Raw genomic sequence first — 53,655 nt, forward strand, 5'->3', positions numbered from 1 at the left:
GTCGGTCCCATCTCCTTCAGGGCGGCCTCGATGCTGCGGGTGAGCCGCACCGTGTCGACGTCCGGCTGCTTCTCGACCGAGACGATGACCGCGGGCCTCGCCATGTAGCCGGCGTCGCCGCGCTTCACCTTCGCGGCGAAGGAGACCTCGGCGACCTGCCTCAGGTGGACGGGCGCGTCGTTGATCGTCGCGACCACCAGGCTGCGCAGGTCGTCGAGGCTCATGGTCCGGCCGATGTTCCGGATCAGGTACTCGCGCGCGTTCTGGTCGGTGAATCCGCCGCCGGCGTTGGTGCCGAACCGGGCGAGCGCCGCCTCGAGCTGCGCGTTCGTGACGGCGAGCGCGCGCATGGCGGCCGGGTTCGGGCTGACCCGGAACTGGCGCACCTCGCCGCCGATGGGGATGACCTGCGCGACGCCCGGGATGGTCAGCAGCCGCGGCCGGATCGTGAAGTCGGCGACCTCGCGCACCTGCATGGGGGTCGCGGTGTCGCCCGTGACCGCCACCAGCAGGATCTGGCCCATGATCGAGGAGATCGGGCCCATGACCGGGGTCACGCTCCGGGGCAGTTGGTCCTGCACCAGGGCGAGGCGCTCCGCGACCTGCTGCCGGTTCCGGTAGATGTCCGTGCCCCAGTCGAACTCGACGTAGGTGATGGACAGCCCCACGCCCGAGACCGAGCGCACCCGGGTGACGCCCGGCAGACCGTTCATCCGGGTCTCGATGGGGTAGGTGACGAGCTGCTCGACCTCCTGGGGCGCGTAGCCCTCGGCCTCCGTCATGATGGTGACGGTGGGCTTGTTGAGGTCGGGGAAGACGTCGACGGGCAGCTTGGTGGCGGTGAAGGCGCCGTAGAGCACGAGCACCGCGGCGAGCGCGAGGACGAGCAGGCGGTTGCGGACCGATTGTCCGACGAGGACGGTGAACATCGGCGGATCCCTCAGCGGACCTGGTCGAGGAGTTCGGCGCCCTGCGTCACGACCCGCTTGCCGGGCCCGACCCCCTCCGCCACCAGCACCCGGCCGCCGTCGAGGGGCTCGACGCGGACCGGCCGCGCCTCGAAGCGCTCGGCGGTGGTGTGCTCGTAGACGACGTCCTGCCCGTTCCCCGCGCGCACGACCGCCGCGCGCGGCAGCGCCAGCCCGGCCTGCTCGGTGTCGGTCCCGGCGAGCACGGTGACGAACTGCCCGACCCGCAGGCCCGAGGCGTCGCCCTGGACGGCGAACTGCACCGGGATGGCCTGGTTGCGGTCGGCGAGGCCCGAACCCTGGTAGGCGAGCTTGAGGGTCCGGCCGTCGGCGAGCCGTGCGGTGGCGTCCTGCGCCGCCGCGAGGGCGTCGAAGCTCAGAGCCTCGACCCAGAGGCGGCCCGGGTCGACGACCTGGAAGACCATCTGCCCGGGGGTGGCCATCTGACCGGCCACCGCCGCGGCCTGCGCGACGACGCCGTCGACCGGCGCGACGAGCGGCTCCGGCTCACGCCTGATCCTGTCGAGGGCCGACCGTCGATCCTGCAGGCCCTTGAGCTCCGCCAGGGCGTCGTCGAGCTGGGTCTGGGCCACGGCGCCGGTCAGGGCGAGCCGCCTGTAGCGGTCGACCCGGCGCTCGACGATAGAGATCTGCTGGTCGAGATCCCCTTGCGTCTGGCGCATGTCGGAGACGTCGACGGCCTGGATCGGCGGTGTGACCGTGGCCAGGACCTCGCCCTTGCGCACCCGCGTGCCGAGGCGCGGGAACAGTCCCGAGGGCGGAGGCGACAGGCGACCGCCGACCGAGGACTGCACGACGCCGCTGGCGTTCGGGTCCGGGATGATGCGGCCGGGCAGCTCGACCGAGCGGTGGAAGCTGCCCCGCTCGGTCATCGTCGTGCGCAGGGCGAGCAGGCGCTGGGTGGGCTTCGGCACGAAGACGGATCCGTCGGGCAGGCGCTGCGCGAGGTCCGACGCGGACGGCGCGGCCGGGCGCGTCCCGGTCAGCGCGGCCCCCCGCACGGGGGCTTCGCGGTCGTCGTCGCCGTGCGCGAAGGCGGCGGTGCCCAGAACGAGGGTGATGCCGACGGCGATCATCGCCGCCGTCGGGACGCCGCGGCGGCCTCGCGCGAGGGCGGTGACGAGGACGCCGAGCAGGAAGGCGACGGCGACCGCGCCGACCAGGATCGGGTCCCCGGCGCCGAGGCGCTGGCGGACGCCGCGGGCGACCTCCGAGACGCGCGCGAGCGCCGCCCGTGCCGCGGCCGGCTCGGCGGGAATTGCGGCGCCGGCATCGGCCGGCACGGTCACCGTGACCGGCAGCACGTCGACCGCGTCGCCGGCGGTGACCGTCGCGACGAGGTCGTGCCGGCCGGGCCTCGACAGCCACGGGGCCGTCAGCGTGTAGCCGCCCCCGGGCGTGGCGCTGGCGGTCCTCGGGCCCTCGGGGGTCTCGACCTCGATCGTCGCGCCGGTCACCGGCTCGTTCGTCCGGAAGCGGTCGAGGAACAGGGTCAGGGCGCCGTCGCGCGGGATGGCGACCAGCTCGAAGGCGTCGGAGAATGTCTCGCCGCGCGGGGCGATGGTCTTCGAGACGGGGGGCTGGGCGGCGCCGTGGTCGTGGCCCTCGTGGGCGCGGGCGGGCCCCGCCGGGACGGCGGCGAGCAGCGCCACCGCGCCGAGGGCGGCGGCAAGACGGGTCGACATGGAAACGGTATCCTCGCGATGGGGATGCCGGGCGCGGCCACGGGCGGGCGCACCTCGGGCGTCGCGCGCCTCGGGCGCGCCTCATCTCACGCGCGGGTTCGTGGGGGCTCGGGCAGGGCCTCGGGGCCGAGGCCGGTGCGGCCGGCGACGTCGCCCGGGACCAGCGTGACGGCGCCGAACAGGTCCGGCGACAGGCCAGGGGGCCCCCCGAGGACGCCGGTGGCGCAGCAGGCCATCGTCCCGCAGCAGCGGGTCTCGCGGCCCGGACGACAGCACCCGTCCTCGGTCGGCTCGACGCGCGCCGCCGCGACGGTGGCGCGGGCGACCTTGGACCATGCCGGCGCCGCCGACCGGGCGGCGGGCGTCACCGGTACGGATGCGGCGACCGGGGCGACCGCCCTCGGCTGCGCCGCGGCCGCGCGGTGGCCGTGGTGGGCATGGCCCTCGTGGGCCTGGGCGGCGGACGGCGCGACGTAGGCGACGATCGCGAGGATCATCGCCGCCATCAGGCGCAGGATCTGCCGGTCCGGGCTCATGGGTACGGGATTACACCGGTTCTGGCGGCGGGACCATGTCCGCGGCCGGGACGTGGACGCCGACGTGCGATTCCGGTCGCTGCGGCGTCCCCTGGGGCCGCCGCGAGCACGGGCTCGGCCGGGAAGCCGGCCGCGGTGACGCGCTTCGTCGCCAAGTCGACCTCTATGTCGACCTCGATCCGGGCGCTGGGCGCGACGGCCTGCACGGCGCGGATCACGGACCCGGCGCAGCCGCCGCGCCCCGTCTTCCCGACCTCGAAGCGGACCATGTGGCTCTCCTCCCGACGGCGTCCGGACGAGATGGGGCTTCCCACCGTTGGAAGGTCAAGGCCCGAGATCTGCCCAGCTTCGCGCCCATCGAAGGCCGAGACTCGTCCGGTGCCATCCCGCCCGGCCGGGATGGTATCCTGCGCCGGTCGTCCCACGCCCGGCCTCGCCGGCCTCGAGCGGAGCGGATCAGTCCCGCGAGCGCCCGTGGCCCGCTCCGCCTGTTCGCGAGGACGTGACGGATGCGTTCCTGGCACGACCTCCCGCGAACCGCGGAAACCGGTTGGGTCATCCTGGTGTGCCTGCTGGTAAGCTTGGTAATACGCCCGGCGGTGTTCTTCCCGGACGGCATCCGGACGCGGCTCGACCCCGAGGTGCCCGGTGCCGGTCGTTGGACGCCAGCCACGCCCGCCCCTTCGCGACACGCCCGGACCCAGGCCGCCCATGACCGACGCCTCATCGTCCGCTGAGCCCGGGCGGCCCGAGTCCGCGTCCGCACGCGCGCCCGGTTCCGTGGGAGAGGTCTTCCGCGCCTTCCTCAAGCTCGGATTGACCGCGTTCGGCGGCCCCATCGCGCACCTGGGCTACTTCCGCGACGAGCTGGTCACCCGGCGCCGATGGCTGGACGAGCGCGGCTATGCCGATCTGGTGGCGCTGTGTCAGTTCCTTCCCGGGCCCGCCTCCAGCCAAGTCGGGTTCTCGCTCGGCGTGCTCCGCGGCGGCGGCCTCCTGGGGGGGCTCGCCGCCTGGGCGGGGTTCACGCTGCCCTCGGCCCTGCTGCTCCTGGCCTTCGCCTACGGCGCCGCGGCCCTGTCGGGTCCGGTCGCCGACGGCGTGATCCACGGTCTCAAGCTCGTCGCCGTGGCGGTCGTCGCGCAGGCGGTCTGGGGGATGGCCCGCTCCCTGGCACCGGACCGGCCGCGCGCCGGCATCGCGGTGGCGGCCCTGTTCCTCACGGTGTTCGTCGCGGGCTCGGTCGGGCAGCTCGGCGCCATCGCCCTCGGTGCCCTCGCCGGGCTCGTCCTCTGCCGGGCGCCACCGCAGGCGCAGGCGGGGCACCTCGCGGTCCCGGTGTCCCGGCGGGCCGGCGCCGCGGCGCTGGTCGCCTTCGCCCTGCTCCTCGTCGTGCCCCATCTGCTCGTCGCCGGCCTGCCATCCCAGGGCCTGGCGCTGTTCGACGCCTTCTACCGCTCCGGCGCCCTGGTGTTCGGCGGCGGCCACGTGGTGCTGCCGCTGCTGCAGGCCGAGGTGGTCGCGCCGGGCTGGGTCGGCCCCGGCACCTTCCTCTCCGGGTACGGCGCCGCCCAGGCCGTGCCCGGCCCGCTGTTCACGTTCGCGGCCTACCTCGGCGCGGTCGCGGGGCCGTCGCCCCACGGCGTGGTCGGCGCGGCCATCGCGTTGGTCGCGATCTTCCTGCCGGGCGTGCTCCTGGTCTACGGCACGCTGCCCTACTGGGACGCGTTCCGGACGCGTCCGCTGGCCCAGGCTGCGATGCGCGGGACCAACGCGGCGGTGGTCGGAATCCTCGGTTCCGCGCTCTACGATCCCGTCTGGAGCAGCGCGGTCGGCAACCCGCGCGATTTCGCCGTGGCCGTGCTGGCGTTCGTGCTGCTGACGGTCGGTCGGGTGGCGCCGTGGATCGTCGTCGCGCTCACGGCCCTGGGCGGTGTCGCCCTCGCCTCGCTCTGACCGGAGCCGCCCTGACCCGATCGGCCCGCTCGACCCGGCCGACCTGAACCCGACCGACCTGGACCCGACCGACCTGGACCCGACCGACCTGGACCCGTCCTGGCCGGTGCGAGCGGGAGGATCAGCTTCGACCGAGGGAGCCGGACATGCGGCGCGGTCGGAAGACGAGCGCGGAGCAGGCGGTGCTGACGCTGCGCCGGATCGCGGAGCGGAACGGAACTGCCCCGTCCCCGTCGCGGAGCTTCGCTTCGGCTGCGCGCCCAGACCGGCGGCATCGCCGGCGGCAGCGGCGTCGGCCCCGGCCGCGACGGGCGGGCCCTGTGGGCCTGGAATGCGTCACAGGGCCCGCCACCTTCGAGGCGCCTCGGCTACGGCTTGTTGGCGGGAGCCGGATTCGTCGTGGTGGCCGGAGGCGCAGGGTTCGCCGGCGCCGTGCCGGCGGGAGGCGGAGGCGGCGGGGGGGTCTCGGCCTTCTTCTCGTCCTTGCAGGCCGTGAGCGCGAGCAAGCCGACGAGCGGCAGCAGATAGCGAATTCGCATGAGCGTTCCTCCTGTCTGGGCGATGTAGGCGATGAGGAACGTCACCCGGCCGCTGTTCGATCCAGCGCGCAGCGAGACCGGCCACGCAGCCGATGCCGATTCATCGCGGGTCTCGTCGCGGCGAGGCACGGCCATGGGCCCGATCCCGCGGGCCGGCAGGTCGGAACGACGCGGAGCGGACATCGCGAGAGCCGGCCTCGGGTCGGGAACGGGCGCGGCGGCAACGTCCGCGACCTTGGATCACCGCGCGGAGGCGGACCGTCGCGAGACCACCCGCATGCGTCACGCGCGCCGCCTCCGGTCGCAGCGGCATCCGGCAGCACGCCGCCTCACCGCTTTCGGCTATACTGCGCCGTGAAGCGCGTGCGGCGGCCTCCCATGGCGAGGACCCGGACGGCCTCGCGTCGATGTCGCTCCTGCCCGCCGCCCCATCCTGGAAGCGCTGCCGATGCCGAATCGAGTCCAGTCGGCCTTCCGCGCGGCCGCCGAGTTCGGCGTCGGCCTGGTGGCGGCCTGCAACCGGCTGCGGCTGCCCAGGGCGGCGAATCCCTTCGTCGTCGGTGTCCACGCGCCGATGCGCGCGGAGCTGACGCTGGAGAACCTGCCGGTCACCGGGACGATCCCGCCCGGCCTCGACGGCCTCTATCTCAAGATGGGGGCGAACCCCGTCCGCGCGGCGACGCGGGGCCACGACTGGTTCCTCGGCGACGGCATGGTGCACGGTCTCGCGCTCGAGGGCGGCAAGGCACTGTGGTATCGCAACCGCTGGATCGGCTCGCGCACGGCCGCCGCGGCGCTCGAGCGGCCCGCGGCGCCCGGGCCGCGGCGGGGCGGCAACGACACCGTCAACACCAACGTCGTCGCGATCGGCGACCGGATCTTCGCGGTGGTGGAGGCCGGCAGCTTCCCGGTCGAACTCTCGCCCACCCTGGAGGCGCAGCGCTACAACCCGTTCGACGGGACGCTGGCCGGCTCCTTCAGCGGGCACCCGCACCGCGACCCGCTGACCGGCGAGACGCACGCCGTCGCGTACGACGGCCGCGTCTGGGACAGCGTGCGCCACGTCGTCCTCGCCCCGAGCGGGCGGGTCGTGCGCGATGTGCCGGTCGCGGTCGCGCACGGCCCGTGCATCCACGATTGCGCGATCACGGCGCGCTTCGTGATCGTGCTGGACCTGCCGGTCACGTTCTCGTTCCGGGCCCTGCTCGCCGGGTACCGCTTCCCGTTCCGCTGGAACCCCGGCCATGGGGCCCGTGTCGGCCTCCTCCCGCGTCAGGGCGACGGCGCCGACATCGTCTGGTGCGCCGTCGAGCCCTGCTTCGTGTTCCACACCGCCAACGCCTACGACGACGCGGACGGGCGGGTGATCCTCGATGTCGTCGCCTACGGGACGGTGTTCGCCTCGGCCGCCGGCGGGCTCGACGCGCCGGGCCGGCTCGAGCGCTGGATCATCGACCCGTCGACGGGTCGGGTCGAGCGGCGCGTGATCGACGCGGCGGCGCAGGAATTCCCCCGCATCGATGAGCGGCGCCTCGGGCAGCGCCACCGCTACGTCTACACGGTCAGCGTGCCGGCCGACGGCAACACGCAGCTCGCCGGTGCGACGCAGCTCTACAAGCACGACCTCGAGACGGGCGCGCGCCACGTGCACGACTTCGGTCCCGGTCACGTCCCGGGGGAGTTCGTCTTCGTGCCGGCGCGGACCGGGGCCGATGAGGACGAGGGCTGGCTCGTCGGGCTCGTGATCGACACCGCCGGCGACGTGACCGACTTCACCGTCCTCGACGCGCGGGCGTTCGACGCCCCTCCCCTCGCCCGGATCCGCCTCGGGCACCGGATCCCCCCGGGCTTCCACGGCAACTGGTTCCCGGCGCGCGCGCCGGCCTGAGAGACCGGGCGCGGTCCCGGTGACGGCCGCATCCGGACCGATCAGGCCGCGGCCGTCCAGCCGACCACCGCCGTCACGGGGTCGCCGGGACCTCCCGCGGGCTTGAGGACGCGCCGCTCGACGCGGGCGAAGCCGGCGCGCTGGAGGTACAGGCCGACGAGCTGGGCATGTCCCCCACCGTCGAGGGCACTCCAGATGGCCACCGCCTTGGTCGGGAAGCAGCGGTTCGAGAAGCTGATCACCGCCGGGGCGCCGGGACGCAGCACGCGCGCGACCTCGGACAGGACGGAGACGGGGCGCTGGAGATACTGGACCGAGACGCAGATCAGCGCGGCGTCGACGCAGGCCGTGTCGAGCGGCAGGCGCGGCTCAACGTTGAGGTCCTGCACGAAATGCCGGGTCAGGCGCGGGTTGGCGGCGAGTTCGGCGGCGTTCAGGCCGTGACCGGTGACGCTGGCATACGCGACCTCGTCCGGCAGGTGGCTGACCCAGCTCGACATCAGGTCGAGGACGTCGCCGCCCGCCAGCACGATCGCCCTGTAGAGGTCGGTGACCGCCGCCACCGCGGCGGCATCGATATGGGTCACGAAGCGCGGTTGCGCGTAGAAGGCGGGATCGGGATCGCGGTCGTGCTTGGCGAACGCCTCCGGGGGAAAGTCCGGCAGATCCTGGGTCATCGTAGCGCGCTTCCGGATCTGACGGCGCGCCGGCTCCCAGAACCGGCGCGCGAACCGTGGATTGCGTGCGCGTGTAGAGAGAGCCCGGACGCCCCGCGGCCAGGTGTCCACGTCGCCGCATCCGCGCCGTGGCGCGGACGGCATCACGGGTCGGAGCCGACGTTGCCGCCGCTTGTCCGCCCCGCTGGCGCGGCCCTCCTCATCACGCGCGACCGGCCGTCGACACTGCCGGAGATCGGGCGGCCGAACGCGGGACCGCACGGGAACCGGCAAGCCGCTTCGTCCGAGCCGTTCACGGGAAACGCCACGCGAAGTTTCAGGATAAATAATCGCCGCACAAATCGGCGTGAAACGCGCAATTTCTCAATGTACTTGTCATCGACACGTCGATGGCGTACAGATATGAAATCGATTTTTGGCCAGGTATCCGGCCGTATCGCCTCAACAGGGCGAGCGTTCTGCATCTCTCCCATTTTCGACATCCGGCGACCGGGCGCGTGTGACCCATGCGCCCGCCCTATCTATTTGCCTTCACTGACATGGAATACCTATGACCATCGGCACCGTTAAATGGTTCAACGACACCAAGGGCTTCGGCTTCATCCAGCCGGATGACGGCGGCAAGGACGTGTTCGTCCACATCTCGGCCGTCGAGCGCGCCGGCATGCAAGGCCTGAACGAGGGCCAGAAGGTCTCCTACGAGATGGAGACCGACCGGAGGACCGGCAAGCAGTCGGCCGGCAGCCTTCAGGCGGCCTGAGTCTCACGCGTCCACTCGTGACGCGCTTCGAAGCCGTTCCTACCGCGGAGCGGCTTCATCCATGTCTCGCCACCGGGGCTGACGTCCGGTGCGCCCACGGAGAGTTCGTGAAGCCTTTGAAAACCGATCACCTCGTCGATCGTCTCGCGGAGACGGCCAGAGCGCGGCAGGCCACACTGGCCCGGTTCCGGGCACGCCCGGCGGCCGATGATCCGGTCGTCCTCGCTCGGCAAGCCGCGCGGCGCGCGGTCGTCCAGGCCCGGGACCTGCGGGCGACCGAACGGGAAGCCGTTCGTCTGGCCGCCGAGATCGAGCGTGAGGCTGAGGTCCAGGCCGCGCAGGCCCGCGCCGAGGCCGAGTCAGACCGTCTGGCCGCCGAGAAGGCGGAGCAGCAGGTTGCCCGCGCCGCCGAACAGAAGGCGGCACGCGACGCGCGATTCGCGGCCCGCAAGGCGCGTGCACGCCGCTAGCACGCCGCTAGGCCGAACCCAGCCCGCGCGCGCCATCACTCCGGAGGACGACCCATGTCTCACAAGTTCAAGATCGGCCAGCATGTCCGGCAGCTGGGGATCAGCTACGCTGGCAGTAAGAGCACCGTCGACGGCCTCTTCGAGGTGGTCCGCCTGACGCCGGACGACCGTTCCGGCGAGCCGACTTACCGCATCAAGTCCGCGAGCGGCGAGCGCGCCGTGCGGGAAGGCGAACTCACGCCCGCCTGAACCGTCTCGGGCGGTCGGGCGCGCGGGGGACGACGCGACGTCCCGTGACGCGCATCCGCCATGGTGCACCGGCCCGGCGGAAGGCGTCCGGATGGACCGAGATCGAGGCCCTTGCGATCCATGACGACGACGAAGGACATCCACCCGGCCGATGCGGCGATGATCGAACCCAATCAGACGGCCTTCATCCTCAAGGTGACGCGGCCCGACGACGCGGAGCTGTCGGGCCGATTGGTCATGTTCTACGCCGCGATTACCACCTCGGAGGACGAGGCGCTGGCCATCGTGCGCCGCGCGGTGAAAGCCGATGCGGAGGTCGAGCCGACGGGCGTCCGCCTCTCTCAGCAGACCGCCAGCGCACTCGATCTGGAAGCGGGCCTCGCGCGGGCGCTCTGACACGACGGCCCCCTGGCCCGGCCACACCGCGGGATCGCGCGGAGAAGCCGAAGTGCGACCCTCGTAACCCACGAGGTCTTCCAGCCGCGCCGATCCCCCGAGCCGATCTGCGGCCGCGACCGGGGTCACGGCCGCGTTGGACCTCCGGGCAGGACAGCGCGTTGTGGCAGGCGGCGGTGAGCGGAGGACGTCTGCCATGAACATCGAACGCTTCGCGGAAACCGAGACGACGCTCGCCGTCGCGGACCGCCTCTGGCGCGCCGAGATGCGTCGCGTCTTCGGACCCGATGCGGTCCTGCTCCACGGCTTCGGCGCGGAGCGTCAGGGCGCACCGGGCACGCGGTTGCGCACGGCCTTCGAGGCGAGACGGAGCGCGATCGCGGCGTGGCGGCACGCGCGGCGCCCGGCCGCCTGAGCCACCCGCCTGCGGGATCGGGCGCCGCTTGGCACGGCCCGTCGTCGAAGCGCCCGGCACGCGCCGGGAAGACGCCGTTCCTGGCGCGCAGCACCCGCCGCCCTCTCGGTCCAGCCCGATCGCGGAGCGGCATCCCGGACGGGGGACGTGAACAGCGGCCGCCGGCACGGTATGAGGGCGATGCGGCTCCGCGGGCTGTGCAGCGACCGACGGTTGCGCAGCCCCCTCGCCTCTCCGAGATCAGCACCATCGCCGCCGCACGACGGCAATCGAGGACAGACCGATCGCAAGCGAAGCACGAGCCCGCGGCGTCCCGAGCCGGGATGCCCCGCGCGTTCCCGAGCGCACCGTCCCCGGCCGGTCATGCGGTTCCTGCACGGTGTGCTGCCGTGCTCTGGCGATCCCTGCCCTCGACAAGCCGGCAGGGATCGTGTGCCGGCACAACACCGGAACGGGCTGCGGGATCTACAGCGAACGCCCGGAGGCCTGTGCCCGGTGGTACTGCCTCTGGCGCAAGATCGACGTCCTGCCCGACGCGCTCAGGCCCGATCGATCGGGCGTGATGTTCTCACTGGATATCCGCTCGCCCGCGGCCGATGTGGCGGATGCGGTCTGCATCGTCGGGCGTGCAGTCGAGGGCGTGCACGCCTTCGACCGGCCGGACGTGATCGAGGCGTTCGCCATGTTCGTGCGCGAGGGCTCCTGGCCCGTGTGGCAGGCGACCGAACACGACACGACCCTGGTGCATCCGGGTCCGCAGATTTCTCCGCCGTGACCGTCGGCTCTGCGGGCACGGCCGGGTGCCGGGACGCGCGACGACTCGGTGGGCGCGCGGCGTCCGGCCCCCGTCCCGGCATACCGCGGCGGTAGGCCGGGGCTCCTAATTGTCTCCGAAATCGTATTTTTAAGATCAGGGCGCGACGCGATGTGCTATGTATCCGCACGGGCACGCATTCGCCGCCCGCTCAGGAGATTCCGATGACCATCGTCCGGTGGCTGATCTCCAGAACGATCCAGTTTTTTCTTGGCAGCGCGCAGGAGCTCAGGTCCGATGCGATCGCCAAGCGAAAGGAAGCCGGGACCTTCGAGGGGGCATCGGCGAGCAAGGGCCGGGATTTCGAAGCCAACTACGCCGCGGCAGCTCAGCTCCTCAGAACGCGGATCGATCGGGAATTCCCCGACGCCTACTACGCGCGGCTGAGTTCCGGGAGAAACAGCTCCTACGATTACGGGCAGGATCGCGCGCTCGCCATCGACACCATGTCGATCGCCATAGCGATGGCGTTGCGGAACGGCGCCACCGTTCCGCAGGCGGCCGCGGCCGGGGCGGCGAGCATCGGCATCTGACGGGAGGCGCGGGACATTCGTGCCTCGGAGGACCGGGTCGCGCTTCCGCGGTCGCTCGGCCAGCGGCGGCGCGTCACGCCGTCGTGGCACCGGCCATGTCGCGGGTCCGCTCGATCATCGCGAGGAGGACTGTGTGAAAGGCTTCCTGCTCGCGCGAGCGGGAGCCCGCCCGCGTCGCGCACGCGAGTTCGGCACGGAGCCCGTCGAGGGCCGCCGCGCGTCGCTCCGCACCGTCTTCACGCAGGACGAGTCGCAGCAGGATATCTTGGGCGGCCGCGAGATCGGCCGCGTCCGCCCGGACGATGAGCGCTCCCAGAGCCTCCAAGCACGTCTCACGATCAGTCATGCGCACATCCATCAGGGAGCGAGCGGCAGAGACGACGTCGGCATCAGGCCCTCGACGCGCAGCTTCAATCGAGTGGCCCTGATCGTCTCGATGGAGCGCCACGAAATATTCCGGGCCAGGCCCTCGGTTTCCAGATCCGTGAGCTGATCGATCAGCCGCCCGCTCTCGAGGAGGCCGGGTCGCTGCGCCATACGGACGACCAACCTGGTCAGCTTCCGCATCACCGGGCACGGCCGGGGTTGGCCGGGCTCTACCACGCGGCTTGGCCGTGACGCGCGAACATCGCGTCAGGCCTTCCGGGGCGGCTTCGTGGCGGCCGCGACGGAGCCCTTGACGGAGGGCGCCGACGCGTTGGTCTTGGGCACAGACTTCTTCGGCTTCTTGGCTTCGCGATTTCCGCGCTTCTGTTCCGCTGCCATGATCTCGCTCCTGGATACGATGACAGCCCCGACGACGTCGTCCTCACCGTTCGGGCGTCGGCTGGTCTGGAAGCAACCGGATCGCGGTCGCGACCGGGGTCTCGAACAGGCCGAAGACGGCAACGAGGCGGTCGCTTGCCCAGAGCTCGGCATGATGCCCCGCGATCAGACCCGCTGCCTGCCGCTTGGCGTCGCCGTCGTTGCGCGCTGTGATGACGCAAGTCGTGAGCACGCCACCGGTCGGGGCGAGCCGATGGACCTGATAGGCGCGGCGCGCGTGTCGTGAGCGCGGCTTGGCGGGAAACGTGATGAGGTCTGCCACGCGCGCCTGTCCGTTGCAGGCGGGGGCATGGACCCTCAGCCACCGGAGCCTGGATCAACCGATCCGGTGATGGCAACACTCTGCGCTCTCACGGCCGACAAAGATAGCCCTGACCGGACGGGCGTCGCGCCCGGCGCGCGACGCGGCGGGCCCGCTCGAGACCTGCGCCCAGCGCCCGTTGGATGATCGGGACGGACGCGAGCGCGCCGACCGGTTGCGATCGAAGACGGTCGTTCCCGTGATCCGGCCGGGCCGATGCGGCCGACCGGCCGGCAACATTCAGGGTCTGGCACCGGCGGCGCGCGCGTGCTCCAGGAAGAAGCGGATCATCTCCTGGCTCGCGTCCGGTCCGCGCGGGTCGGTGAACGAGCCGGCCGGGCTGCCGCCCGACCACGCGTGCCCGGCTCCGTGCAGAACCCACTGCTCCACGATGGCGCGGCCGGACGCGTCCGAACGGACGGTGCGGGTGTAGTCCACCCCGTCCGGTGTCCGGCCCTGGGTCACCGCTGTGCGGAGTTCCGGGTCCGACGGCCCCTGCGCGGCCACGCGATCGCCGTTGGCCGCGTGCACCGTGCGGTCGCGGTCGCCGTGGAACACGATCAGCGGCACGGCGTGGCGTTGTCCCGTCGCGCGCGCGCCGTCCCCCTTCATGGCCGCGAAGGCCGAGGGCACGTCCCGGGCGGAGCCGCAGGCCAGGCCGGAATGGACGCCGATCGCCGCGAACAGGTCGGGGTAGGTCATCGCCAGGATCGCGGCGGCAGCCCCGCCCGCCGACAGGCCCGCCGCGTAGACCCGCCTGTCATCGGCCGAGAACTCCGCGATCACCTGCCGGACGATGCCGGCGATCAGGGCGGGCTCGCCGCCCTCCCGCTGCTGGTCACCGGGCTCGTACCAGTTCCAGCACCGCTGCATGTTGGCCGAGCGCGGCTGCTCCGGATAGACCACCAGGACGCTGCGCGCCTCCGCGACCGCGTTCATCCGCGTGCCTGCGGCGAAGTCGTCCGGGTTCTGCGTGCAGCCGTGCAGCATCACCACGACGGGCAGGGCCTGGCCGGTGTAGCCGCTCGGTACGTAGACCTTGTAGTTTCGGGTCCCGGCCGCGCCGGTGAACGTGCGGGCCTCGAAGCGTGCCCCCTCCGGAAGCCGGGGCGCGGCCGGCGTCGCGCCGTCCCGCCCGTCGCGATCCGTGCCGATGCCGGCCTTCGCCAGCGCCTCCTGGACGGTGCGCATCACGGTGCCGGCGATGTCGCCCGCGGATCCGGCGTGGGGATGGCGGCCCGGACGTTCTCCGGCCGTCTCCGGCGCGACCCAGGCTTCGCCGGGAGCGGAGGGCGCGACCATGTCGAGGATGTCGGCCGCGTCCGCGCTCGGCGCACCCGTCTCGGCGGCGCTCCGGGCCGCCCCCGACCACAGCCTGAAGGCTGCGGCCTGGCGCTCCTGAAGCCTGGCCATCGCCTCCGCGGCGCGGGCGGCACGGGCGGGGTCGACCTTCGGGAACGCGAAGCGCGTGAAGGCGGTCTTCGTGGCGTGATCCATCGGACGGGTCCTGGCTGAGCGGGAAGCGGGCGCGGCGGGGTCCGGCCGCGTCGGCGGGGAGAGGTGGCGGCGTCAGCTCGTCCGGTCGGCGAGCGCCGCCTTGACCGCGGGACTAGCCTGGAAGGCGCCGAGCACCTCGACCGAGGCGATGGCGGCGCGCGCCAGTTCGGGCGTGACGTCGAGGGCGATGCTGGCCAGCCCGAGCACCTGGATGTGCAGCGGCGCGCCCGCGTCGCGCGCTGCCTCGAGCGCCTGCTTCGTGTAGTGCGACAGGCCGAGGCTGAGCTGCTTCCGGCTGACCGATTGCCTGACGGCCTCGCCCTGGCGCTCGATCTGATTGCGCACGGCAGTACGGATGAAATCGGCACGGTTGGCGTAGAAGCCGTCGCGCACCATCAGGTCGATATGGCCGAGGTCGACGAAACCGAGGTTGAGCGTGATCTTCTCGCTGTCCGGCAGCCTGGGTCGCAGATCGTGCACCTTGTCGGCCATTTGAAACCATCCATACGACATCCGGTTGGATGGTCTGTAGATGGTGTGCAGATGCGGCGGCGCAAGGGTTGCCGGTGACGACTCCAATCGGAGGGGCCGATCGCGACGTCTTCGAGGATGCGCGGAACTGCCTCGAGGACAGGAACAGCGCCGCGTCGGATCGAACCGCGGCAGGGCGCGGCCCTGCTAGGTCTCGCCACGAGAAATCGATTCCGGACCCGGTCGGGTCGTCAGCTTTGAGGCCGGCGCGCGGTCGGTGCGGCCTCGTCCCATTCGCGATCCTGCTCCGCCAGCAGAGCGGCGCGACGGGCCGCCGCGCTCGCGGCGTCGCACGACGGTGCCGCCCGGGCCTCCTCCAGGGGACGCGAAGGCACCGGATCGGACGCGCGAGCGAGGCGGGTGAGCGTGGCGACGACGTGGTCCACGTCACCGGATGTCACGGCGCCTGTCCGGAGGAGCCCGAGACGCGAACACGTGGCGATGTCCGCACAGGATGCGTCCGCGAAGCGGAGCGCCGCGATCTGACCCGCCGCGAGGGGCAGGCATCCGGCCGGCAGCCCGCGCAGCCGGCCGAGCCGCCGCGCCCGCGTGGCCTCGGGTGTGTGCATCTCCCGCGCGCCCGGGAGCCAGCGCGCCAGCACGTCGAGGATGAAGTGCCGGACGCGCTCGACGCGGATGGGACCGAACTTCCTGATCGTGGCGATCGCGACCGGTGAAGACTGGGCCAGATGACCGAGATCCGGGAATCCGGCCTTCCGCAGGCGGGCGCGCAGGGACGCCGTCAGCAGGCCGCGCCCGAAGCCCTCGGCCGACAGACGCCGGATCGTGTCCGGGGACAGGTCGTCGAAGAGGGGAAGGCGGGCGCCGACCTCGGCCATGAGGCTGTCGGACCAGACGGCGCGGAGGGATCGGTCGGGCATCACCGCGGCCGATAGGGCACTTGCCGGGTGTCCGCAACGAACCGTCACCGCGGGCCCGAGGGACGGGCGCCGAAACGGACCGTCGGACGCGGCATCGCTGGTCGCTCGCGACCGGCCCTGTCCCGCGCGTCACCGCGGAAACCGTCCGATCAGACTACGATCTCACCGCGGTCAGTTCCTGGAGAGCGCAGTCGATCGCCCGGATGATCTGCTCGCTGGTTCGAACTACGTCAGCGTCTCGCGATAGAGCGACGACCGCTTGCTGCAACGCCCGAAACTGATCGAGCCGGATGGCCGGATCGAGACCGCGCGCGACGGCCGACTGTACGAGGCCGCGGACGAATTCACGCGCCAATTGCTCGTCGAACTCGTGCAAATTCTGGATCTCTGCCTCTCTACCGCGACACGTCTAACACCGTCCGGATGAGAAGGGATCCGCGCAGCAGCGAGTCGCCGAATCCGGCGCCTGGCCGCACGGCGTCATCGCGCGAGGGTGGCCTCCGCGATCCGGACGGCCGATTGCGCGTCCGCGGCGACGGCGTCCGCGCCGACGACACGGGCGCTGGCAGGCTCCCGCACGAAGAGCGGCCCGCCGACGATGACGCGCAGGTCCGGGTTGCACGACGCGGCGCGCAGTTTCGCCACGGACACCGCCATCACCGGCAGGAGGATGTCGCAGGACAGCGAGATGCCGACCAGATCGAACTGTTCGGCGCGGACCAAGCTGGCGGGGTCCTCGTCCGCTCCGTTGGTCAGGACCACGTCCCACCCCGCCTCGCGGAAGAAGCTCGCCACGAGCGCGAGGCTGAAGAGATGGGTCTCACCGGGACAGGGCATCAGCAGGACGCGGCGACCGTTCGCCGTCACGTCCACGCCCTCCAGATCCGCACACAGGGCGCGGGTCAGGTTCTGGAGGCGACCGAGCGCGAGCGCCACGTCGAGGAAGTCGGCGGCATCGTCTTCCCAGAGCTCGCCCAGATACCGCGCTGCGGGTGCGAACAGGTCGAGCAGCAGGGCATCCAGCGACAAGCCCTCTTCCAGGAGCGCGCGCACCCACTCGGCGTGCGGTTCGCCCTCCATCAGCGCTTGAGCGAGAGAGGCGACGCGCTCAGGCGTCGGTGATCGCGTCGTCGACGCGGGCGACGGCGGATCCGCCCGATGCGCGAGCGCCAGACGCGGCAGGATCTCGTCCTCGACGATCCGGGCGAGACCGGCCTGGATGATGGCCGAGTTGCGTTTGGCCGCTCCGTGAACGGACCAAGTCCGTCGGTCGACGCGGGCGCGCGCGACACCGATACCGGCCATTTCAGGCATTGGCTCCCCCGCCGACGCGGCACTATATGTTTTGTATCGGCACTAGGCAACTCGATTAGCGAACTATAATTCCGATCGCGGACGGACGATTTTGGCTACAGCCTGACGGAACTCACGCGCGCCGCGACCGGTGCGGGCTGTACAGGTCGGTACCGGCACAGAACTGCCGCCTCGGATGACGGTTCCCGTCAATCCGGCACGGCGGACAGGGCGCTCCGGAGCGAACGATCTCTTCACCGAGAGAGCCGGTCGTTCCGCGCCGCGGCGATTGATCCAGGTGAGTGCCCGCGCGCCGCGTTTGTGCGAGCGTAGACGATTGTGGGCTCGGCGGCCGGTGACCGCGTGATGCGCGCTGCCATGTCCAGTCGGCGGAGAGCCCGATGCCGCGATATTTCATCGTCACATCCGATCACATCACGGTCAAGGACGACGAAGGCGTGCAACTTTCCGGTCGGGACGCGCTGCGCGACACCCTTCGCCGGCTGCTGACCGACATCCTGCGCGATGAGGGCTATCGCACCGAGGTGAACGCGTTCACCGCTCAAGCCTACGACGAAGCGGGCAAGCTCGTGATGAGCGCGAGCGCCAGCTTCTCGGCGACAGATGTGTAGGTTGCAGCCTGTCCGTTGCCGAGGCGCGCGGGCGCTCCGTGGCCACGGAGGCAGATCGGGTTCTCGCTGATCGACGGTGCGGCGGGTACAAGATCAGGGATGACGGAAGGCCTGCCGCGCTCGGCTGGTTTCACCGGCGGTCACCCCGATTCCCTTGTCCTCGGCCGGGATCGCGGTCTCAACATTCCCGAGACGGAGCTTAGCCCAGGAAGATGGCGAGCAGTTCGCCGGGGACTGTCGCCGTGCGCGGACCGCCTGTAAGGGCCCGCGCCCGGCGGCAGGCACATCCGCGGAGTGCCTCAGTCGCGCGCCGCCTCGACGCTGGCGCGATCGACCACGGCGCGTAGCGCCTCACCGCCCTCCATGGCGAACCAGGCCCGCAACATGTCCGTCGTCTCCGGCGTGTCGCCGGGCCGCTCGCGGAACAGGTCGGCGCAGCGAGCCAGCTCGCGCGCCACGAAGATCTCCAGGAAGGCCGCACCGCGGGTTCTCGCGAGTTCGGCGAGAGCGTCCTCCAGGACGCGCCGCATCATCTCGCCGACCATGGCCGAGATGTAGACGGCCTCCGCGCTGCCCTGTTCGGGCTCGTTCAAGCAAGTCTCCGATCTGCCCGGACGCGACCCCGAACTGAACAACGGGCAGACGATAAAGGCGGGTCCCGAGGCCGAAGCCTCGGGTTCTGTTGCTAGGCGTACCCACGCCCCGGAAGATTACGCCGCGAGGCGCATCTCCATGCCGACGTTGTCGTTGGCATTTAGAGTTTTGGTCAGGTGCCCGGAACGAGGGTTGCCCGCGCCGAGCCGGTCGAGTCCTTACCGAAAGCCGCATCTTACCCTGCCGAGGCAGGGCAGAACTCGCGATCCCTTTACCGCCCAGTCGAACCTGTTTCACCCCCAGCAGAAGCACCCTGGCAGCGCGCGATCCGCAACGCCGGACGCTCGCCCTCGTCCCCGCGCGGTATCCGGGGCAAGATGCTTCTGGTGGAGGCGCCGGGTACCGCCCCCGGGTCCTGAAGCGTTATTACGAACCGGTCATCAACCTCGCAGCCACCGTAACCCATCCCGGCCCGCCGGTCCATCGCGTGCACGCAGCGATCCTGGCCGGACATCGGTGGCGCCGCGGCCGCCGCGTGCCCATATGCGTGCGATCCCTCCGCGCAATCCCGTGCTCTGGGCCACGAAGCGGAGGCCGAGATGGCACGCGAACTCAAGACCGGCAAAGCGCAGGGCGTCACGCCCGAGGACTTCAACGAGCGCGTGAAGCGGCTCCTCGCCGACAAGCCGGATCCCCGCAAGGCCGAACCGGCACGGAAGAATTTCAAGGTCAACAAGCCGCTCGTGCGGAGCTGACAGGCCGCTTCGGAGACGTTCGCCCGGCAGCGAACGTCTTCTCGGAACCCCGCGCGTGCTCGTGCAGGCATCGCAGGCATGGCAAGCTACGAGGCCGCAGCGCGGAGCGCCTCGGGATCCCTATATCTGCGCGATCAGTGGAACGGCTCAGGAGGAGCGACGATGGAAACCGAGAGGGCGGTGCTGGCCGGTGGTTGCTTCTGGGGCATGCAGGACCTCATCCGGCGCCAGGAGGGCGTCGTGTCGACCCGCGTCGGCTACACGGGCGGCGACGTGCCGAACGCGACCTACCGCAACCACGGCACCCATGCCGAGGCCATCGAGATCATCTACGACCCGGCGCGGACGAGTTTCCGGCGCATGCTGGAATTCTTCTTTCAGATCCACGACCCGACGACGCCGAACCGCCAGGGCAACGACAGGGGCCCGAGCTATCGTTCGGCCATCTTCTACACCGACGAGGGCCAGCGCCGCGTCGCCGAGGAGACCATCGCCGACGTCGACGCTTCCGGCCTGTGGCCGGGCAAGGTCGTGACCGAAGTGGCGCCGGCCGGCCCGTTCTGGGAGGCAGAGCCGGAGCATCAGGACTACCTGGAGCGGCGTCCCGACGGATATACCTGCCACTTCATCAGGCCCAACTGGGTGCTGCCCGCGCGCGCGCCCGCCACGCAGAGCGCGTAGGCTTATCGGGCCGAGGCCGCCGGACAGTCGGCGGTCTCGGGCCTCACGGTCGCGACGGTACCGCCGGCGGCCGCCGAGACGCGCCGGTCGTGATGCTGGCGGGCTCGCGGGCCGAGGCGCGTCCGACCGCTGATGGACCGCCGCGTCGCGGACGCAATTCCGTCCGGCGGTGGTTGCGCGCGCCGCACCGCGCGAGCGACGAAGTCGCCGACGAGGCCCGGTGCGGTCAGCCCGCGAGTTCGGGCCTCGTCCGTCCGCCGAGATAGGCCGACCGGATCTCGTCGTTGGCCCAGAGGGCGTCGGGGGCGCCCTGCAGGACGAGCCGGCCCGTCTCCAGCACGTAGCCTCGATCGGCGACCGAGAGCCCCATCCGGGCGTTCTGCTCCACCAGCAGCACGGTGGTCCCGCGGCGGCGCACCTCGGCGATGATCGCGAACACCGCCTGGACGATCACGGGGGCCAGGCCGAGCGAGGGCTCGTCGAGGAGCAGGATGCGGGGCTTGGCCATCAGGCCGCGCGCGAGGGCCACCATCTGGAGTTGGCCGCCCGACAGCGTCCAGCCCAGGGCGTCGCCGAATCGGCGGATGTCCGGGAAGAGGTCGAACATCGCCTCGACCTCGTCGCGCAGCGCCCGCTTGCCGAGGCCGGCGCGGTTGGACGCGCCCAGCATGATGTTCTCGCGCACCGTGAGCCCCGGGAAGACCCGGCGCCCCTCCGGGACGTGGGCGACGCCGAGCCGCACGATCGCCTCGGGCTTCAGGCCCTCCAGCGGCCGCCCTTCCAGCAGGATCGTGCCGGCGGCGGGCCGCACCAGCCCGGAGATCGCCTTGAGCGTCGTCGACTTGCCGGCTCCGTTGGACCCCAGCAGCGTCACCACCTCCCCGGCGCCGACCGAGAAGGACAGGCCGCGCACGGCCTCGATCTCGCCGTAGCGGACGACGAGGTCGCGGATCTCGAGGAGGGGCGTGGCGGGCGTCGTCATCGCTGGGGTCACGCCGGGGCGAGGTCGGTCTTGAGGCTCGCCGCGGGACCGGCGGCGGCGTCCTCGCCGAGATAGGCCTGGATCACCGCCGGCTCGCGCAGCACGGTCGCCGTGACGCCGTCGGCGATGCGGCGGCCGAAGTTCAGCACGGTGATGTGGCTCGCCACGTCGCTCACCAGCGTCATGTCGTGGTCGATGATCAGGATGGTCAGGCCCTTGGCGGCCATCCGGCGCAGGAGCACCGTCAGGGCGTTCTTCTCGCTCGAATTGAGCCCCGCGGCGGGCTCGTCGAGGAGCAGCAGCACGGGGTTGCCGGCCAGCGCCCGCGCGATCTCGATCAGGCGCTGGTGGCCGTACGAGAAGCCGGAGATCGGCTCCTGCGCCCGCCCCTCCAGCCCCACGAAGGCCAGAGCCGCCCGGGCGCGGGCCTCCAGCCCCGCCCGGTCGCGCGCGCCGAGCGGGTTGTTGGGGCGCTCGGCGCCGATGACCACGTTCTCGAGGGCGCTCATGGAGCGGAACAGGCGGATGTTCTGGAAGGTGCGGCCGATCCCGGCCGCCGCCCGCCGGTGCGGGGACAGGCGCGTGACGTCCTGCCCGGCCAGCCGCACGGTGCCCTCCGTGGGGCTGTAGAGGCCGGACAGGACGTTCAGCGTCGTGGTCTTGCCGGACCCGTTCGGACCGATCAGCGCGTGGATGCCGCCCCGCGCCACCGTGAAGCTCACCGCGTCCACGGCCTTGAGGCCGCCGAAGTGCTTGGACAGGTCCGACACCTCCAGCATCGGCGCCGCGGAGGGCTCGCCCTGGCTCAGGGTCAGTTCGGCGGCGGGTGGTGGGACCGGGCGGGCCCGGCGCAGCCGCCGGACCTGGTCGCCGAGGAAGCCCCAGATCCCGTCGGGCATGAACACCACGATCAGGATCACCGCGAGCCCGTAGATCGCGAGGTAGAGCCCGGGGATCTCCTTGAGGAAGCGGAGCCATTCCGGGATCAGGATCAGCAGGGCCGTGCCGATCACGGCGCCCACCGGCGAGCCGACGCCGCCGAGCAGCGCCATCGTCAGGAAGACGATCGACTCGGCGAAGGCGAACTGGTCCGGGCTGATATAGGTGAAGCTGCCGGCGAACAGCCCGCCGCCGAGCCCCGCCAGCAGCGCCCCGAGGGCGAAGGCCGCGACCTTGGTACGGTAGATGTCGATGCCCGAGACCCCCGCCGCGAGCTCGTTGTCGCGCACCGCCCGCATGGCGCGCCCGAGCCGCGTCCGCGGCATGTGCCAGACGAGCCAGCCGACGACCGCCAGCACCAGCACGCACAGGGCGAGGTAGCTCTGCCCGTCCGCGAACAGGGCCGGGCGGCGGATGTTCGGCACGCCGTCGGGCCCGTGCGTGACCGGGATCCAGTTGGTGAGGACCAGCGTCAGGATCTGCTGGAACGAGATCGTCACCATGGCGAGGTAGTGGCCGCCGAGCCGCAGCGTGGAGGCGCCGAGCGCGGCGCCCAGCACGACCGCGAGACCGAGGCCGGTGAGCAGGCAGATCCAGAAGTTCAGGCCCCCGTCGACCGTTCCGAGCCCGACCGCGTAGGCACCGATCCCGAAGAAGGCGGCCTGGGCGAGGTTGATCTGCCCGCACAGGCCGAGCACCACGGTGAGGCCGATCACCGCGATGGCGTAGGTCGCCGCCTGCATCAGGATGTTGAGGGCGTAGCCGCTGAGCGGCGTCGTGGCGGCCAGTGTCACCAGGGCGGCGGCCAGGACCGCGTAGGCAAGGCTCCCGAGGGGCAGGCGGCGCGGCGGGGGCGCGGGAGCCGCTGCGGCCGGGCCGGCGACGGTGGAGGGGCGACCGCTCATGCCTTCTCCGCCACGCGCTCGCCGAACAGGCCCTGCGGGCGCACGACCAGGAACACCACCAGCACCAGGAACGCGAAGGCGTCCTTGTAGGGGACCGAGATGTAGGCCGCCCCGAAGGTCTCGATGATGCCGAGCGCGAGGCCGCCGATGATCGCCCCGGTGACGTCGCCGAAGCCGCCGATGATCGTCGCCGCGAAGGCCTTGAGGGCGATCGTGGCCCCCATCTGGATCGACACGAACAGCACCGGCGCCACCAGGATGCCGGCGATGCCGCCGAGCACCGCGCTGTACACGAAGGTCAGCATGATCATGCCGGCCACCGGGATGCCCAGGAGGGCGGCCATCTCCTTGTCCTGGGACGTCGCCTGAAGCTTCTTGCCGACCAGAGTGTGCTCGAAGAACCAGTACTGGAACGCCACCAGGGCCGCCGTCACCGCGATGATCAGCAGGTACTGGCTGTCGAGGAAGACCGGCCCGAGCAGGAACCCTTGCGTCTCGAAGACGGGCGGGAGCACCTGCGGCTGCGGCCCGTAGAGGGCGAGCGTCGTGTTCGCCAGGAAGATCGAGGCGCCGATGGTCGAGATGATCACCGGCAGGTAGCTGCGGTGCCGCAGCGGGTAGTAGACGCCGAGATTGAACAGGGCGCCGAGCAGCGCCATCCCGCCGAGGGTCAGGAGAAGGGAGAGCCAGTAGGGCCACTGGAGGTCGACGGCGAAGACCACCATCAGGAAGGCCGCCACCATCGAGAACTCGCCCTGCGCGAAGTTCACCACGTTGGTGGCGCGGAAGATCAGCACGAAGCCGAGCGCCACCAGGGCGTATACGGAGCCGATGCCGATCCCGGTGAAGAGGAGCTGCAGGATCAGGTCCATGCGGTCCGCACTCTCGCCTCCTCCTCCGGATGTCGTTCACGCACCCCGAACACGTCGGCCGGCTCACCCTTGGTAGAAGTCGATCCGCCGGTCGAAGACGATGTTGCCCTTGTCGTTGCGCACGACGTTGTAGCCGTGCAGGCCGTCGCCGTTCTTGTCGAAGTTGTAGGTTCCCTCGGCGCCCTCGTGGCCGCGCACCGCCAGGATCGCCTCGCGGACCGCCTGCGGGTCGGTCTTGCCCGCCGCGTTGATCGCCTTGGCCAGCACCGTGACCGCGTCGAAGGTCCAGGAGGACTGGTTGTCGGGCGCGATCTTCATCGCGGTCCGGTAGGCCTTGCCGTAGGCGCGCGCGGCGTCGCCCGACTCCTCGGCGTAGTCGGCCACGCCGTAGGTGCCGTAGAGGGACGGCCCGGCGAGCTTCAGGGCGGTGACGTTGGTGATCGAGGGCGAGCCGACCCAGGGCGCGGTGACGCCGAGCTGGCGCAGCTGCCGGGCGAAGATGCCGATGTCGTTCTCGAAGGTGAAGTACGAGCCGATCACGTCGGCGCCCGACTGACGGATCGCCAGCACGACCGGCGTGAAGTCCTGGCTCTGGTTGGTGTAGCCCTGGTCGAGGGCGACCGTGGCACCGCCCTTGGCGAGGCTCTCGGTCAGCGCCTTGGCGCCGCTGGTGCCGAAGGCGTCGGTGGAGTGGATGATCGCCCACTTCTTCTTGCCCAGCCCGTTGACGCCGTGCTCGGCGATCACCCGGGCCGAGAAGGTGTCGTTGGGGCGGAAGCGGAACAGCCAGGGATTGCCGAGCTGCGTCAGGACCGGGTCGGTGCCGCCGAAACAGACGGGTTTCCCCGTCTTCAGGATGTCGGGCGCCATCGCGTGGTTCTGGGTCGAGCGGATCGAGCCGAGGAAGCCGACGAGGTCGCCCTGCGACGCCAGTTTCGAGAAGGCGAAGACCGCGCCGGGATTGGTGGTCTGATCGTCCTCCGTGACGATCTCCAGGGGCTTGCCGAGCACGCCGCCGGCCTTGTTGACCGTCTCCAGGGCGATCTTGGCCCCGGCGAGCGCGTAGCGGCCGGCATCCGCGCCGGGCCCCGTCACCGGGAGCACCATGCCGATCCGGACGGTCGACCCGGCGCCCTGAGCGCAGGCCGAGCGGATCACCCCCGGCGCCAGGCCGCCCGCGACTGCGGATGCGGCCCCCGTCAAGAAAACGCGGCGCGTCGTCCTCATTGGCGTATCCGTCCCACCGCCGATGCTCGGGCCCGGCGTTGGCGACGATGGTCCCTATTCCGCGCGCCGATGTCTATCCTGCAAACCTTCGATGCTCAGCTTAGATGAGAAGAAGCTCTCGGATCGTCACTCGACCGCTTTCGCTGCGGTGCGGCGAAGGCGAAGACGATTACGGCGAGGCTCCGCCCGCATTCATTCTGTCCTGACGCGCGCTCGGAACGCGAAGATCCGAATAGGCGCGATCCGGAATGTGTACTTTCAGGCAGAGCTCCGGCGTTCCTCTGCGGCGCGGGCGAGCGCAACAGGCGCTATAGGATCAGTGTACGCGCGGGAGAGGCCTGACGCGACCGGCGCATTCGGCGAGGAGGCGCTTCCGTTTTCCAGCGAACCGTTGCACCGTCGAGCTTCCAGCACGGGGCATCGCGGCCTGAAGCGCGCGCGGCGTACGAGCGGGCGCGAGCCCGCCTCAACCGCGACCGGCCCCGTCATCCAGTCGCGAGGCCGAACCTCCCATGGCGCCCATCATCACGACGGTCGAGGATCTGCGGCGGGTCGCGAAGCGGCGGGTGCCGCGGATGTTCTACGATTACTGCGATTCCGGTTCGTGGACGGAGTCGACCTACCGCGCGAACGAGGCCGAGTTCGCCGGCATCAAGCTCCGCCAGCGCGTCGCGGTCGACATGACCGACCGTACCCTCGCCACGACGATGGCCGGTCAGGCCGTCGCGATGCCCGTCGCCCTGGCGCCGACGGGGCTCACGGGCATGCAGCACGCCGACGGCGAGATCCTGGCGGCACGGGCGGCGGAGGCGGCGGGGGTGCCGTTCACGCTGTCGACGATGAGCATCTGCAGCATCGAGGACGTCGCGGAGAACGTCAGCAAGCCGTTCTGGTTTCAGCTCTACTTCATGCGCGACCGCAGCTTCAACGACCGCCTCATCGACCGCGCGAAGGCGGCGGGCTGCTCGGCTCTGGTCCTGACGCTGGACCTCCAGATCCTCGGGCAGCGCCACAAGGACATCCGCAACGGCCTGTCGGCCCCGCCGCGGCTGACGCCGGGCACGGTCCTCGATCTCCTGACCAAGCCCCGCTGGTGCTGGTCCATGCTGCGCACGCAGCGCCGGACCTTCCGCAACATCGTGGGGCACGTGGACGGCGTGCGGGATACCCGCTCCATCTCGGCCTGGACGGCGGACCAGTTCGACCCGCGCCTGGACTGGGACGACGTGCGGCGGATCCGCGACCGGTGGCAGGGTCCCCTGATCCTGAAGGGCATCCTGGACGTCGAGGATGCCGAGAGGGCGACCGCGACCGGGGCCGACGCGCTCATCGTCTCGAACCATGGCGGGCGGCAGCTCGACGGCGCCCCCTCGTCCATCGCCGCGCTTCCCGGGATCGCGGACGCGGTCGGCCGGCGCGTCGAGGTGCTGATGGACGGCGGGATCCGCTCGGGCCAGGACGTGCTGAAGGCCGTCGCCCTGGGCGCGAAGGGCGTGTTCATCGGCCGCGCCTTCCTCTACGGGCTCGGCGCCTACGGCCAGGCCGGCGTCGCCCGCTCCCTGGAGATCATCCGCACGGAACTCGACATGACGATGGCCCTGTGCGGCCATCGCGACATCCGCGCCGTCGACCGGTCCATCCTCTGGACGCCCTCAGCGCAGGAGACCCGGGAGGATGCGCTGCCCGTGCGGCGCATCGGGCCCTGACGGCGGGCGACCACCGGTCCGATCCGGACCTTCACGGTGTCGCGGTTCCCGATCCGAATCCCTCGCGGATCGCGCGTCGCCGCGGCCGAGGCGTTCCAGCGCGGCACCGGGCCGGGGGCCTCGTGCCGCGCCCGAGCCACAAAGACAACGGCGCAGCGACCCGTGGGGTCGCTGCGCCGCTGGATCGGGCCGCCGAGGGGGGAAAGACGGCCTGCTGAATTCAATATGCCAGAAGAGCCGTCCGGGAGGTGCGCCCGAGCACATCCAAAAGGATGTGGCGCGGCAGCGACAGAGATCGGCCATCACCTGTGGACAGCGCGAAGCGCCCTCGATCCGTCAAGGTTCAGGAGCGAGCGTGATGCCCTCACCACCGATCCGACCCAGCCATGTTCGCCAGCCCGCACGCCTTCGTCCTGCACCATCGCGAGCGCCTCGCCGTGCTCGTCTCCTCGGCCCTGTTCCTCGCGGGCGCGCTGCCGCTGTTCTGGGCCATCGGCTGACCGTTCAGGCCCGCCGCGCTGACCGAGCGTCCGGGCACGCTGTCCCGGCGCCCCGCATCGTGTCCGGCCTATCGACGCCTTCGAAGCAGGGCGCCGCTCCGCTCGGAAGGCGTCGCGGCCCGGGGAGGCTCAACGCGGCTTCGCCGGTCCGCCCGGCGCCCAGCCGTGGGCCTGGATGGCCGTCGTCAGCTTGCCCTGCATCTCGGGCATCACCGACTGGATCCATTGCTGCATGCCCGCGAGCTGGATCTGAGCGAGCTGCGGCTGGGCCGCCGCGAGGCGCTTCCCGGCGGGGGTCGCGTAGAAGGCGGCGATGGCCTGCAACTCGTCCTTGTTCAGCACGGTGGCGAAACCGCGCGCCTGGATGTCGAGCAGCTCGTCGTAGTGCGCCGTGAGCGTCGGCATGACGACCTCCTGCACCAGCACCTGCGCCTTGTCGGGCTCCTTGATCCCGATCTGCTGCATCATGCCGATCATGGGGGCCGCCATCGAGCCGAGCGTCGCGGCGCGATCACCCTGCATCTGCGCGACGGTCTCCCGGGCAACCTTCAGCAGGGCCGGATCCGGCGCGGTCGTGGGCGCGGGCTTCGGGGCCGGTTGTGCCAGTGCCGCACCGATCGGGAAGGAGGTCAGGCACAAACCGACGACGAGGGCAGAGAAGCGCATGGCGGTCCCGTTCACGAGCGCCGCGCGGTCCACAAGGCCGCGCGGCCGGTCCGGGTAGCTACCACAGCTCCGAACAGGATCGATGACAGCGCCGGATCGCCCGGCACCGCGTCGCGCGCGGCGGGCCCTGAACTCGGGGTGCCGATCAGCACCGAGATCCGGCGGTCGCGGGCTCATGGTGTCCGCATCGAGGAATGGGAGGACACCATGCGTCAAACGTTTCTGCGGACCGGCGGTGCGGCCGCGCTGGTCGCTCTGGCACTCTGCGCCACCCCGCCGGCCGCTCAGGCGCGCGGCATCGGCGTCGGCGGCGCCGTGGCGCTGGGCATCCTCGGCGGCGTCGTGGCCGGCAGCGCCATCGCGTCCGCCAACAGCGGGTACTACCCGGGTCGCCCCGTCTACGCCGCGCCCGACCCGTACGGCGCCTGCCACTTCGAGCGCCGCGCGTACATCGACCCGTACGGGTACGAGCACGTTCGGCGGATCGAAGTTTGCGAGTAGGCCGAGCCCCGTCCCGGAGATCGCGGAGCGGCGACCCGGCGTCGCCGCGCGCGGCCTCGCCCGCTAGGCCCGGCCTGATCGCAGGCGTGCGACCTCGCTCGGCCCGATCTCCAGGTAGAAGCGGATCGCATCGTCGACGAGTGCGTCGGGCGTGACACCCGCCGCCTTCGCGGCCCGAGCGACCTGGAGGCCGAGCGCGAGGTCGATCCGCAGGTCGGCGCCCCGGCTCGACGGCGCCGGTGCGGCGGTCGGGGCCGGTACGGGCGCGGCGCTGCTCCGCGACTCGAGCTTGCCGAGCTTCGCTTCGCGACGCCCCCTGTGGACGAGCGCGTCGGCGCGCTCGTTGAGGCGGTCGCCGGCATGCCCCCGGACCCAGGTCCACTTCACGTCCCGCGCCGCGTTCAGTTCGTCGAGGCGCTTCATGAGATCGACGTTCTTCACGTCACCCGTCGTCGAGCGCCAGCCCCGCGCCTTCCAGCCGCGCATCCACTCGGTCACCGACTTGACGACGTACTGGCTGTCGCACCGCATCTCGATCGCGGCCCCGGCGGGGAAATGCTCGAGGCCCTTGATCGCGGCCGTCAGTTCCATCCGGTTGTTGGTCGTGGTGCCGGGCTCCCCGCCGCACAGCTCGATCGTGCCGTCCGGGGCCGCGATGACGACGCCCCACCCCCCCGGCCCGGGGTTCGGGTCGCAACCGCCATCGGCATAAACGATCGTTCGCATCGTGGCGTCAGCCCTCTCGTACGAGTGGTCGGTGGACGGGCGCCATCGAGGCCCGACATCGGCCGACCGATGGTCGCCCCGGCCCGAGCCGGCATCGCCGGCGAGCGCGGCGGCACCTCTAGCACCGATCGCGCGCCGCGGCAGGGCCGGGTGAGGCGCGCGTCGGCGAACGAGCGGCGTCCCGAAGGCCCGCGCCGACGGGCGGGCCCGGTGCTGGCGACGAAGGCGCATTCGTGTGAAACGCGCCGCACGGACGGAGATCGATATGCGCCGGAATGGCTGAGGATGGGATTGCCGATTCGGGCCGCGCCTGGCGTCGGCTCGCCGCGGCGACGGCGCTCGGCACGGTCGGAGGCGTCGGCATGTGGTCGGTCGTCGTCGTGCTGCCCGCGGTTCAGGCCGAGTTCGGGGTCGATCGGGCGGCGGCCGCCCTGCCCTATACCCTCACGATGGTCGGCTTCGCGGTCGGCGGCCTCCTGATGGGCCGGCTCGCGGACCGCATCGGCATCGTGCCCCCGCTGCTCCTCGGCACCGTCTGCCTGGCCCTCGGCTACGGGCTCAGCGCCCTCGCGACGAACCTCTGGCAGTTCGCCCTCGTGCACGGCGTGCTCGTCGGGGCGCTCGGCAGCTCGGTCGCCTTCGGACCGCTGATGGCCGACGTGTCGCGCTGGTTCTGGCGCCGGCGAGGGCTCGCCGTCGCGCTGTGCGCGTCCGGCAATTACCTCGCGGGCACGCTCTGGCCGCCGGTGGTGGAGCGCGCGGTCCACGCGTACGGCTGGCGCGCGACGCAGGCCGGCATCGGCCTGTTCTGCCTCGTCGCCATGCTGCCCCTCGCGCTGGCGATGCGGGGCCGGCCGCCGCGGGCTTCGGCGACGCGCGCGGCCGGTCCGCAGGCCGTGACGACGCTGTCGCCCGCAGCGATGCAGGGCCTCCTCGTCGTGGCCGGCACCGCGTGCTGCGTGGCGATGGCGATGCCGCAGGTCCACATCGTGGCGTATTGCAGCGATCTCGGGTACGGCGTCGCCCGCGGCGTGCAGATGCTGTCGCTGATGCTCGGCTTCGGCATCGTCAGCCGGGTCGCGTCGGGCTTCGTCGCCGACCGGATCGGCGGTCTCGCGACGCTGCTGGCCGGTGCGCTGCTGCAGGCGGCGGCGCTCGCGCTCTACCTCGCGTTCGACGACCTGACCTCGCTCTACGTGATCTCGGCCCTGTTCGGCCTGTTCCAGGGCGGCATCGTGCCGGCCTACGCGATCATCGTGCGCGAGTACCTCCCGGCCGAGGAGGCCGGGGCGCGGATCGGTGCGGTGCTGATGGCGACGCTGGCCGGCATGGCGCTCGGCGGCTGGCTCACGGGGGCGATCTTCGACGCCACCGGCTCCTACCGTGCGGCGTTCGTCAACGGGCTGGCCTGGAACGCCGTCAACGTGGCGATCGTGCTGTGGCTGATCCACTGCCGTCGGGCGCGCACGAGTCCGGCCGCGCTCTGAGGGCTCCGGACCCGCCCCCCCGGGATCTCGGGCCGTCCCGCCGGTCGCGGCTCCGCGCGCGTCTCACGCGTGCGCCTTCCCCGCGGGTCACGGCGCGGCCGATCCCGCCGCGGGCACGGGCAGCACGTCTGGCCGGAAGAACAGGCCCGCCTTCAGGCTGTCACCGATGCGGTGCGCGCGCTCGATCAGGAGGGCGGCAGGTTCGGGCGGGAAATGGGCGGAGGCCGTCTCCCCGAACAGGTCGAGCCACCGCGCGAAGTGCTCGGGCTCGAGGCGGCCCAGCGCGAGATGCTTGCCGAACGGGTTACCCTTGTAGCGGCCTGACTTGAAGAGGACCGAGGACCAGAACGCCCGGACGGTCTCCATGTGCCGCGGCCAGTCCGGGTCGGGGATCGCGGCCGCGAAGACGGGTCCGATCAGCGCATCGCCGCGCACGTGCCCGTAGAAGGCATCGAGAAAGCGGGCGAGGCTGGCTTCGTCGAGCGCGACATCGGGCATGATCGTGAGATGCCGGCAGACCCCGCTCTCTTCAAGGGGGATCGGACGGCCTCCGGATCGGAGCCGGAGGGGACGGCGCGCGTCAGGCCTCGGCCGACGCCGGGCGCGGCCGCCATTGACGGCGGTATCGCGCCACAATAAATGATGGTCATAATTATTTTGGGCGATCGGCTGCGACGGGGCTCGGTGATGGACGCGCGATGGGTGATCGGGTTCGCCGGCTTGGCACTCGCGGCATGCTCGCCGGCCGAGACCGCCGTCACGCCGGAGCCGCCGCTGGTGCAGACCGTCGCGGTCGCGCCCGCCTCGGCGGCGGTGGCGCGCTACACCGGCGTGATCCGGGCGCGCACCGAGAGCAACCTCGGCTTCCGGGTCGGCGGCAAGATCTTCGAGCGCCTCGTCGACCCGGGCGACCACGTGCGCCTCGGCCAGCCCCTGATGCGGCTCGACCGGACCGACTTCACCCTGGCGCTCAACGCGGCCCGCGCCTCGGTCGAGGCGGCCCGCGCGCAGATGATCAAGGCCCGGGCCGACGAGGAGCGCAGCCGCAAGCTCGTCGGCGACGGGTGGACCTCCAAGCAGACCTACGACCAGAACAAGGCGGCCGCCGACGCGGCCATCGCCCAGTTCGCCAACGCCGAGGCGCAGGCGAGCCAGATCGCCAACCAGGCCGGCTATTCCGAGCTCCAGGCCGATGCCGACGGGGTCGTGATGGAGGTGCCGACCGAGCCGGGCCAAGTCGTCGCCGCCGGGCAGACGGTGGTGAAGCTCGCCCGCGACGGCGCGCGCGAGGCGGAGGTGTTCCTGCCGGAGGGGAGCCGGCAACGCGCGAAGGGCACGGCGTCGGCCACCCTCTACGCCGAGGGCGAGACGACCTACCCGGCCAAGCTCCGGGAATTGTCGGCCACGGCCGATCCGGCGACCCGCACCTACCGCGCCCGCTACATCCTGTCGGGCGGGGGCGAGGCCGCGCCCCTCGGGGCGACCGTGACGCTCCAGCTGATCCCTGCCCAGGGGCAGGCGCGGGCTTCGGTGTCCGTGCCGCTGGGGGCCCTGTTCGACCAGGGCGGCGGCTCGGCCGTCTGGCGCTACGACGCCGAGACCCAGACCGTCGCGGCGCAGCCCGTCACCGTCGCGCGCCTGTCGGAGGAGACCGCGGAAGTCGCCTCGGGCCTGACGCCCGGTGACCGGATCGTCGCGCTCGGCGCCCATCTGCTGAGAGCGGGCGAGAAGGTCCGTCAGGCCGACGCCAGCGTCGTGGAGGCCGGCCGATGAACGCCTCCGGCTTCAATCTCTCGGCCCTGGCGGTGCGCGAGCGCGCCGTCACGCTGTTCCTCCTGCTCGCCGTCACCGCGGCCGGGATCTTCGCCTTCGAGAAGCTCGGGCGCGCCGAGGACCCGACCTTCACGGTCAAGACCATGGCGGTCTCGGCCGCCTGGCCCGGCGCGACCACCGACGAGATGCAGCGGCAGGTCGCCGACCCGCTGGAGAAGCGGCTGCAGGAGCTCGTCTACTACGACCGCGTCGAGACGACCGTCCGCCCCGGCCTGATGCTGATGAAGGTCTTCTTCAAGGACAGCATGCCGCCGGCCCGGCTCCAGTCGGAATTCTACCAAGCGCGCAAGAAGCTCTCCGACCAGGCCTCCGGCCTGCCGCGCGGCGTGCTCGGGCCGCTGTTCAACGACGAGTTCTCGGACGTCTACTTCGCCCTCTACGCGCTCCAGGCCCAGGGGCTGCCGCACCGGCATCTCGTGCTCCGCGCCGAGGAGCTGCGCCAGCGGCTGCTGCGCGTGCCCGGCGTCGAGAAGATCAACATCCTCGGCGAGCAGGCGCAGAAGATCTTCGTCGAGGTCTCCTACCAGCGCCTCGCGACCCTGGGCATCACCGGCCAGCAGCTGCTGGCGGCGCTCGCCAACCAGAACGACGTGACGCCGGCCGGCTTCGTCGAGGCCGACGGCCCGCGGGTCTACCTGCGCCTCGACGGCGCCATCGACGGCCTCGACGCGATCCGCGACCTGCCGGTGGCGGCCGGCGACCGCAGCCTCAAGCTCGGCGACATCGCCGAGGTGAAACGCGGCTACGAGGACCCGAAGACCTTCGCGATCCGCAACGACGGCGCGCCGGCCCTGGTGCTCGGCCTCGTGATGAAGCCGGGCTTCAACGGACTCAGCCTGGGCGAGGCGCTGAACGCCGAGGAGGTCGCGATCCATCGCGATCTCCCGACCGGCATCACCTTCACGAAGATCACCGACCAGGCGAGGGTGATCGACGACGCCATCCACGAGTTCATGGTGAAGTTCTTCACAGCGCTCTCGGTGGTGATCTTCGTCAGCCTCGTGGCGCTCGGCTTCCGGGTCGGCATCGTGGTGGCGCTGGCGGTGCCGCTCACCCTCTCGGCCGTGTTCGTGGTGATGATGATCACCGGCCGCGACTTCGACCGCATCACGCTCGGCGCGCTCATCATCTCACTGGGCCTCCTCGTCGACGACGCCATCATCGCCATCGAGATGATGGTGGTGCGCATGGAGGAGGGCGCCGACCGGGTCTCGGCGGCGACCCATGCCTGGAGCGCCACCGCCGCGCCGATGCTGACCGGCACGCTCGTCACCATCGCGGGCTTCCTGCCGGTGGGCTTCGCCGCCTCCACGGCGGGCGAGTATGCCGGCAACATCTTCTGGGTGGTGGCCTTCTCGCTGATCGTCTCGTGGGTCGTGGCCGTGACCTTCACGCCCTACCTCGGCGTCAAGCTCCTGCCGAACATCGAGACGGTCGAGGGCGGCCACGCCGCGATCTACGCCACGCGGAACTACCAGCGCCTGCGCCGGGTCGTGCGGCTCTCGGTCGACCACAAGTGGATGGCCGCAGGCATCACCGTGGCGCTGTTCGCCGCGGCCGTCGTCGGCATGGGCAAGGTCGAGAAGCAGTTCTTCCCGAACTCGGAGCGCTCCGAGCTCATCGTCGAGGTGACGCTGCCGACCGGGTCCGCCTTCGCGACCACCGAGGCCAGCGTCCGGAAGGTCGAGGCGGCCGTGCGCGCGCTGCCCGAGGCGGGCGAGATCACGAGCTATATCGGCCAGGGCATGCCGCGCTTCGTGCTCTCGTTCGACCCGGAGCTGCCGGACCCCGCCTTCGCGCAGATCGTCGTCCAGACCGCCGATTCCCACGCCCGCGACGTGCTGCGCGGTAAGGTGCGCCGTCTCGTGGACGACGGCCGCTTCCCCGAGGCGCGGGTGCGGGTGCTGCAGATCGTGTTCGGGCCGCCGGTGCGCTTCCCCGTCGCCTTCCGGGTGGTCGGACCCGACCTCACCGTCATCCGGGGCATCGCCGCGGAGGTGCGCGACGTCATGATGGCCAACCCCAACATGCGCCTCGTCCACCTCGACTGGGGCGACAGGACGCCGACCCTGCACCTCGCCCTCGACCAGGAGCGCCTGCGCCTGATCGGCCTGACGCCGAAGGAGGCCGGCCAGCAGCTGCAGAGCTACCTCAACGGGACGCCGGCGACCCAGGTCCGCGAGAACCTCCGCTCCGTGGACGTGCTCCTGCGCAGCCCCGGCCCCGAGCGCCGCTCGCTCGGCGACATCGGCGACCTGACGCTGGCCACGCGGGACGGGCGGCAGGTGCCGCTCTCCCAGGTCGCGCACCTGGAGAGCCGCAACGAGGACGCGGTGCTCAAGCGCTACAACCGCGAGACCTACATCCGCGTGCAGGGCGACGTGATCGACGGCAAGCAGCCGCCGGACATCCACGCGCAGATCGTCCCCGAACTCGCGGCCATCAAGGCGAGGCTGCCGCCCGGCTACCGCATCGACACGGCCGGCTCGGTGGAGGAGAGCGAGAAAGCGATGAAGGCGCTCGTCACGGTCTTCCCGCTGATGCTGATCGTGACCCTGACGGTCATCATGCTGCAGGTCCGCTCGTTCACCACGATGTTCATGGTGTTCGCGACCGCGCCGCTCGGCCTCGTCGGGGCGGTCCCGACGCTGCTCGTCTTCCACCAGCCCTTCGGCTTCAACGCCATCCTCGGCCTGATCGCGCTGTCCGGCATCCTGATGCGCAACACGCTGATCCTGGTGGACCAGATCCACCACGACCGGGCGGCGGGCCTGTCGGACTACGAGGCCATCGTCGAGTCGACGGTGCGGCGGGCCCGACCGGTGATCCTGACGGCCGCTGCCGCGATGCTCGCCTTCGTCCCGCTGACCCACTCGGTGTTCTGGGGGGCGCTGGCCTACGTGCTCATCGGCGGCGTCGGCGTCGGGACCCTGCTGACCCTGCTGTTCCTGCCGGCACTCTACGCCCTCTGGTTCCGGGTGGCGCGGGACGCGCGCGCGCCGCGGACCGCACCCGGCCCCGCACCGGTGCCCGTGCCGGCCGAGCCCTGACCCGGCCGCCCCCCACCGATGCCCCGCTCGGGGCATCCCGCGATCGCGCGCTCGGGTCCCGGGCGCGCGGTGCGTCGACCGGCCCGCGCTTCGCCCCCTCGCCCGGGCCGGTCGGCAGCCCTGAACGGCCGCCGCGGCGCGACCGCGACGCCGCTCTCCGCCCGGCCTCGGGCATCCGCGGCTCGCCGTCCCTTCAATAAATGACATCTCGCATCTATGTGAGGAGGCGGAGCGGAGGACGGTACGATGCCGAGGGTCTCGCAGGAGCAAGCCAAGCTGAACCGCCAGCGCGTGGTCGAGGTCGCCTCGGCCCTGTTCCGGGAGCGCGGCCTGCACGGTATCGGCGTCGTCGACATCATGGCGGCCGCGGGCCTGACCCATGGCGGCTTCTACGGTCAGTTCGCCAGCAAGGATGCCCTCGCTGCGGAGGCGTTCGACGCGGCGATCAGCGCCGAGTACCGGGCCAACCTCGACGCCTTCATCGAGAATTACCTCTCCCTGGGGCATGTCCGCACGCCGGGGAGAGGCTGCCCCGTCGCGGCGCTGGTGAACGACGTCGGGCGTGAGCCGCCCGGAAGCGCCTTGCGGGCGCGGTTCACCCAGGGGGTCAAGGGGCTCGCCGGTCTCATCGCGGACAGGCTGCCCAGAGCGTCGAAGGAACGCCGCCGGCAGCGCGCCCTGATCGCGCTGTCGACCATGGTGGGGGCGGTGGTGCTGGCCCGGGGCGTCGACGACGAGGCCCTGGCCGGGGAACTGCTCGAGGCGGCGCGCTCCACGATCCCGGGCTGAGCCGGTCCGAGGCGGCACCCGGCTCGGGCCGCCTCACCGCCGGGACGGGCACGGGCGATGCGACGGCCCCAGATGCCGCGATGGCGCGCGCGGCCCGCCGGGCGGGCCGCGGGTTTCGGATCGACGGTGTCCGTCACGGCCGTCCGGCGCGTCCGGACGGAGGGTTGCGGGCCGTCAGCCCTCCGCCTTGGCGAGGAAGTCGAAGTCGCAACCCTCCGGAGCCTGCGTGACGCTGCGCCGGTAGAGCGCCTTGTAGCCCCGGGCCGGGACCGGCGGCGGCCGGTGGTCGGCGAGCCGGCGGGCGATCTCGTCCTCCGCGACCAGGAGATCGACGCGCTTGTCCCGGATCGACAGGCGGATGCGGTCGCCGTCGCGCACCGCGGCCAGCGGTCCGCCCACCGCGGCCTCCGGGGCCACGTGGAGGACGATCGACCCGAAGGCCGTGCCCGACATCCGCGCGTCGGAGATGCGCACCATGTCCTTCACGCCCGCCTGCGCCAGCTTCTTGGGGATCGGCAGGTAGCCCGCCTCCGGCATGCCGGCCGCGTGCGGGCCGGCATTCTGCAGGACGAGGATGTCACCGGGCGCCACGTCGAGCGCGGGGTCGTCGATGCGCGCCGACAGGTCCTCCAGGCCGGTGAACACCACCGCCCGGCCCTCCGACTCGAACAGGTCGGGCGTCGCCGCCGCGCGCTTGAAGATCGCCCCGTCGGGCGCGAGGCTGCCGGACAGGGCCACCAGGCCGCCGACCGGCGACACGGGATCCGCCGCGGTGCGGATGACCGCGCGGTCGACCCAGGACTCCGGCTCGTCCAGGCGCTCAGCGAGCGTCCGGCCCTCCACGTCCACGGTGTCGAGATGGAGGAGCGGGCGCAGCTCGCGCAGGAGCGCGCCCATGCCGCCGGCGGCGTGGAAATCCTCCATGTAGCCCTGCCCCACGGGCTTCAGGTCGACCAGCACCGGCGTCTCGTCGGAGATCTGGTTGAAGCGCTCGGGCGAGATCCGGATGCCGAGCCGCCCGGCGATGGCGGTGAGGTGCACGATGGCGTTGGTCGAGCCCGACACCGCCATCAGCACGCGGATCGCGTTCTCGACCGACTTCTGCGTGATCACCTGGGAGGGCCGGATCCGCGTCTCGATCAGCCGCACCGCCGCGCGGCCGGTCTCCTCGGCGGCCACCAGCCGGTCGGAATGCACCGCCGGGATCGCGGCGGTGCCCGGCAGCGACATGCCGAGCGCCTCGGCGATGCACGCCATGGTCGAGGCCGTGCCCATCACCGCGCAGGTGCCGGCCGTGACGGAGAGCCGACCCTCGACCTCGGCGATCTCCTCGACGTCGACGGTGCCGGCCCGGTACTTGGCCCAGAAGCCCCGGCAATCCGTGCAGGCGCCGAGCCGCTGGCCCCGGTGGCGGCCGGTCGACATCGGGCCGGTGACGAGCTGGATCGCCGGCAGGTCGGCGGAGGCCGCGCCCATGAGCTGGGCCGGCACGGTCTTGTCGCAGCCGCCGATCAGCACCACCGCGTCCATCGGCTGGGCGCCGATCATCTCCTCGGTGTCCATGGCCATGAGGTTGCGGTACATCATGCTGGTCGGGTTGAGGAAAACCTCGCCGAGCGACACGGTCGGGAACGGCCGCGGCAGGGCGCCGGCCGCCAGCACGCCGCGGGAGACCGCCTCCACCAGCTCCGGCATGCCCCGGTGGCAGTTGTTGAAGCCCGACGGCGTCATGGCGATGCCGACCACCGGCTTGTTCAGCAGGCCGACCGAGATGCCCATCGAGCGCGCGAAGGAGCGGCGCAGGTAGCGGGCGAAGTCGCGGTCACCGTAATTGGTCAGGCCGCGGTCGAAGCCGTGCGGTTCGTCGGTCATGGTCGTCTCCTCGCGTGGGCGGCCCGGGTTGCCCCGGCCGTCCGGTCTGTCTCAGCGGTCGCCGGGCTCCCGGCTCCCGGAGCGCGCGTCGAGCAGGTCCTCGCGCGCGTCGTCCCACCCCTGTCGTTCGCGCCGCGTTCCCGGCGGAGCGCCGCCGGATCGGTTGCGGCCGCCGACGGCATCGGGGTGCGGACAGGCATGTCCCAGTCCGGCGCCGATGACGAGGCCTCTCAAGGCATGGCCCATCGGATAGGTGTCCGAGAAGGGGCCGCGCGGGTTCCGGAGCGCGAAAAGCGCGGCCGCGTCACCGCGCCCGGTGCCGGCTCCCACGGCGGCGCCTGCGTTCCGCACGATCCGTCCGGCGTTGCATCCGTAGCGGGACAGAGATCGCTCAGGCGGCGGGCGATCTGTAAGACGGTTCCGGCGTCGGCGGCCCCGGCGCTTCGCGGCAACGGGCTACCGGGTCACGTCATGGATTTGCGCAGAGCCGCGGTCGGGCTCACCCGTCAGGTGCGTGACGCCGTCCGCGGCCGGCCGGGCACCGTGTCACCGCGCGGCTCGACGGGGCGCGCGAGGACCGGGCTGTCGCGGCGATCGCTGGGCATCCTGCTCGTCCTCGCGGCGACGGCCGTCTGGCTGGCCGTCGCCCTCGTGCCCAACCTCCTCGGGAAGGGCGGAGCCCTGTGGGCGATCGTGCACGGCGCGTGCGTCCCCCACGCGTTGCGCGGACAGGGCCCCGCACCGTGCAGCCTGGTCGACCTGGAGGGCGGGGTCGAGAAGGGATACGCCATCCTCAAAGACCTTCGCGGTCGGGCGCAGTTCCTCCTGATCCCGACGGCACGCATCACCGGCATCGAGAGCCCCGTGCTCCTCCAGCCCGGCACGACGAACTACTTCGCCAAGGCGTGGCGCGCCCGAACCTTCGTGGAGGAGCGTCTCGGCCATCCGCTCGACCGGCGGGACGTCAGTCTCGCGGTGAATTCGCAGCTAAGGCGGACTCAGGGGCAGCTGCACATCCACATCGACTGCGTCCGCCAGGATGTCCGCGACACCCTCCGCCGCCTCGCACCCACGATCGGGGATCGCTGGGCCCCTCTCGCGGAGCCGCTGGTCGGTCGCCCGTACAGGGCGATGCGCGTGCTCGGCGAGGATCTCGGCACCGCGGACCCGTTCGACCTGCTGGCGCGCGACGACGGGGCGCGCTCGGCCATGGGCGAGCACGCCCTGGCTGTCGTGGGCGCCGAGTTTCCGGGCGCGAAGCCGGGCTTCGTGCTCTTGGACGGTCTGGTGACCAGCCGCTTCGGCAAGGCCTCCAACGGCGAGGTCGTGCAGGACCACACCTGCGCCGTGGCGGCGGAGCCCGCATCGAGCGGGTTTCGGCCACTGGAAGACTGACGCGGGCGGATCCGGCTTCCGCCGCGGGTCGGGTTGCGCGGTGCCGGCCGCGGGCCGCATTCCGGCCGGCCCTCGCGTGAGCAACGTCGCGGCGGCCGGCGGCGGCGCGCCTGCGCGCAAGTCTTATAAATGACCTTAAATCTGCGCCGACGCCCGCAGCGGGGCGGGTAGCCCGAGACAAGGGCCGACTCTGGCGCGTGCCATGTCGACGATCATCGCGACGAGAGCGAGGGCGAGAGCCGGTCGCACTCCGCCGATCCGCAGCCAGTCCCCTCGCGCACGGGGCGCCTCGGTGCAGCCACCGGGAGCTCGGCCCTCAAGTCATATATATGACACATGAATGTTGACAGGCCTTCCCGGGGGCGTATCCTCGATCCGACGCCGACGAGGTCGCGGACTTCGCAAGATCGGCGCGCGGACAGGTGAGGAGCGCCATGACGGCACGGAGCATCATCCGGCTCGTCGGGACGGTCGCGGTCCTATGGGGGGCGCTCGGCGCCGCCCGGGCCGAGGTCTCGACCGTGCGGCTCGCCAAGCAGTTCGGAATCTCCTACCTGCCGCTCACCGTGATGGAGGAGGAGGGCCTGCTGGAGAAGCAGGCCAAGCAGCGCGGCCTCGATCTCAAGGCCGAGTGGCTGCGCTTCACCGGCGGCTCGGGGATGAACGAGGCCCTGCTGTCCGGCAACCTCGATCTCGCCTCCGGCGGCGTCGGCCCGTTCCTGACGATCTGGGGCCGGACGCAGGGCAATCTCAAGGTCAAGGGCGTGGCGGCGCTGAACGCGATGCCGCTCTGGCTGGTCACCATCAACCCGGCGGTGAAGTCGATCACGGATTTCGGCCCCCAGGACAAGATCGCCCTGCCGACCGCCAAGACCTCGATACAGGCGATTACCCTGCAGATGGCCGCCGAGAAGGCCTTCGGGCCGGGCCAGCAGGGCAAGCTCGACGCGCTGACCGTCTCGATGGGGCACCCGGACGCGCAGACCGCCATGATGGGCGGCCGCTCCGAGATCACGGCCCATTTCGGCTCGCCGCCCTTCCAGGAGATGGAGCTGAAGGACCCGCGCGCCCGCAAGGTGCTCGACAGCTACGACGTGATGGGCGGCCCCCACACCTTCAACCTCGTCTGGGCGACCAACCGTTTCGTCACCGAGAACCCCAAGGTCACGGCGGCCTTCCGGGCGGCGCTGGAGGAGAGCCTCGCGCTGATCCGCGACGACCCGGCCCGGGCCGCCGCCCTGTGGATCAAGGCCGAGGGGGCGAAGATCTCGCCCGAGGAGGCCGTGGCCATCATCCGCGCGCCGCAGAACGCCTGGACCACCAAGCCCGAGCGGATGCTCGCCTACCTCGCGTACATGAACCGGGCCGGGCTGGTCTCGGCCAAGGCCGACAGCGAGAGCGAGCTGTTCTTCCCCGATCCGAACGCTGCCGGCACTCCGAAGGAGGCCAACCGGTGACGGCTCCCGTCGGCCACGCGGCCGTCGACCCGGGCGCAGGCGAGACGCTGCGGGTGCATGTCCGGCGCGGCGAGACCGTCGCGGACTACGCGGTGCCGCGCCGGGCCAACCAGACGGTACTCGACGTCGTCACCGAGATCCAGCGCGACCAGGACCCCACCCTCGCCTACCGGTTCGCCTGCCGGGTCGGCATGTGCGGCTCCTGCGGCATGACGGTGAACGGGCGCCCGCGCTGGACCTGCCGGACCCGGGTCGCCGCCGTGGCGCCCGACGGAGAGCTTCTGCTGGAGCCCCTGCGCAACCTGCCGGTGGTGAAGGACCTCGCGGTCGACATGGAGCCCTTCTTCGAGAAGTGGCGCCGGGCCCACGGCTTCTTCGAGCCGGGCGAGAACCCGCCCGAGGATTTCGCGGTCGTGGAACCGGAATCCGCCGCGCGCCGGGAGGTCGATGCCGGCATCGAGTGCATCAATTGCGGCGTCTGCTACGCCGCCTGCGATCTGGTGACGTGGAACCCCGACTATCTCGGGCCGGCGGCCCTCAACCGGGCCTGGACGCTGGTCAACGACGTGCGCGACCGCGACCGGGATCGGCTCGCCGCGGTGGCGGGCGATGCCGGCTGCCACTCCTGCCACAGCCACATGAGCTGCACCGAGCACTGTCCGAAGGGCCTGAGCCCGACCTTCTCGATCGCGGGCCTCAAGCGCGAGACCGGCAAGGCGGCGCTGCGCCGGTTCTGGAGGCGCGGATGAGCCCGCTCCTGTACCTCGCCCAGCGCGGCACCGCGGCGATCCTGGCGGTCACGGTCGCGGTCCATCTCGGCACGATCCTCTACGCGGTGCGCGGCGGGCTCACGGCCGGCGAGATCCTGGGCCGGACGCAGGGCAACCTCGCCTTCCTGCTGTTCTACGCGGTCTTCGTTCTGGCGGCCGCGATCCACGCGCCGATCGGCCTGCGCAGCGTCCTGCGCGAGTGGACCGCCTGGCGCGGCCGCTCCCTCGACGTCGCCATGATCGCCCTCTCGGCCCTGCTCGCCGGGCTGGGCCTGCGGGCGGCACTCGCGGTGTACGCGGCATGAGGACCGCCCCGGGCACGGCCGGGCGGGCCGGCATCACCCGCGCGTCCCTGCGCCGGCCCGGCTTCGCCGCCGCGCTGATCCACCGGCTCTCGGGGATCGCCCTGGCGCTGTTCCTGCCGATGCACTTCATCGCGCTCGGCACCGCGCTCCAGGGTGCCGACCGGCTGGAGAGCTTCCTCGGCCTCACCCATAACGGCCTCGTCCGCACGGCCGAATGGGGCCTCGTCTGCGCGCTCGCCGTCCACATGGCGCTGGGGTTGCGCGTGCTCGCCATCGAGTGGCTGCGCTTCCGCGAGCGCAATGCCCGCGTCGTGGCGGGCTGTCTCGCGGCCGCCTTCGCGGTCGGCCTGCTGTTCCTCCTCAGCGGGGCCTGATCCCCCGACCGTCACCAGCGGAGACCCGCCATGGATCTCGACATCCGCGAATTCGAGGAGGTCTGCCGCGACCTCTACGTCCGCGCCCTGAAGATCCTGCCGCCCGACATCAAGGCGGGCTTCGCCGCCCTGCAGCGGGCCGAGACCAGTGCCACCGGCCGCGCCATCCTCGACACGATGGTGGAGAACGTCGCGGTCGCGGAGCGCACGAAGAATATCCTCTGCCAGGATACCGGCATCCCGATCTACAACGTCGTGATCGGCGCCGGCGTGCGCCTCGACGGCGCCGCGCTCAAGGCCGCGATCCGGCGCGGCTGCGAGCGGGCCACGAAGGAGTTCTCCCTGCGCTCGTCGGTGGTCCATCCGATCACCCGCAAGAACGAGCAGACCTCCTGCGGCATCCGGGTACCGATCATCCACGTCGACTTCGACGACCGGCCCGAGACCGTGGCGGTGGAGATGATCCCGAAGGGCTCGGGCTCCGAGAACGGCTCGTTCCTGCAGATGCTGCTGCCCTCGGACGGGATCGGCGCGGCCAAGCGCTTCGTCATCGACCGGGTGATCGAACTGGGCGGCCGGGTCTGCCCGCCGACCATCGTGGGCGTCGGGCTCGGGGGCACCTCGGACCTGTGCATGCACCTCGCCAAGGTGGCGGCGACCCGGCCGCTGCGCTCGGTCTGCGCCGACCCGGAGGGCGCGCGGATCGAGGCCGAGCTGTCGCGGGCCGTGAACGAACTCGGCATCGGCCCGCAGGGGCTCGGGGGCCGGTCCACGAGCTTCGCCGTCCATGTCGAGCTCGCCGCGACCCACATCACCCAGAACCCGGTCGCGGTGAACATCCAGTGCCACTCGGCCCGCCGCGCCCGCGCGACGCTCACGCCCGGCGGCATCGCGTTCGATTGAGGAGCAGACCGTGGCCCACCACGTCCTCGACATGCCGGCCACTGAGGCCGAGATCCGGGCGCTCCGGATCGGCGACACCGTCACCCTGCGGCGCTGGCTGTTCGGCATCCGCGACGCGACCCTGATCCACATGTTCGACCGGGACCGCCAAACCCGGCTCGACCTCGACGGCCACGCGGTGATCCACACCGCGCCGAACGTCCACCGCGTCCCGGTCTCCAACGAGGCGCCGGTCGGCTTCGCGCCGTTCTGCATCGGCACCACCACGTCGATGCGCATGGAGCGCTTCACCGACGCGCTGATGGAGCGCGAGGGCGTGCGCCTCATCGTCGGCAAGGGCGGCATGGGGCCGGCGACCCTCGACGCCTTCGCGCGGCGCGGCGGCGCCTACCTGGCAATCGTCGGCGGCGCGGCGGCGCTGGAGACCACCTGGATCGAGACCATCGTGGACGTCGACCTCGACGATCTCCATCCCGAGAGCCTGTGGCAGTTCGCGATCCGCGATTTCGGGCCGCTGCTGGTCGGCATGGATTCGCACGGCGGCTCGCTCTTTGCCGACGTGCAGCGCGACGTGGCCGCCCGGCGCGACGCCGTCATCGCCTCCCTCGAGGACGCCCGATGAGCCCCGAACAGGTCGAGACCGACATCCTGATCCTCGGCTCCGGCGGGGCCGGGCTGTTCGCGGCGCTCCACGCCAAGAAGGTCGCGCCGGACCTCGACGTCACCGTCGCGGTGAAGGGTCTGCTGGGGAAATGCGGCTGCACCCGCATGGTCCAGGGCGGCTACAACGTGGCGCTGGCGCCGGGCGACTCGGTCGAGCGGCACTTCATGGACACGATCGAGGGCGGCAAGTGGCTGAACGATCAGGCGCTGGCCTGGACGCTCGTCACCGAGGCGCAGGTGCGGATCCGCGAGCTGGAGACCGAGCTCGGCTGCTTCTTCGACCGCAACCCGGACGGCAGCGTCCACCAGAAGGCCTTCGCCGGTCAGACCTTCGACCGGACGGTGCACAAGGGCGACCTCACCGGCATCGAGATCATCAACCGCCTGTCCGAGCAGGTCTGGCGCCGGGACGTGCGCCGCCTGGAGGACCATCGCGCCCTGGAGCTGATCCCGGCCCGGGACGGGTCGGGGCTGGCGGGCGTGCTGATGCTCGACATGCGCACCGGTGAACCGAAGCTGGTGCGGGCGAAGGCCGTGCTGCTCGCCACCGGCGGCGGGCCGACCATGTACAAGTACCACACGCCGTCGGGCGACAAGTCCTGCGACGGTCTCGCCATGGCTCTGCGCGCCGGGCTGCCGTTGCGCGACATGGAGATGGTGCAGTTCCACCCGACCGGGCTGCTCGCCGGCGCCGGCACCCGCATGACCGGGACGGTGCTGGAGGAGGGCCTGCGCGGGGCCGGCGGCTGGCTCCTCGATTCCACCGGCCAGCGCTTCATGGAGGCCTACGATCCGCGGGCCGAGCGCGCGACCCGGGACGTGGTCAGCCGCTCGATCATGCGGCGGTTGCGCGACGGCTTCGCCACGCCGAGCGGGGGCGTGCACATCCAGATGAGCCATCTCGGCCCCGAGGACGTGCGCCGCCGGTTCAAGGGCATGGTCGAGCGCTGCGCCGATTGCGGCTTCGACCTCGCGGGCGGGCTCGTCGAGGTCATCCCCACCGCCCACTACATGATGGGCGGCCTCCAGTTCGCGGTCGACTGCACCACCGCGCTGCCGCGCCTTTACGCTGCCGGCGAGGATACCGGCGGCGTCCACGGGGCGAACCGGCTGGGAGGCAACGGAGTCGCGAACTCCACGGTGTTCGGGGGGCTCGCCGGCCAGTCCATGGCGCGGGCCGTGACGCGCGAGGGCCGCCTCGCCGAGCCCGATCCCGCCGCCATCGAGGCGGGCCTCGCCCGCACCTACGGGCCGCTCGGCCGGCCGGCGGAGTCGCTGCCGGAGATCCGCGAGGCGCTCTACGAGACGATGTGGGCCGATGTCGGCATCCTGCGGGACGCGGCTGGGCTGACCCGGGCGCTCGCGACCCTCGACGGGCTCTCCGACGCGGTCGCCCGGGCCGGCGCGCCGGACGGCGACCGCCGCTACGCGCTGACCTGGATGGACCGGCTGAACCTCGAGAACCTCGTGCTGGTCTCCCAGGCGGTCGCCCGGGCGGCGCTCGCCCGCACCGACAGCCGCGGCGCCCATTTCCGCGAGGATTTCCCGGAGGCCTCGGACCTCGCGACCTCGCACTACACGGTGGTCCGCCAGCGCGGCGGGGCGCTCGACCTCGCGATGGAGCCGGTGCACTTCACGCATGTGCGGCCCGGCGGCTCGCTCCTCGACGCCGCCGCCTGAGGAGAGCCCGTCCATGCAGACCCTGCGCGGCGCCGACATCGTGGCCCGGACCCTGGAGGCGCTCGGCGTCACCCAGATCTTCACCCTGTCGGGCAACCACATCATGCCGGTCTTCGACGCCCTGCTGGAGACCGGGATCAGCCTCGTCCACACCCGCCAGGAGGCGGCCTGCGTCCACATGGCCGACGCCTGGGGCCGGCTGACCGGCGAGGTCGGCGTCGCCCTGGTGACCGGTGGGCAGGGCCACACCAACGGCGCGGCGGCGCTCACCACGGCGCTCGCGGCCGAGTCGCCCGTGCTGCTGCTCTCGGGCCATGCGGGCCTGTCGGAGCTCGGGCGCGGCGCCTTCCAGGAACTGGCCCAGGCCGACATCGCCCGGCCGATGACCAAGGCCGCCTGGACCGCCGGGTCGGTCGCCGCCCTCGGGCCGGACCTCGCCCGGGCCTTCCGGATCGCCCGGGAGGGGCGGCCCGGCCCGGTCCATCTGAGCCTGCCGGTCGACCTGCTGGAGGCGGCCGTCCCCGCCGCCTCGGTGCGGATCCCGGACCGGGCCGCGGCCGCCATCCGGGTCGCCGAGCCGGCGCCGGATCTCGTGGCCGACCTCCTCGCCGCCCTCGCGGAGGCGGAACGGCCGCTGATCGCCTGCGGCCCGGCGCTGTGCGACGCCTCCGGCCGGGCTGCCATGGCAACGCTGGAAGAAACTCTCGGCCTGCCGGTCGTCGGCATGGAGAGCCCGCGCGGGATCAACGATCCGGCGCTCGGCGCCTTCGCGGAGATCCTGGCGCGGACCGGCCTCCTCGTGCTCCTCGGCAAGCCGCTCGACTTCACCCTGCGCTTCGGCGCGGCGCCCGCCCTCGCGCCCGACTGCCGCTTCGCCGTCGTCGATCCCGATCCGGCGCTGTTGGCCCGCGCGCCGGCCGACCGCCTCGCCGTCTCGGGCCTCGCCGATCCGCGGCCGGTGCTGGCGGCGCTGACCGCCCGCGCCACCGCCCTCCCCCGCCGGGACGCCTGGCACCGGGAGGCGCGGGCCGCCCTCGCCTACCGGCCGCCCGCCTGGGCGGATTTCCACGGGACGGGTCAGCGCCTGCACCCGGTGGAGCTGTGCCGGGCGGTCGACGCCTTCCTGGAACGCCACCCCGACGGCACGCTGATCTGCGACGGCGGCGAGATCGGGCAATGGCCGCAGGCCCTGGTCCGCGGCGGGCGCCGGCTGATCAACGGCGTCTCGGGCACGATCGGCGCGTCGATCCCCTTCGCGATCGCCGCCGCACTGGAGCGGCCCGGCGCCCCGGTGGTCGCGGTGCTGGGCGACGGCACCTTCGGCTTCCACATGGCCGAGTTCGACACCGCCGTGCGCTATCGGATCCCGTTCATCGCGGTGGTCGGCAACGACGCGCGCTGGAACGCCGAGCACCAGATCCAGCTGCGCAGCTACGGCCCTGAGCGGACGCGCCACTGCGACCTGCTCCCGACCCGCTACGACGCGGTCGTCCAGGCCCTCGGCGGCTTCGGGGCGCTGGTGACCGAGGCGGCCGAACTTCCGGCGGCGCTGGAGGCGGCCCAGGCCAGCGGCCTGCCGGCCTGCATCAACGTGATGATCGAGAGCGTGGCGGCGCCGGTGATCCGCCGCCCTGGCTGAGGAACACCGCTTAGGAGGGGGGATCATGCGCAGACGCGACGTTCTGGCGGGCGCCGCGGCGCTCCTGGCGGGTCCCGTCCCGGGGCGGGCCGACGAGGTCGGCGCGGTGGCGATCGCCCGCCAGCCGAGCCTCGGCCACCTGCCGCTGATGCTGATGGAGGAGCAGGGCCTGCTCCAGAAGGCCGCGGCCGCCCGCGGCGTGGCGGGGCTCCAGGCGCGCTACCTCACCCTCGCCGGCGGGGCGGCGATGAACGACGCCCTGCTCTCCGGGACGATCCAGTTCGCGGCCGGCGGCGTGCCGCCCCTCGTGCTGCTCTGGTCGAAGACCGAGGGCACCGCCATGGCGGTGAAGGGCGTGGCGGCGATGAACAGCATGCCGCTCCTGATGAACACCAGCAATCCGAAGGTGCACCGGCTCGCCGACTTCACCGACCGGGACAAGATCGCGCTCCCCGCCGTGAAGGTCTCGGTCCAGGCGATGTTCCTGCAGATGGCCGCCGAGAGGGAGCTCGGCGCAGGCCGCCGCAACGACCTCGACCGGCTCACCGTCACCCTCTCCCATCCCGACGGCATGGCGGCGCTCCTCGGGGGCAGCGAGGTGACGGCCCACTTCACCGCCGCGCCGATCCAGGAGCTGGAGCTGCGCCGGCCCGGCATCCGCACGGTGCTGAACAGCTTCGACGTGCTGGGCGAACCCTCGACCTTCAACGTCGTCTGGGCGTCCTCGGCCTTCGCGGGCGCCAATCCCCGTGTCGTCGCGGCTTTCAACGCCGCCCTGGACGACGCGCTCGCCGCGATCACGGCCGATCCGTCGGAGGCGGCGTGCGCCTACGTGCGGCTCGCCCGCGACGGGAGCGATGTCGGGCTGATCACCGAGATCCTGAAGGACCCGCAGGTCTCCTTCACGGCGACGCCCCGGGCGGTCGGAAAGGTCGCCGACTTCATGGCCCGCACCGGCACGATCCGTCGCCGGCCGGAGAGCTGGAAGGACCTGTTCTTCGCGGGCGTCCACGACAAGGCGGGCAGCTGACGCCCCACCGGCCGCGCTCAGTTCTGCAGCAGGCCGGGCAGCGCCAGGGCCGTCGTGGTCAGGCCGATCGCGGCGAGCAGCGCGAGGACGAGCGTGCGGAAGCGGCGCTGGTCGATCCGGGCGAACAGCGAGAGCCCGGCGAGCACGCTCACCAGCACCACCGGCAGCGCCAGGGCGAGGTCGCCGACGAGTTCGGGCGGCAGCGGATCGAGATAGAGGAGGATCGTCAGGGCCCAGACCTGCATCACCAGGGTGAAGGACTGGTAGACCGCCCGCTGGGTGCGCGGATCCCAGCCGCGCACGAGGCTCCAGGCCGTCGGCAGGGCTCCGGACAGGCCCGCGATGCCGCCCAGCACGCCGCCGAGGAAGCCGATCGCGCCGTCGCTCCAGCGATTGCCGAAGCCGACCCGGTAATCGGCGCGCAGCAGGGCGACGCCGCCGCTGTAGAGGACCAGGAAGGCGCCGATCGCGACCTTGATGAAGCGCGGATCGAGATCGTGCAGCAGGTGGATGCCGATCGGCGCGCCGACGAGGCCCGGCAGGATCATCGCGAAGGCGGTGCCCCGCGGCGGCCAGGTCCGCAGGCGCAGGATCGAGATCACCTGCGAGAGGATGCTGCAGACGAGCACCAGGGCGGTCGCCTCCACGGGCGTGCGGATCGACAGCAGCGTGCCGGAGGCGATCAGCGCGAAGGCGAAGCCCGTCAGGCCCGAGATCACGCCGGCGCAGCCGACGCAGAGGACGAGGAGGAGCGTCTCGTTCACCGGGGGCGCCCGGCCCGGCCGATGCCATCCGCGCGCACACCCGCCATTCTCGTCCTCCCGGCCCACGTCCCGCCGGGGCGGGCTCTCTTCCCATGTATCTTATATAAGACCTGTCCGACTGGGCAAGGCGCATGCCTCTGCGGCGCGCCAGGGCTGCCCATCCGGATCCGGCCCGCGACCTCCCTTCGTCACAGAGGAGGATGGGGCGCTCGGTGCCGTCCCCGAACCAGTGAAATCACCCGCACCCCTCGATCACCCGTTGACGCCGGACACCTCATTGGTCTTATATAAGACCAGTCGCCGCCGAGAAGCCGACGACGCAGATCAGGAGGACCGCATGAGCAGCCACGCCGCGTCCGGCGCGGGGCGCCGCAAGCCGCATCTTCTCGCCCATTCCCCCCAGGACAACGTCGCCGTCGCGGTGATCGAGGGCCTGAGCGCGAGCACCGACGCCTTCGGGGTGGTCACCGAGAACGACAGCACCTTCGAGGTCCATGTCCGCCACGACATCCCGATCGGCCACAAGGTCGCGCTCACCGACCTGAAGGCCGGCGACACGGCCATCAAGTACGGCCAGGACATCGGCAAGGTCATCAAGGACGTCGCCAAGGGCGAGCACGTCCACGTCCACAACGTCAAGACGAAGCGCTGGTGAGGTGACGATGTTCAAGGAAGCCGCTCAGCTCGAACACGAGATCGCCACCCCCTTCGTCGGCGGTGCGCCCGATCAGTTCGCCACCAAGGCGCTCGCGACCGGGCGCGCCTCGGAGAACTACACCTCCGCCACCTTCATGGGCTGGCGCCGGGAGAACGGCCGGGTCGGCGTGCGCAACCACGTCGTGCTCCTGCCGCTGGACGACCTGTCCAACGCCGCCTGCGAGGCGGTCGCCAACAACGTGAAGGGCACGATGGCGCTGCCCCACGCCTACGGCCGGCTCCAGTTCGGCGAGGATCTGGACCTCCACTTCCGCACCCTGATCGGCATCGGCTCGAACCCGAACGTCGCCGCCGTCGTGGTGATCGGCATCGAGGACCAGTGGACCAACCGCGTGGTCGAGGGCATCGCCAAGACCGGCAAGCCGGTCGTCGGCTTCGGCATCGAGGGCCACGGCGACATCGCGATCGTCGCCAAGGCGAGCTACCAAGCCAAGCGCTTCGTGCAGTGGGCCACCGAGCTCCAGCGCGAGGAATGCCCGATCGCCGACCTCTGGGTCTCGACCAAGTGCGGCGAGTCCGACACCACCACCGGCCTCGCCTCCTGCCCCACCGTCGGCAACATGTACGACAAGCTGATCCCGCACGGGATCTACGGGGTGTTCGGCGAGACCTCGGAGATCACCGGCGCGGAGCACCTCTGTCGCGAGCGGGCGATCAGCCCGGAAGTCTCCGACAAGTGGTACACGATGTGGAAGGCCTACCAGGACGACGTGATCGAGGCCCACAAGACCGACGATCTCTCGGACTCGCAGCCCACCAAGGGCAACATCGCGGGCGGCCTCACCACGATCGAGGAGAAGGCGCTCGGCAACCTCGAGAAGATCGGCCACGAGTGCCGGTTCATCGACGCGCTGCAGCCCGCGGAGGCGCCCGCCAAGGGGCCCGGCCTGTACTTCATGGACACGTCCTCGGCGGCGGCCGAGTGCGTCACCCTGATGGCGGCGGCCGGCTACGTGGTGCACACCTTCCCGACCGGCCAGGGCAACGTCATCGGCAACCCGATCGTCCCGGTGATCAAGATCACCGGCAATCCCCGGACCGTGCGGACCATGGGTGAGCATATCGACGTCGACGTCTCGGGTGTGCTCACCCGTGAGATGACGATCCCGCAGGCCGGCGACGCGCTCATCGACATGGTGGTGCGCACCGCCAACGGCCGGCTCACGGCGGCCGAGTCCCTCGGCCACCGGGAATTCGTGATGACGAAGCTCTACCGCAGCGCCTGACGCACAAGTCCCGCGCCCGCGGACCGCGATCCGGTCCGCGGGTGCAGCCCCGACGCCACGGGGTCAGGACCACGCCGGAGCGCACGACCGCGGGGGAAACCGCGGCGGCCTCCGTCCCGTCATTCTGGAGGAACGCATGAGGCTGCTTCGGTCGATCTACGGCCAGGTCCTGCTCGGCATCGCGCTGGGCATCGCGGTCGGGGTGGTGGCCCCCGATTTCGCCGTGGGCTGCAAGATCCTCGGCGACATGTTCATCAACCTGATCAAGATGATCGTCGCCCCCGTCATCTTCTGCACGGTCGTGGTCGGCATCGCGCATGTCGGCGACATGAAGAGCGTCGGCCGGATGGGCCTGAAGACCATCCTGTACTTCGAGGTCGCCACGACGGTGGCGCTCGCCGCGGGCCTCCTGTTCGTCAACCTGCTGCGGCCGGGCGACGGCGTGAACGCCACGGTCGACAGCCTCGATGCCAAGCTCGTGGCCGGCATCGCCGGCAAGGCCCACGCGCAATCGCCGATGGAGATCGTCGCCAACATCATCCCGCACAGCGCGGTCGACGCCTTCGCCAAGGGCGACCTGATCCAGGTGATGTTCTTCTCGGTGCTGGTCGGCATGGGGCTCGCGATGCTGGGCCGGCGCGGCGAGTTCCCGCTCAAGGTGGTCCACGCCTTCGGCGACGTGCTGATGAAGGTCGTCGGCCTGATCATGCACTTCGCGCCGATCGGCGCCTTCGGGGCGATGGCGTTCACCATCGGCAAGTTCGGGCTCGGCATCCTCGCCCAGTACGGGATGCTGATCGTCTCCCTCTACCTGACCTTCATCGTGTTCATCGCGGTCTTCCTCGGCGGCGTGATGCGGTTCTACGTCGGCCTGAGCCTGTGGAAGCTGTTCCGCTACAGCCGGGAGGAGCTGTTCATCCTGCTCGGCACCACGAGCTCGGAATCGGTGCTGCCGCGGATCATGGCCAAGCTCAACGGCCTCGGGGTCGACAAGAGCGTCACCGGCCTCGTGATGCCCGCCGGCCTGTCCTTCAACATGGACGGCTCGTGCATCTACCTGACCATGGCGATCGGCTTCATCGCCCAGGCCCTCAACGTGCCGCTGACCTGGGAGCAGGAGCTCGGCATCCTCGCCATCGCGCTGGTGACCTCGAAGGGCGTGGCGGGCGTGGCCGGCGCCATCCTGTTCGTGCTCGCCGCGACGCTCCAGGCCTCGCAGCTCCTGCCGGTGGCGGGCATCGCCCTGATCATCGGGGTGGACCGCATCCTGAACGAGCTGCGCTGCGTGACCAACGCGGTCGGCAACATGGTGGCGACCCTCGTGATCGCCCGCTGGGAGGGCAAGATCGACCTCGCGCACGCCCGGGCGGTGCTCGACGGCCGCATCACCCCGAACCTCGACCTCCTCGACGACGAGGACGAGGCGGCGGACGCGATCCCCGCCCGCGAGCCGGCGGCGGCCTTGCGCCGCCCCCTCCCCGCTGCCGTGCCGGCGACCTGAGAAGGATCCTCCATGCCCAAGGTCATCATCAGCGAGTTCATGGACGAGGCCGCGATCGCGGCCGAGCTCGCCGGCCTCGACGTGCAGTACGATCCCGGCCTCGTCGACCGGCCCGGGGACCTCGCCGCCGCCGTGGCCCGGGCCGACGCCCTGATCGTGCGCAACCGGACCCAGGTCCGCGGCCCCCTGCTCGACGCCGCCCGCGACCTCAAGGTCGTCGGACGCCTCGGCGTCGGCCTCGACAACATCGACGTCCCGGCCTGCCGGGCGCGCGGCATCGCGGTCTACCCGGCCACCGGCGCCAACGACGGCGCGGTCGCCGAGTACGTGGTCGCCACCGCGCTGCTGCTCCTGCGCGGCGCCTACGGGGCCACGGCCCGCGTGGCGGCCGGGACGTGGCCGCGCAACGCCCTGATGGGCCGCGAGATCGCCGGCAAGCGCCTCGGCCTCGTCGGCTTCGGGTCGATCGCCCGCGAGACTGCCCGGAGGGCGGCGGCCCTCGGCATGACGGTCGCCGCCCACGACCCCTTCGTGGCCGCGGGCGACCCGGCCTGGAACCCGGCCTACGGCCCCGTGCAGAGCCAGGCGCTCGACGCGCTGATCGCCCAGAGCGACGTGCTCTCGCTGCACGTGCCGCTCACCAATCAGACCCGCGGGTTGATCGACGCGGCGGCGCTGGCGCGGATGCCTGCGGGCGCGATCCTGATCAACGCGGCAAGGGGCGGGGTCGTGGACGAGGCCGCCGTGGCGCAAGCCCTGCGCTCCGGCCATCTCGGCGGCGCGGCGCTGGACGTGTTCGACCGCGAGCCCCTCGACGCGGCGGCGGGCGCCGTCTTCGCCGACGTGCCGAACCTGATCCTGACCCCGCACATCGCCGGGGTGACGCAGGAATCGAACGTGCGCGTCTCCGCCGTCACGGCCGCGGCCGTCCGCCGCCATCTCACGGAGCGCTGAGCCGATGCCGAACCTGACCCTGTCGGAGGCCGAGGCCCTCGCCGCCGACGCCCTCGTCCGCTGCGGCACGGCCGAGGCCGCGGCCCGGAGCGTCGCCCGCGCCCTGGTCGGCGCCGAGGCGGACGGGCTCAAGGGCCACGGCCTGTCGCGGGTCGCGCCCTACGCCGCGCAGGTCCGGGCCGGGAAGGTGGCGGGCGACGCGGTCCCGCTTGCGTCGCGCCCGCGGCCGGGCCTGCTCGCGATCGACGCCGCCCACGGCTTCGCCTACCCGGCGATCGACCTCGCCCTGGAGGCGCTGCCGGGCGTCGCGCGCCAGCAGGGCGTG

The 53,655-nt window shown here is 71.8% G+C and carries 58 protein-coding genes and 1 other RNA gene (1 of these 59 only partly in view); 33 read left to right on the forward strand and 26 right to left on the reverse strand.

The window, feature by feature from the left end; translation table 11 throughout:
- From ACQKQD_RS28785 to ACQKQD_RS28795, 3 genes are all read right to left on the reverse strand, one after another.
- The coding region (locus ACQKQD_RS28785) for an efflux RND transporter permease subunit (RefSeq protein ID WP_427510264.1) at positions 1-929 on the reverse strand (929 nt) is incomplete at its 3' end.
- Between the two features lie 11 nt (positions 930-940).
- The gene (locus ACQKQD_RS28790; RefSeq protein ID WP_427510265.1) at positions 941-2,674 is read right to left on the reverse strand and encodes an efflux RND transporter periplasmic adaptor subunit; all 1,734 of its coding nucleotides are present in this window, start codon (positions 2,672-2,674) and stop codon (positions 941-943) included.
- An 86-nt stretch (positions 2,675-2,760) separates the two neighbouring features.
- Positions 2,761-3,210, reverse strand: a complete 450-nt coding sequence (locus ACQKQD_RS28795; protein WP_091681668.1) for a hypothetical protein — start codon at positions 3,208-3,210, stop codon at positions 2,761-2,763.
- A gap of 711 nt (positions 3,211-3,921) precedes the next feature.
- Here ACQKQD_RS28795 and chrA point away from each other — a divergent pair.
- Entirely contained in the window at positions 3,922-5,166 is a 1,245-nt protein-coding gene (gene chrA / locus ACQKQD_RS28800) for a chromate efflux transporter (RefSeq protein ID WP_427510266.1), read from the forward strand.
- A gap of 368 nt (positions 5,167-5,534) precedes the next feature.
- Here the strand turns inward: chrA and ACQKQD_RS28805 are convergent, their stop codons facing one another.
- Positions 5,535-5,840: a hypothetical protein gene (locus ACQKQD_RS28805; protein WP_234083284.1), complete on the reverse strand. Its 306-nt coding sequence runs from the start codon at positions 5,838-5,840 to the stop codon at positions 5,535-5,537.
- 313 nt (positions 5,841-6,153) lie between these two features.
- Here ACQKQD_RS28805 and ACQKQD_RS28810 point away from each other — a divergent pair, with 313 nt between their 5' ends.
- Positions 6,154-7,593 carry a carotenoid oxygenase family protein gene (locus ACQKQD_RS28810; RefSeq protein WP_427510267.1) on the forward strand — a complete coding sequence of 480 codons (1,440 nt, stop codon included), beginning with the start codon at positions 6,154-6,156 and terminating at the stop codon, positions 7,591-7,593.
- 41 nt (positions 7,594-7,634) lie between these two features.
- Here the strand turns inward: ACQKQD_RS28810 and ACQKQD_RS28815 are convergent, their stop codons facing one another.
- Positions 7,635-8,270 carry a class I SAM-dependent methyltransferase gene (locus ACQKQD_RS28815; RefSeq protein ID WP_427510268.1) on the reverse strand — a complete coding sequence of 212 codons (636 nt, stop codon included), beginning with the start codon at positions 8,268-8,270 and terminating at the stop codon, positions 7,635-7,637.
- A 143-nt stretch (positions 8,271-8,413) separates the two neighbouring features.
- Positions 8,414-8,743 (reverse strand): hypothetical protein, encoded by a 330-nt coding sequence (locus ACQKQD_RS28820; protein WP_427510269.1) that lies wholly within the window; start codon positions 8,741-8,743, stop codon positions 8,414-8,416.
- Between the two features lie 77 nt (positions 8,744-8,820).
- On the opposite strand from ACQKQD_RS28820, the gene ACQKQD_RS28825 reads away from it, so the two are divergent.
- From ACQKQD_RS28825 to ACQKQD_RS28855, 7 genes are all read left to right on the forward strand, one after another.
- A complete protein-coding gene (locus ACQKQD_RS28825) occupies positions 8,821-9,030 on the forward strand; it encodes a cold-shock protein (protein WP_012329763.1) in 210 nt (69 codons plus the stop codon).
- A gap of 116 nt (positions 9,031-9,146) precedes the next feature.
- The gene (locus tag ACQKQD_RS28830) at positions 9,147-9,500 is read left to right on the forward strand and encodes a DUF6481 family protein (RefSeq protein WP_020094877.1); all 354 of its coding nucleotides are present in this window, start codon (positions 9,147-9,149) and stop codon (positions 9,498-9,500) included.
- Positions 9,501-9,554: 54 nt separating this feature from the next.
- Positions 9,555-9,749, forward strand: coding sequence for a hypothetical protein (locus tag ACQKQD_RS28835; protein WP_020094878.1), 195 nt, complete (start codon positions 9,555-9,557; stop codon positions 9,747-9,749).
- 120 nt (positions 9,750-9,869) lie between these two features.
- The gene (locus tag ACQKQD_RS28840) at positions 9,870-10,145 is read left to right on the forward strand and encodes a hypothetical protein (RefSeq protein WP_020094879.1); all 276 of its coding nucleotides are present in this window, start codon (positions 9,870-9,872) and stop codon (positions 10,143-10,145) included.
- 196 nt (positions 10,146-10,341) lie between these two features.
- Entirely contained in the window at positions 10,342-10,560 is a 219-nt protein-coding gene (locus tag ACQKQD_RS28845) for a hypothetical protein (RefSeq protein ID WP_056530514.1), read from the forward strand.
- A gap of 430 nt (positions 10,561-10,990) precedes the next feature.
- Positions 10,991-11,335: a hypothetical protein gene (locus tag ACQKQD_RS28850; protein WP_100251778.1), complete on the forward strand. Its 345-nt coding sequence runs from the start codon at positions 10,991-10,993 to the stop codon at positions 11,333-11,335.
- Positions 11,336-11,538: 203 nt separating this feature from the next.
- On the forward strand, positions 11,539-11,907 hold the full coding sequence (locus ACQKQD_RS28855; RefSeq protein ID WP_427510270.1) for a hypothetical protein: 369 nt from the start codon (positions 11,539-11,541) through the stop codon (positions 11,905-11,907).
- Positions 11,908-11,980: 73 nt separating this feature from the next.
- Here ACQKQD_RS28855 and ACQKQD_RS28860 read toward each other — a convergent pair whose 3' ends face one another.
- The 9 genes from ACQKQD_RS28860 to ACQKQD_RS28900 form a co-directional block, all read right to left on the reverse strand.
- Positions 11,981-12,265, reverse strand: a complete 285-nt coding sequence (locus tag ACQKQD_RS28860) for a hypothetical protein (RefSeq protein ID WP_427510271.1) — start codon at positions 12,263-12,265, stop codon at positions 11,981-11,983.
- On the reverse strand, positions 12,265-12,474 hold the full coding sequence (locus ACQKQD_RS28865) for a hypothetical protein (protein ID WP_020094884.1): 210 nt from the start codon (positions 12,472-12,474) through the stop codon (positions 12,265-12,267). Before ACQKQD_RS28865 ends, ACQKQD_RS28860 begins: the two co-directional genes overlap by 1 nt.
- A 66-nt stretch (positions 12,475-12,540) precedes the next feature.
- Positions 12,541-12,672: a hypothetical protein gene (locus ACQKQD_RS28870; RefSeq protein ID WP_273564905.1), complete on the reverse strand. Its 132-nt coding sequence runs from the start codon at positions 12,670-12,672 to the stop codon at positions 12,541-12,543.
- Between the two features lie 43 nt (positions 12,673-12,715).
- Positions 12,716-12,994 carry a hypothetical protein gene (locus ACQKQD_RS28875; protein WP_091681675.1) on the reverse strand — a complete coding sequence of 93 codons (279 nt, stop codon included), beginning with the start codon at positions 12,992-12,994 and terminating at the stop codon, positions 12,716-12,718.
- Between the two features lie 279 nt (positions 12,995-13,273).
- Positions 13,274-14,530: an extracellular catalytic domain type 1 short-chain-length polyhydroxyalkanoate depolymerase gene (locus ACQKQD_RS28880; protein ID WP_427510272.1), complete on the reverse strand. Its 1,257-nt coding sequence runs from the start codon at positions 14,528-14,530 to the stop codon at positions 13,274-13,276.
- Between the two features lie 72 nt (positions 14,531-14,602).
- Positions 14,603-15,022 carry a CopG family transcriptional regulator gene (locus tag ACQKQD_RS28885; protein WP_091681679.1) on the reverse strand — a complete coding sequence of 140 codons (420 nt, stop codon included), beginning with the start codon at positions 15,020-15,022 and terminating at the stop codon, positions 14,603-14,605.
- Positions 15,023-15,252: 230 nt separating this feature from the next.
- Positions 15,253-15,942: a hypothetical protein gene (locus ACQKQD_RS28890; RefSeq protein WP_091978674.1), complete on the reverse strand. Its 690-nt coding sequence runs from the start codon at positions 15,940-15,942 to the stop codon at positions 15,253-15,255.
- Between the two features lie 154 nt (positions 15,943-16,096).
- A complete protein-coding gene (locus tag ACQKQD_RS28895; RefSeq protein ID WP_056530534.1) occupies positions 16,097-16,318 on the reverse strand; it encodes a hypothetical protein in 222 nt (73 codons plus the stop codon).
- A gap of 104 nt (positions 16,319-16,422) precedes the next feature.
- The gene (locus tag ACQKQD_RS28900) at positions 16,423-17,256 is read right to left on the reverse strand and encodes a cobalamin B12-binding domain-containing protein (protein ID WP_026605210.1); all 834 of its coding nucleotides are present in this window, start codon (positions 17,254-17,256) and stop codon (positions 16,423-16,425) included.
- A 380-nt stretch (positions 17,257-17,636) separates the two neighbouring features.
- Between ACQKQD_RS28900 and ACQKQD_RS28905 the strand changes: the two genes are divergently transcribed.
- On the forward strand, positions 17,637-17,867 hold the full coding sequence (locus ACQKQD_RS28905) for a DUF6894 family protein (RefSeq protein WP_020094891.1): 231 nt from the start codon (positions 17,637-17,639) through the stop codon (positions 17,865-17,867).
- A 299-nt stretch (positions 17,868-18,166) separates the two neighbouring features.
- On the opposite strand, the gene ACQKQD_RS28910 is transcribed toward ACQKQD_RS28905, so the two are convergent.
- Complete coding sequence (locus ACQKQD_RS28910; RefSeq protein WP_056530538.1) at positions 18,167-18,460, reverse strand: hypothetical protein; 294 nt, start codon at positions 18,458-18,460, stop codon at positions 18,167-18,169.
- Positions 18,461-18,724: 264 nt separating this feature from the next.
- Positions 18,725-18,897, reverse strand: a transfer-messenger RNA (tmRNA) gene (ssrA, locus tag ACQKQD_RS28915).
- 163 nt (positions 18,898-19,060) lie between these two features.
- Here ssrA and ACQKQD_RS28920 point away from each other — a divergent pair.
- Both ACQKQD_RS28920 and msrA read left to right on the forward strand, forming a co-directional pair.
- Positions 19,061-19,216, forward strand: a complete 156-nt coding sequence (locus ACQKQD_RS28920) for a hypothetical protein (protein ID WP_020094893.1) — start codon at positions 19,061-19,063, stop codon at positions 19,214-19,216.
- Positions 19,217-19,378: 162 nt separating this feature from the next.
- Positions 19,379-19,897 carry a peptide-methionine (S)-S-oxide reductase MsrA gene (gene msrA / locus ACQKQD_RS28925; RefSeq protein WP_026605211.1) on the forward strand — a complete coding sequence of 173 codons (519 nt, stop codon included), beginning with the start codon at positions 19,379-19,381 and terminating at the stop codon, positions 19,895-19,897.
- Between the two features lie 226 nt (positions 19,898-20,123).
- Here msrA and ACQKQD_RS28930 read toward each other — a convergent pair whose 3' ends face one another.
- The 4 genes from ACQKQD_RS28930 to ACQKQD_RS28945 form a co-directional block, all read right to left on the reverse strand.
- Positions 20,124-20,879, reverse strand: coding sequence for an ABC transporter ATP-binding protein (locus ACQKQD_RS28930; protein ID WP_020094895.1), 756 nt, complete (start codon positions 20,877-20,879; stop codon positions 20,124-20,126).
- An 8-nt stretch (positions 20,880-20,887) separates the two neighbouring features.
- Positions 20,888-22,723 (reverse strand): ABC transporter permease subunit, encoded by a 1,836-nt coding sequence (locus tag ACQKQD_RS28935; protein ID WP_427510273.1) that lies wholly within the window; start codon positions 22,721-22,723, stop codon positions 20,888-20,890.
- The gene (locus ACQKQD_RS28940; RefSeq protein WP_012329745.1) at positions 22,720-23,595 is read right to left on the reverse strand and encodes a branched-chain amino acid ABC transporter permease; all 876 of its coding nucleotides are present in this window, start codon (positions 23,593-23,595) and stop codon (positions 22,720-22,722) included. Before ACQKQD_RS28940 ends, ACQKQD_RS28935 begins: the two co-directional genes overlap by 4 nt.
- A 63-nt stretch (positions 23,596-23,658) precedes the next feature.
- A complete protein-coding gene (locus tag ACQKQD_RS28945; protein WP_427510274.1) occupies positions 23,659-24,822 on the reverse strand; it encodes an ABC transporter substrate-binding protein in 1,164 nt (387 codons plus the stop codon).
- Between the two features lie 512 nt (positions 24,823-25,334).
- Between ACQKQD_RS28945 and ACQKQD_RS28950 the strand changes: the two genes are divergently transcribed.
- A complete protein-coding gene (locus ACQKQD_RS28950) occupies positions 25,335-26,528 on the forward strand; it encodes an alpha-hydroxy acid oxidase (RefSeq protein WP_427510275.1) in 1,194 nt (397 codons plus the stop codon).
- Positions 26,529-27,157: 629 nt separating this feature from the next.
- Here the strand turns inward: ACQKQD_RS28950 and ACQKQD_RS28955 are convergent.
- On the reverse strand, positions 27,158-27,694 hold the full coding sequence (locus ACQKQD_RS28955) for a DUF2059 domain-containing protein (RefSeq protein WP_100251818.1): 537 nt from the start codon (positions 27,692-27,694) through the stop codon (positions 27,158-27,160).
- Positions 27,695-27,901: 207 nt separating this feature from the next.
- Here ACQKQD_RS28955 and ACQKQD_RS28960 point away from each other — a divergent pair, with 207 nt between their 5' ends.
- Positions 27,902-28,195 (forward strand): hypothetical protein, encoded by a 294-nt coding sequence (locus ACQKQD_RS28960; RefSeq protein WP_056530937.1) that lies wholly within the window; start codon positions 27,902-27,904, stop codon positions 28,193-28,195.
- A 63-nt stretch (positions 28,196-28,258) separates the two neighbouring features.
- Here ACQKQD_RS28960 and ACQKQD_RS28965 read toward each other — a convergent pair whose 3' ends face one another.
- Positions 28,259-28,921 (reverse strand): ribonuclease H family protein, encoded by a 663-nt coding sequence (locus ACQKQD_RS28965; RefSeq protein WP_020094902.1) that lies wholly within the window; start codon positions 28,919-28,921, stop codon positions 28,259-28,261.
- A gap of 275 nt (positions 28,922-29,196) precedes the next feature.
- Between ACQKQD_RS28965 and ACQKQD_RS28970 the strand changes: the two genes are divergently transcribed.
- Complete coding sequence (locus ACQKQD_RS28970) at positions 29,197-30,408, forward strand: MFS transporter (RefSeq protein WP_427510276.1); 1,212 nt, start codon at positions 29,197-29,199, stop codon at positions 30,406-30,408.
- Between the two features lie 87 nt (positions 30,409-30,495).
- On the opposite strand, the gene ACQKQD_RS28975 is transcribed toward ACQKQD_RS28970, so the two are convergent.
- Entirely contained in the window at positions 30,496-30,906 is a 411-nt protein-coding gene (locus ACQKQD_RS28975; protein WP_427510277.1) for a group III truncated hemoglobin, read from the reverse strand.
- Positions 30,907-31,095: 189 nt separating this feature from the next.
- Between ACQKQD_RS28975 and ACQKQD_RS28980 the strand changes: the two genes are divergently transcribed.
- From ACQKQD_RS28980 to ACQKQD_RS28990, 3 genes are all read left to right on the forward strand, one after another.
- Positions 31,096-32,181: an efflux RND transporter periplasmic adaptor subunit gene (locus tag ACQKQD_RS28980; RefSeq protein WP_056530554.1), complete on the forward strand. Its 1,086-nt coding sequence runs from the start codon at positions 31,096-31,098 to the stop codon at positions 32,179-32,181.
- Positions 32,178-35,291 carry an efflux RND transporter permease subunit gene (locus ACQKQD_RS28985; RefSeq protein ID WP_427510278.1) on the forward strand — a complete coding sequence of 1,038 codons (3,114 nt, stop codon included), beginning with the start codon at positions 32,178-32,180 and terminating at the stop codon, positions 35,289-35,291. Before ACQKQD_RS28980 ends, ACQKQD_RS28985 begins: the two co-directional genes overlap by 4 nt.
- Positions 35,292-35,537: 246 nt before the next feature.
- Complete coding sequence (locus tag ACQKQD_RS28990) at positions 35,538-36,080, forward strand: TetR/AcrR family transcriptional regulator (RefSeq protein WP_020094907.1); 543 nt, start codon at positions 35,538-35,540, stop codon at positions 36,078-36,080.
- Between the two features lie 174 nt (positions 36,081-36,254).
- Here the strand turns inward: ACQKQD_RS28990 and ACQKQD_RS28995 are convergent, their stop codons facing one another.
- Entirely contained in the window at positions 36,255-37,952 is a 1,698-nt protein-coding gene (locus ACQKQD_RS28995; protein ID WP_427510279.1) for an IlvD/Edd family dehydratase, read from the reverse strand.
- A 471-nt stretch (positions 37,953-38,423) separates the two neighbouring features.
- On the opposite strand from ACQKQD_RS28995, the gene ACQKQD_RS29000 reads away from it, so the two are divergent.
- The 10 genes from ACQKQD_RS29000 (at position 38,424) to ACQKQD_RS29045 (ending at position 48,168) form a co-directional block, all read left to right on the forward strand.
- Positions 38,424-39,347 carry a CDP-diacylglycerol diphosphatase gene (locus ACQKQD_RS29000; protein WP_091927608.1) on the forward strand — a complete coding sequence of 308 codons (924 nt, stop codon included), beginning with the start codon at positions 38,424-38,426 and terminating at the stop codon, positions 39,345-39,347.
- A gap of 434 nt (positions 39,348-39,781) precedes the next feature.
- The gene (locus ACQKQD_RS29005; protein WP_427510280.1) at positions 39,782-40,804 is read left to right on the forward strand and encodes an ABC transporter substrate-binding protein; all 1,023 of its coding nucleotides are present in this window, start codon (positions 39,782-39,784) and stop codon (positions 40,802-40,804) included.
- Positions 40,801-41,553 carry a succinate dehydrogenase/fumarate reductase iron-sulfur subunit gene (locus ACQKQD_RS29010; RefSeq protein WP_020094912.1) on the forward strand — a complete coding sequence of 251 codons (753 nt, stop codon included), beginning with the start codon at positions 40,801-40,803 and terminating at the stop codon, positions 41,551-41,553. The genes ACQKQD_RS29005 and ACQKQD_RS29010 overlap by 4 nt, the downstream gene beginning before the upstream one ends.
- Positions 41,550-41,879 carry a succinate dehydrogenase gene (locus ACQKQD_RS29015; RefSeq protein WP_091681693.1) on the forward strand — a complete coding sequence of 110 codons (330 nt, stop codon included), beginning with the start codon at positions 41,550-41,552 and terminating at the stop codon, positions 41,877-41,879. Before ACQKQD_RS29010 ends, ACQKQD_RS29015 begins: the two co-directional genes overlap by 4 nt.
- A complete protein-coding gene (locus ACQKQD_RS29020; RefSeq protein ID WP_091978503.1) occupies positions 41,876-42,253 on the forward strand; it encodes a succinate dehydrogenase, cytochrome b556 subunit in 378 nt (125 codons plus the stop codon). The genes ACQKQD_RS29015 and ACQKQD_RS29020 overlap by 4 nt, the downstream gene beginning before the upstream one ends.
- A gap of 30 nt (positions 42,254-42,283) precedes the next feature.
- Positions 42,284-43,156, forward strand: coding sequence for a fumarate hydratase (locus ACQKQD_RS29025; RefSeq protein WP_427510281.1), 873 nt, complete (start codon positions 42,284-42,286; stop codon positions 43,154-43,156).
- Positions 43,157-43,166: 10 nt separating this feature from the next.
- Positions 43,167-43,778: a fumarate hydratase C-terminal domain-containing protein gene (locus ACQKQD_RS29030; RefSeq protein ID WP_427510282.1), complete on the forward strand. Its 612-nt coding sequence runs from the start codon at positions 43,167-43,169 to the stop codon at positions 43,776-43,778.
- Positions 43,775-45,499: an L-aspartate oxidase gene (locus tag ACQKQD_RS29035; protein WP_427510283.1), complete on the forward strand. Its 1,725-nt coding sequence runs from the start codon at positions 43,775-43,777 to the stop codon at positions 45,497-45,499. Before ACQKQD_RS29030 ends, ACQKQD_RS29035 begins: the two co-directional genes overlap by 4 nt.
- A gap of 13 nt (positions 45,500-45,512) precedes the next feature.
- A complete protein-coding gene (locus ACQKQD_RS29040; protein ID WP_427510284.1) occupies positions 45,513-47,138 on the forward strand; it encodes a thiamine pyrophosphate-binding protein in 1,626 nt (541 codons plus the stop codon).
- Positions 47,139-47,163: 25 nt separating this feature from the next.
- On the forward strand, positions 47,164-48,168 hold the full coding sequence (locus tag ACQKQD_RS29045; protein WP_427510285.1) for an ABC transporter substrate-binding protein: 1,005 nt from the start codon (positions 47,164-47,166) through the stop codon (positions 48,166-48,168).
- 17 nt (positions 48,169-48,185) lie between these two features.
- Here ACQKQD_RS29045 and ACQKQD_RS29050 read toward each other — a convergent pair whose 3' ends face one another.
- The gene (locus ACQKQD_RS29050; protein ID WP_056530594.1) at positions 48,186-48,932 is read right to left on the reverse strand and encodes a sulfite exporter TauE/SafE family protein; all 747 of its coding nucleotides are present in this window, start codon (positions 48,930-48,932) and stop codon (positions 48,186-48,188) included.
- A gap of 337 nt (positions 48,933-49,269) precedes the next feature.
- Between ACQKQD_RS29050 and ACQKQD_RS29055 the strand changes: the two genes are divergently transcribed.
- From ACQKQD_RS29055 to ACQKQD_RS29075, 5 genes are all read left to right on the forward strand, one after another.
- The gene (locus ACQKQD_RS29055; RefSeq protein ID WP_020094921.1) at positions 49,270-49,587 is read left to right on the forward strand and encodes a UxaA family hydrolase; all 318 of its coding nucleotides are present in this window, start codon (positions 49,270-49,272) and stop codon (positions 49,585-49,587) included.
- Positions 49,588-49,594: 7 nt separating this feature from the next.
- Positions 49,595-50,875 (forward strand): UxaA family hydrolase, encoded by a 1,281-nt coding sequence (locus ACQKQD_RS29060; protein WP_056530944.1) that lies wholly within the window; start codon positions 49,595-49,597, stop codon positions 50,873-50,875.
- A 136-nt stretch (positions 50,876-51,011) separates the two neighbouring features.
- The gene (locus tag ACQKQD_RS29065; protein WP_331289321.1) at positions 51,012-52,376 is read left to right on the forward strand and encodes a cation:dicarboxylate symporter family transporter; all 1,365 of its coding nucleotides are present in this window, start codon (positions 51,012-51,014) and stop codon (positions 52,374-52,376) included.
- 12 nt (positions 52,377-52,388) lie between these two features.
- Complete coding sequence (locus ACQKQD_RS29070) at positions 52,389-53,330, forward strand: hydroxyacid dehydrogenase (protein ID WP_427510286.1); 942 nt, start codon at positions 52,389-52,391, stop codon at positions 53,328-53,330.
- A 4-nt stretch (positions 53,331-53,334) separates the two neighbouring features.
- Positions 53,335-53,655, forward strand: partial view of an Ldh family oxidoreductase gene (locus tag ACQKQD_RS29075; protein WP_042672188.1) — the 5' end (the start) only. Its footprint extends 669 nt past the window's final position; 321 of the gene's 990 nt are visible here — the first part of the coding sequence; its start codon is at positions 53,335-53,337; its stop codon lies off the right edge, out of view.

Source organism: Methylobacterium sp. NPDC080182, assembly GCF_050281105.1.
Lineage (GTDB): Bacteria > Pseudomonadota > Alphaproteobacteria > Rhizobiales > Beijerinckiaceae > Methylobacterium.

What these genes read in the sequence shown, in the direction of transcription:
- ACQKQD_RS28790 (WP_427510265.1), bottom strand. Translation starts at nt 2,674, where the DNA reads ATGTCGACCCGTCTTGCCGCCGCCCTCGGCGCGGTGGCGCTGCTCGCC.
- ACQKQD_RS28795 (WP_091681668.1), bottom strand. Translation starts at nt 3,210, where the DNA reads ATGAGCCCGGACCGGCAGATCCTGCGCCTGATGGCGGCGATGATCCTC.
- chrA (WP_427510266.1), top strand. Translation starts at nt 3,922, where the DNA reads ATGACCGACGCCTCATCGTCCGCTGAGCCCGGGCGGCCCGAGTCCGCG.
- ACQKQD_RS28805 (WP_234083284.1), bottom strand. Translation starts at nt 5,840, where the DNA reads ATGGCCGTGCCTCGCCGCGACGAGACCCGCGATGAATCGGCATCGGCT.
- ACQKQD_RS28810 (WP_427510267.1), top strand. Translation starts at nt 6,154, where the DNA reads ATGCCGAATCGAGTCCAGTCGGCCTTCCGCGCGGCCGCCGAGTTCGGC.
- ACQKQD_RS28815 (WP_427510268.1), bottom strand. Translation starts at nt 8,270, where the DNA reads ATGACCCAGGATCTGCCGGACTTTCCCCCGGAGGCGTTCGCCAAGCAC.
- ACQKQD_RS28820 (WP_427510269.1), bottom strand. Translation starts at nt 8,743, where the DNA reads ATGGGAGAGATGCAGAACGCTCGCCCTGTTGAGGCGATACGGCCGGAT.
- ACQKQD_RS28825 (WP_012329763.1), top strand. Translation starts at nt 8,821, where the DNA reads ATGACCATCGGCACCGTTAAATGGTTCAACGACACCAAGGGCTTCGGC.
- ACQKQD_RS28835 (WP_020094878.1), top strand. Translation starts at nt 9,555, where the DNA reads ATGTCTCACAAGTTCAAGATCGGCCAGCATGTCCGGCAGCTGGGGATC.
- ACQKQD_RS28840 (WP_020094879.1), top strand. Translation starts at nt 9,870, where the DNA reads ATGACGACGACGAAGGACATCCACCCGGCCGATGCGGCGATGATCGAA.
- ACQKQD_RS28845 (WP_056530514.1), top strand. Translation starts at nt 10,342, where the DNA reads ATGAACATCGAACGCTTCGCGGAAACCGAGACGACGCTCGCCGTCGCG.
- ACQKQD_RS28855 (WP_427510270.1), top strand. Translation starts at nt 11,539, where the DNA reads ATGACCATCGTCCGGTGGCTGATCTCCAGAACGATCCAGTTTTTTCTT.
- ACQKQD_RS28860 (WP_427510271.1), bottom strand. Translation starts at nt 12,265, where the DNA reads ATGGATGTGCGCATGACTGATCGTGAGACGTGCTTGGAGGCTCTGGGA.
- ACQKQD_RS28865 (WP_020094884.1), bottom strand. Translation starts at nt 12,474, where the DNA reads ATGCGGAAGCTGACCAGGTTGGTCGTCCGTATGGCGCAGCGACCCGGC.
- ACQKQD_RS28870 (WP_273564905.1), bottom strand. Translation starts at nt 12,672, where the DNA reads ATGGCAGCGGAACAGAAGCGCGGAAATCGCGAAGCCAAGAAGCCGAAG.
- ACQKQD_RS28880 (WP_427510272.1), bottom strand. Translation starts at nt 14,530, where the DNA reads ATGGATCACGCCACGAAGACCGCCTTCACGCGCTTCGCGTTCCCGAAG.
- ACQKQD_RS28885 (WP_091681679.1), bottom strand. Translation starts at nt 15,022, where the DNA reads ATGGCCGACAAGGTGCACGATCTGCGACCCAGGCTGCCGGACAGCGAG.
- ACQKQD_RS28890 (WP_091978674.1), bottom strand. Translation starts at nt 15,942, where the DNA reads ATGCCCGACCGATCCCTCCGCGCCGTCTGGTCCGACAGCCTCATGGCC.
- ACQKQD_RS28900 (WP_026605210.1), bottom strand. Translation starts at nt 17,256, where the DNA reads ATGCCTGAAATGGCCGGTATCGGTGTCGCGCGCGCCCGCGTCGACCGA.
- ACQKQD_RS28905 (WP_020094891.1), top strand. Translation starts at nt 17,637, where the DNA reads ATGCCGCGATATTTCATCGTCACATCCGATCACATCACGGTCAAGGAC.
- ACQKQD_RS28920 (WP_020094893.1), top strand. Translation starts at nt 19,061, where the DNA reads ATGGCACGCGAACTCAAGACCGGCAAAGCGCAGGGCGTCACGCCCGAG.
- msrA (WP_026605211.1), top strand. Translation starts at nt 19,379, where the DNA reads ATGGAAACCGAGAGGGCGGTGCTGGCCGGTGGTTGCTTCTGGGGCATG.
- ACQKQD_RS28930 (WP_020094895.1), bottom strand. Translation starts at nt 20,879, where the DNA reads ATGACGACGCCCGCCACGCCCCTCCTCGAGATCCGCGACCTCGTCGTC.
- ACQKQD_RS28935 (WP_427510273.1), bottom strand. Translation starts at nt 22,723, where the DNA reads ATGAGCGGTCGCCCCTCCACCGTCGCCGGCCCGGCCGCAGCGGCTCCC.
- ACQKQD_RS28940 (WP_012329745.1), bottom strand. Translation starts at nt 23,595, where the DNA reads ATGGACCTGATCCTGCAGCTCCTCTTCACCGGGATCGGCATCGGCTCC.
- ACQKQD_RS28945 (WP_427510274.1), bottom strand. Translation starts at nt 24,822, where the DNA reads ATGAGGACGACGCGCCGCGTTTTCTTGACGGGGGCCGCATCCGCAGTC.
- ACQKQD_RS28950 (WP_427510275.1), top strand. Translation starts at nt 25,335, where the DNA reads ATGGCGCCCATCATCACGACGGTCGAGGATCTGCGGCGGGTCGCGAAG.
- ACQKQD_RS28955 (WP_100251818.1), bottom strand. Translation starts at nt 27,694, where the DNA reads ATGCGCTTCTCTGCCCTCGTCGTCGGTTTGTGCCTGACCTCCTTCCCG.
- ACQKQD_RS28960 (WP_056530937.1), top strand. Translation starts at nt 27,902, where the DNA reads ATGCGTCAAACGTTTCTGCGGACCGGCGGTGCGGCCGCGCTGGTCGCT.
- ACQKQD_RS28965 (WP_020094902.1), bottom strand. Translation starts at nt 28,921, where the DNA reads ATGCGAACGATCGTTTATGCCGATGGCGGTTGCGACCCGAACCCCGGG.
- ACQKQD_RS28970 (WP_427510276.1), top strand. Translation starts at nt 29,197, where the DNA reads ATGGCTGAGGATGGGATTGCCGATTCGGGCCGCGCCTGGCGTCGGCTC.
- ACQKQD_RS28975 (WP_427510277.1), bottom strand. Translation starts at nt 30,906, where the DNA reads ATGCCCGATGTCGCGCTCGACGAAGCCAGCCTCGCCCGCTTTCTCGAT.
- ACQKQD_RS28980 (WP_056530554.1), top strand. Translation starts at nt 31,096, where the DNA reads ATGGACGCGCGATGGGTGATCGGGTTCGCCGGCTTGGCACTCGCGGCA.
- ACQKQD_RS28985 (WP_427510278.1), top strand. Translation starts at nt 32,178, where the DNA reads ATGAACGCCTCCGGCTTCAATCTCTCGGCCCTGGCGGTGCGCGAGCGC.
- ACQKQD_RS28990 (WP_020094907.1), top strand. Translation starts at nt 35,538, where the DNA reads ATGCCGAGGGTCTCGCAGGAGCAAGCCAAGCTGAACCGCCAGCGCGTG.
- ACQKQD_RS28995 (WP_427510279.1), bottom strand. Translation starts at nt 37,952, where the DNA reads ATGACCGACGAACCGCACGGCTTCGACCGCGGCCTGACCAATTACGGT.
- ACQKQD_RS29000 (WP_091927608.1), top strand. Translation starts at nt 38,424, where the DNA reads ATGGATTTGCGCAGAGCCGCGGTCGGGCTCACCCGTCAGGTGCGTGAC.
- ACQKQD_RS29005 (WP_427510280.1), top strand. Translation starts at nt 39,782, where the DNA reads ATGACGGCACGGAGCATCATCCGGCTCGTCGGGACGGTCGCGGTCCTA.
- ACQKQD_RS29015 (WP_091681693.1), top strand. Translation starts at nt 41,550, where the DNA reads ATGAGCCCGCTCCTGTACCTCGCCCAGCGCGGCACCGCGGCGATCCTG.
- ACQKQD_RS29020 (WP_091978503.1), top strand. Translation starts at nt 41,876, where the DNA reads ATGAGGACCGCCCCGGGCACGGCCGGGCGGGCCGGCATCACCCGCGCG.
- ACQKQD_RS29025 (WP_427510281.1), top strand. Translation starts at nt 42,284, where the DNA reads ATGGATCTCGACATCCGCGAATTCGAGGAGGTCTGCCGCGACCTCTAC.
- ACQKQD_RS29035 (WP_427510283.1), top strand. Translation starts at nt 43,775, where the DNA reads ATGAGCCCCGAACAGGTCGAGACCGACATCCTGATCCTCGGCTCCGGC.
- ACQKQD_RS29040 (WP_427510284.1), top strand. Translation starts at nt 45,513, where the DNA reads ATGCAGACCCTGCGCGGCGCCGACATCGTGGCCCGGACCCTGGAGGCG.
- ACQKQD_RS29045 (WP_427510285.1), top strand. Translation starts at nt 47,164, where the DNA reads ATGCGCAGACGCGACGTTCTGGCGGGCGCCGCGGCGCTCCTGGCGGGT.
- ACQKQD_RS29055 (WP_020094921.1), top strand. Translation starts at nt 49,270, where the DNA reads ATGAGCAGCCACGCCGCGTCCGGCGCGGGGCGCCGCAAGCCGCATCTT.
- ACQKQD_RS29060 (WP_056530944.1), top strand. Translation starts at nt 49,595, where the DNA reads ATGTTCAAGGAAGCCGCTCAGCTCGAACACGAGATCGCCACCCCCTTC.
- ACQKQD_RS29065 (WP_331289321.1), top strand. Translation starts at nt 51,012, where the DNA reads ATGAGGCTGCTTCGGTCGATCTACGGCCAGGTCCTGCTCGGCATCGCG.
- ACQKQD_RS29070 (WP_427510286.1), top strand. Translation starts at nt 52,389, where the DNA reads ATGCCCAAGGTCATCATCAGCGAGTTCATGGACGAGGCCGCGATCGCG.